55 protein-coding genes (2 of these 55 running past the window's edge) are annotated in these 55938 nt (G+C 69.9%); 27 read left to right on the forward strand and 28 right to left on the reverse strand.

Annotated features, from left to right (window positions below; all coding sequences use genetic code 11):
• Positions 1–406, reverse strand: partial view of a serine hydrolase domain-containing protein gene (locus ACFWIW_RS07320; RefSeq protein WP_378367617.1) — the start only. Its footprint begins 731 nt before the window's first position; only the first 406 of its 1137 coding nucleotides appear in the window; it begins with the start codon at positions 404–406; its stop codon lies off the left edge, out of view.
• A gap of 211 nt (positions 407–617) precedes the next feature.
• Between ACFWIW_RS07320 and ACFWIW_RS07325 the strand changes: the two genes are divergently transcribed.
• Positions 618–1112: a hypothetical protein gene (locus ACFWIW_RS07325; RefSeq protein WP_378367618.1), complete on the forward strand. Its 495-nt coding sequence runs from the start codon at positions 618–620 to the stop codon at positions 1110–1112.
• Here ACFWIW_RS07325 and ACFWIW_RS07330 read toward each other — a convergent pair.
• The gene (locus ACFWIW_RS07330) at positions 1109–1459 is read right to left on the reverse strand and encodes a hypothetical protein (RefSeq protein ID WP_378367619.1); all 351 of its coding nucleotides are present in this window, start codon (positions 1457–1459) and stop codon (positions 1109–1111) included. The genes ACFWIW_RS07325 and ACFWIW_RS07330 overlap by 4 nt on opposite strands.
• A 70-nt stretch (positions 1460–1529) precedes the next feature.
• Between ACFWIW_RS07330 and ACFWIW_RS07335 the strand changes: the two genes are divergently transcribed.
• The 4 genes from ACFWIW_RS07335 (at position 1530) to ACFWIW_RS07350 (ending at position 3661) form a co-directional block, all read left to right on the forward strand.
• On the forward strand, positions 1530–1925 hold the full coding sequence (locus ACFWIW_RS07335) for a GntR family transcriptional regulator (RefSeq protein WP_378367620.1): 396 nt from the start codon (positions 1530–1532) through the stop codon (positions 1923–1925).
• Positions 1880–2938 carry a DUF1648 domain-containing protein gene (locus ACFWIW_RS07340; RefSeq protein WP_378367621.1) on the forward strand — a complete coding sequence of 353 codons (1059 nt, stop codon included), beginning with the start codon at positions 1880–1882 and terminating at the stop codon, positions 2936–2938. The genes ACFWIW_RS07335 and ACFWIW_RS07340 overlap by 46 nt, the downstream gene beginning before the upstream one ends.
• A gap of 36 nt (positions 2939–2974) precedes the next feature.
• Positions 2975–3235: a PASTA domain-containing protein gene (locus tag ACFWIW_RS07345; RefSeq protein ID WP_378367622.1), complete on the forward strand. Its 261-nt coding sequence runs from the start codon at positions 2975–2977 to the stop codon at positions 3233–3235.
• A gap of 75 nt (positions 3236–3310) precedes the next feature.
• Positions 3311–3661 (forward strand): DUF5997 family protein, encoded by a 351-nt coding sequence (locus ACFWIW_RS07350; RefSeq protein WP_378367785.1) that lies wholly within the window; start codon positions 3311–3313, stop codon positions 3659–3661.
• Positions 3662–3769: 108 nt separating this feature from the next.
• On the opposite strand, the gene ACFWIW_RS07355 is transcribed toward ACFWIW_RS07350, so the two are convergent.
• From ACFWIW_RS07355 to ACFWIW_RS07380, 6 genes are all read right to left on the reverse strand, one after another.
• On the reverse strand, positions 3770–4522 hold the full coding sequence (locus tag ACFWIW_RS07355; RefSeq protein ID WP_378367623.1) for a LysR family substrate-binding domain-containing protein: 753 nt from the start codon (positions 4520–4522) through the stop codon (positions 3770–3772).
• A gap of 82 nt (positions 4523–4604) precedes the next feature.
• Positions 4605–7328, reverse strand: coding sequence for an AbfB domain-containing protein (locus ACFWIW_RS07360; protein WP_378367624.1), 2724 nt, complete (start codon positions 7326–7328; stop codon positions 4605–4607).
• A gap of 9 nt (positions 7329–7337) precedes the next feature.
• Positions 7338–8330: an ABC transporter permease gene (locus ACFWIW_RS07365; protein WP_038513096.1), complete on the reverse strand. Its 993-nt coding sequence runs from the start codon at positions 8328–8330 to the stop codon at positions 7338–7340.
• Positions 8327–9283 (reverse strand): ABC transporter permease, encoded by a 957-nt coding sequence (locus ACFWIW_RS07370; protein ID WP_037338443.1) that lies wholly within the window; start codon positions 9281–9283, stop codon positions 8327–8329. The genes ACFWIW_RS07365 and ACFWIW_RS07370 overlap by 4 nt, the downstream gene beginning before the upstream one ends.
• Positions 9284–9321: 38 nt before the next feature.
• The gene (locus ACFWIW_RS07375) at positions 9322–10794 is read right to left on the reverse strand and encodes a sugar ABC transporter ATP-binding protein (protein WP_378367625.1); all 1473 of its coding nucleotides are present in this window, start codon (positions 10792–10794) and stop codon (positions 9322–9324) included.
• A 2-nt stretch (positions 10795–10796) separates the two neighbouring features.
• Positions 10797–11864, reverse strand: a complete 1068-nt coding sequence (locus ACFWIW_RS07380; protein ID WP_378367626.1) for an ABC transporter substrate-binding protein — start codon at positions 11862–11864, stop codon at positions 10797–10799.
• A 161-nt stretch (positions 11865–12025) separates the two neighbouring features.
• Here ACFWIW_RS07380 and ACFWIW_RS07385 point away from each other — a divergent pair, with 161 nt between their 5' ends.
• From ACFWIW_RS07385 to ACFWIW_RS07405, 5 genes are all read left to right on the forward strand, one after another.
• Complete coding sequence (locus ACFWIW_RS07385; RefSeq protein ID WP_378367627.1) at positions 12026–13024, forward strand: LacI family DNA-binding transcriptional regulator; 999 nt, start codon at positions 12026–12028, stop codon at positions 13022–13024.
• Between the two features lie 90 nt (positions 13025–13114).
• On the forward strand, positions 13115–14218 hold the full coding sequence (locus tag ACFWIW_RS07390) for a sensor histidine kinase (RefSeq protein ID WP_378367628.1): 1104 nt from the start codon (positions 13115–13117) through the stop codon (positions 14216–14218).
• Positions 14215–14856, forward strand: a complete 642-nt coding sequence (locus tag ACFWIW_RS07395) for a response regulator (RefSeq protein ID WP_378367629.1) — start codon at positions 14215–14217, stop codon at positions 14854–14856. Before ACFWIW_RS07390 ends, ACFWIW_RS07395 begins: the two co-directional genes overlap by 4 nt.
• A gap of 353 nt (positions 14857–15209) precedes the next feature.
• The gene (locus ACFWIW_RS07400) at positions 15210–15608 is read left to right on the forward strand and encodes a hypothetical protein (protein WP_378367630.1); all 399 of its coding nucleotides are present in this window, start codon (positions 15210–15212) and stop codon (positions 15606–15608) included.
• Between the two features lie 2 nt (positions 15609–15610).
• Entirely contained in the window at positions 15611–16978 is a 1368-nt protein-coding gene (locus ACFWIW_RS07405; RefSeq protein ID WP_378367631.1) for a DJ-1/PfpI family protein, read from the forward strand.
• Here the strand turns inward: ACFWIW_RS07405 and ACFWIW_RS07410 are convergent.
• The 3 genes from ACFWIW_RS07410 to ACFWIW_RS07420 are packed head-to-tail and all read right to left on the reverse strand — an operon-like array spanning position 16914 to position 19229.
• Positions 16914–17273 carry an antibiotic biosynthesis monooxygenase family protein gene (locus ACFWIW_RS07410; RefSeq protein WP_378367632.1) on the reverse strand — a complete coding sequence of 120 codons (360 nt, stop codon included), beginning with the start codon at positions 17271–17273 and terminating at the stop codon, positions 16914–16916. The two genes, ACFWIW_RS07405 and ACFWIW_RS07410, sit on opposite strands and share 65 nt — an antisense overlap.
• Positions 17274–17331: 58 nt before the next feature.
• Positions 17332–17982 (reverse strand): response regulator, encoded by a 651-nt coding sequence (locus ACFWIW_RS07415; protein WP_378367633.1) that lies wholly within the window; start codon positions 17980–17982, stop codon positions 17332–17334.
• Positions 17979–19229, reverse strand: a complete 1251-nt coding sequence (locus ACFWIW_RS07420) for a sensor histidine kinase (RefSeq protein WP_378367634.1) — start codon at positions 19227–19229, stop codon at positions 17979–17981. The genes ACFWIW_RS07415 and ACFWIW_RS07420 overlap by 4 nt, the downstream gene beginning before the upstream one ends.
• Positions 19230–19349: 120 nt before the next feature.
• Between ACFWIW_RS07420 and ACFWIW_RS07425 the strand changes: the two genes are divergently transcribed.
• Genes ACFWIW_RS07425 through ACFWIW_RS07440 form a run of 4 tightly spaced genes read left to right on the forward strand, consistent with a single transcriptional unit; the run spans position 19350 to position 23273 of the window.
• Complete coding sequence (locus ACFWIW_RS07425; RefSeq protein WP_378367635.1) at positions 19350–20123, forward strand: ABC transporter ATP-binding protein; 774 nt, start codon at positions 19350–19352, stop codon at positions 20121–20123.
• Complete coding sequence (locus tag ACFWIW_RS07430; protein WP_378367636.1) at positions 20108–21679, forward strand: hypothetical protein; 1572 nt, start codon at positions 20108–20110, stop codon at positions 21677–21679. Before ACFWIW_RS07425 ends, ACFWIW_RS07430 begins: the two co-directional genes overlap by 16 nt.
• A gap of 47 nt (positions 21680–21726) precedes the next feature.
• Positions 21727–21924, forward strand: a complete 198-nt coding sequence (locus tag ACFWIW_RS07435; protein ID WP_378367637.1) for a hypothetical protein — start codon at positions 21727–21729, stop codon at positions 21922–21924.
• Entirely contained in the window at positions 21924–23273 is a 1350-nt protein-coding gene (locus ACFWIW_RS07440; RefSeq protein ID WP_378367638.1) for a DUF2252 domain-containing protein, read from the forward strand. Before ACFWIW_RS07435 ends, ACFWIW_RS07440 begins: the two co-directional genes overlap by 1 nt.
• Before the next feature lie 18 nt (positions 23274–23291).
• Here the strand turns inward: ACFWIW_RS07440 and ACFWIW_RS07445 are convergent, their stop codons facing one another.
• From ACFWIW_RS07445 to ACFWIW_RS07455, 3 genes are all read right to left on the reverse strand, one after another.
• Complete coding sequence (locus tag ACFWIW_RS07445) at positions 23292–25859, reverse strand: FtsX-like permease family protein (RefSeq protein ID WP_378367639.1); 2568 nt, start codon at positions 25857–25859, stop codon at positions 23292–23294.
• A gap of 4 nt (positions 25860–25863) precedes the next feature.
• Entirely contained in the window at positions 25864–26604 is a 741-nt protein-coding gene (locus ACFWIW_RS07450; RefSeq protein WP_378367786.1) for an ABC transporter ATP-binding protein, read from the reverse strand.
• 111 nt (positions 26605–26715) lie between these two features.
• Complete coding sequence (locus tag ACFWIW_RS07455; protein WP_378367640.1) at positions 26716–28134, reverse strand: amidase; 1419 nt, start codon at positions 28132–28134, stop codon at positions 26716–26718.
• Between the two features lie 160 nt (positions 28135–28294).
• Here ACFWIW_RS07455 and ACFWIW_RS07460 point away from each other — a divergent pair, with 160 nt between their 5' ends.
• Together ACFWIW_RS07460 and ACFWIW_RS07465 are read left to right on the forward strand one after the other, a co-directional pair.
• Entirely contained in the window at positions 28295–29614 is a 1320-nt protein-coding gene (locus tag ACFWIW_RS07460) for an MFS transporter (RefSeq protein ID WP_378367641.1), read from the forward strand.
• Positions 29611–30162, forward strand: coding sequence for a nuclear transport factor 2 family protein (locus tag ACFWIW_RS07465; protein ID WP_378367642.1), 552 nt, complete (start codon positions 29611–29613; stop codon positions 30160–30162). The genes ACFWIW_RS07460 and ACFWIW_RS07465 overlap by 4 nt, the downstream gene beginning before the upstream one ends.
• Before the next feature lie 60 nt (positions 30163–30222).
• Here ACFWIW_RS07465 and ACFWIW_RS07470 read toward each other — a convergent pair whose 3' ends face one another.
• From ACFWIW_RS07470 to ACFWIW_RS07490, 5 genes are all read right to left on the reverse strand, one after another.
• The gene (locus tag ACFWIW_RS07470) at positions 30223–30864 is read right to left on the reverse strand and encodes a response regulator transcription factor (protein ID WP_240598318.1); all 642 of its coding nucleotides are present in this window, start codon (positions 30862–30864) and stop codon (positions 30223–30225) included.
• 10 nt (positions 30865–30874) lie between these two features.
• On the reverse strand, positions 30875–32107 hold the full coding sequence (locus ACFWIW_RS07475) for an amidase (RefSeq protein WP_378367643.1): 1233 nt from the start codon (positions 32105–32107) through the stop codon (positions 30875–30877).
• Positions 32104–32364, reverse strand: a complete 261-nt coding sequence (locus ACFWIW_RS07480; RefSeq protein ID WP_378367644.1) for a hypothetical protein — start codon at positions 32362–32364, stop codon at positions 32104–32106. Before ACFWIW_RS07480 ends, ACFWIW_RS07475 begins: the two co-directional genes overlap by 4 nt.
• The gene (locus tag ACFWIW_RS07485; protein WP_378367645.1) at positions 32361–32861 is read right to left on the reverse strand and encodes a flavin reductase; all 501 of its coding nucleotides are present in this window, start codon (positions 32859–32861) and stop codon (positions 32361–32363) included. The genes ACFWIW_RS07480 and ACFWIW_RS07485 overlap by 4 nt, the downstream gene beginning before the upstream one ends.
• A 70-nt stretch (positions 32862–32931) precedes the next feature.
• On the reverse strand, positions 32932–34419 hold the full coding sequence (locus tag ACFWIW_RS07490) for an ATP-binding protein (RefSeq protein WP_378367646.1): 1488 nt from the start codon (positions 34417–34419) through the stop codon (positions 32932–32934).
• A gap of 159 nt (positions 34420–34578) precedes the next feature.
• Between ACFWIW_RS07490 and ACFWIW_RS07495 the strand changes: the two genes are divergently transcribed.
• The 7 genes from ACFWIW_RS07495 (at position 34579) to ACFWIW_RS07525 (ending at position 40938) form a co-directional block, all read left to right on the forward strand.
• On the forward strand, positions 34579–35718 hold the full coding sequence (locus ACFWIW_RS07495) for an acyl-CoA dehydrogenase family protein (protein WP_378367647.1): 1140 nt from the start codon (positions 34579–34581) through the stop codon (positions 35716–35718).
• A 35-nt stretch (positions 35719–35753) separates the two neighbouring features.
• A complete protein-coding gene (locus tag ACFWIW_RS07500) occupies positions 35754–36125 on the forward strand; it encodes a hypothetical protein (RefSeq protein WP_378367648.1) in 372 nt (123 codons plus the stop codon).
• A gap of 5 nt (positions 36126–36130) precedes the next feature.
• Positions 36131–37426 (forward strand): Rieske 2Fe-2S domain-containing protein, encoded by a 1296-nt coding sequence (locus ACFWIW_RS07505; protein WP_378367649.1) that lies wholly within the window; start codon positions 36131–36133, stop codon positions 37424–37426.
• The gene (locus ACFWIW_RS07510; protein WP_378367650.1) at positions 37419–37913 is read left to right on the forward strand and encodes an aromatic-ring-hydroxylating dioxygenase subunit beta; all 495 of its coding nucleotides are present in this window, start codon (positions 37419–37421) and stop codon (positions 37911–37913) included. The genes ACFWIW_RS07505 and ACFWIW_RS07510 overlap by 8 nt, the downstream gene beginning before the upstream one ends.
• The gene (locus ACFWIW_RS07515; protein WP_378367651.1) at positions 37910–38659 is read left to right on the forward strand and encodes an SDR family NAD(P)-dependent oxidoreductase; all 750 of its coding nucleotides are present in this window, start codon (positions 37910–37912) and stop codon (positions 38657–38659) included. Before ACFWIW_RS07510 ends, ACFWIW_RS07515 begins: the two co-directional genes overlap by 4 nt.
• A 15-nt stretch (positions 38660–38674) precedes the next feature.
• The gene (locus ACFWIW_RS07520; RefSeq protein ID WP_378367652.1) at positions 38675–39628 is read left to right on the forward strand and encodes a PDR/VanB family oxidoreductase; all 954 of its coding nucleotides are present in this window, start codon (positions 38675–38677) and stop codon (positions 39626–39628) included.
• Between the two features lie 86 nt (positions 39629–39714).
• Positions 39715–40938, forward strand: coding sequence for a cytochrome P450 (locus ACFWIW_RS07525; RefSeq protein ID WP_378367653.1), 1224 nt, complete (start codon positions 39715–39717; stop codon positions 40936–40938).
• 85 nt (positions 40939–41023) lie between these two features.
• On the opposite strand, the gene ACFWIW_RS07530 is transcribed toward ACFWIW_RS07525, so the two are convergent.
• On the reverse strand, positions 41024–42529 hold the full coding sequence (locus ACFWIW_RS07530) for an FAD-dependent oxidoreductase (protein ID WP_378367654.1): 1506 nt from the start codon (positions 42527–42529) through the stop codon (positions 41024–41026).
• 1 nt (position 42530) lies between these two features.
• Entirely contained in the window at positions 42531–43439 is a 909-nt protein-coding gene (locus tag ACFWIW_RS07535) for a diiron oxygenase (RefSeq protein ID WP_378367655.1), read from the reverse strand.
• 111 nt (positions 43440–43550) lie between these two features.
• Between ACFWIW_RS07535 and ACFWIW_RS07540 the strand changes: the two genes are divergently transcribed.
• Complete coding sequence (locus tag ACFWIW_RS07540) at positions 43551–44414, forward strand: alpha/beta fold hydrolase (protein ID WP_378367656.1); 864 nt, start codon at positions 43551–43553, stop codon at positions 44412–44414.
• Here the strand turns inward: ACFWIW_RS07540 and ACFWIW_RS07545 are convergent.
• Positions 44398–44724, reverse strand: a complete 327-nt coding sequence (locus ACFWIW_RS07545; RefSeq protein ID WP_378367657.1) for a putative quinol monooxygenase — start codon at positions 44722–44724, stop codon at positions 44398–44400. The two genes, ACFWIW_RS07540 and ACFWIW_RS07545, sit on opposite strands and share 17 nt — an antisense overlap.
• A gap of 75 nt (positions 44725–44799) precedes the next feature.
• Here ACFWIW_RS07545 and ACFWIW_RS07550 point away from each other — a divergent pair, with 75 nt between their 5' ends.
• Positions 44800–45999 (forward strand): sensor histidine kinase, encoded by a 1200-nt coding sequence (locus tag ACFWIW_RS07550; protein ID WP_378367658.1) that lies wholly within the window; start codon positions 44800–44802, stop codon positions 45997–45999.
• Positions 45987–46634 (forward strand): response regulator transcription factor, encoded by a 648-nt coding sequence (locus tag ACFWIW_RS07555; protein ID WP_038512999.1) that lies wholly within the window; start codon positions 45987–45989, stop codon positions 46632–46634. The genes ACFWIW_RS07550 and ACFWIW_RS07555 overlap by 13 nt, the downstream gene beginning before the upstream one ends.
• A 43-nt stretch (positions 46635–46677) precedes the next feature.
• Here the strand turns inward: ACFWIW_RS07555 and ACFWIW_RS07560 are convergent, their stop codons facing one another.
• A complete protein-coding gene (locus ACFWIW_RS07560; RefSeq protein WP_378367659.1) occupies positions 46678–47124 on the reverse strand; it encodes a VOC family protein in 447 nt (148 codons plus the stop codon).
• A 104-nt stretch (positions 47125–47228) separates the two neighbouring features.
• On the opposite strand from ACFWIW_RS07560, the gene ACFWIW_RS07565 reads away from it, so the two are divergent.
• On the forward strand, positions 47229–47423 hold the full coding sequence (locus ACFWIW_RS07565) for a hypothetical protein (RefSeq protein ID WP_378367660.1): 195 nt from the start codon (positions 47229–47231) through the stop codon (positions 47421–47423).
• 41 nt (positions 47424–47464) lie between these two features.
• Here the strand turns inward: ACFWIW_RS07565 and ACFWIW_RS07570 are convergent, their stop codons facing one another.
• The 5 genes in view from ACFWIW_RS07570 to ACFWIW_RS07590 are tightly spaced (at most 1 nt apart) and all read right to left on the reverse strand, a layout consistent with a single transcriptional unit that may run on beyond the window.
• On the reverse strand, positions 47465–50776 hold the full coding sequence (locus ACFWIW_RS07570) for a serine hydrolase (RefSeq protein ID WP_378367661.1): 3312 nt from the start codon (positions 50774–50776) through the stop codon (positions 47465–47467).
• Positions 50773–51765, reverse strand: coding sequence for an ABC transporter ATP-binding protein (locus ACFWIW_RS07575; protein WP_378367662.1), 993 nt, complete (start codon positions 51763–51765; stop codon positions 50773–50775). Before ACFWIW_RS07575 ends, ACFWIW_RS07570 begins: the two co-directional genes overlap by 4 nt.
• Positions 51762–53648, reverse strand: coding sequence for a dipeptide/oligopeptide/nickel ABC transporter permease/ATP-binding protein (locus ACFWIW_RS07580; RefSeq protein WP_378367663.1), 1887 nt, complete (start codon positions 53646–53648; stop codon positions 51762–51764). Before ACFWIW_RS07580 ends, ACFWIW_RS07575 begins: the two co-directional genes overlap by 4 nt.
• A gap of 1 nt (position 53649) precedes the next feature.
• Positions 53650–54630, reverse strand: a complete 981-nt coding sequence (locus tag ACFWIW_RS07585) for an ABC transporter permease (protein WP_378367664.1) — start codon at positions 54628–54630, stop codon at positions 53650–53652.
• Positions 54630–55938: the 3' portion of an ABC transporter substrate-binding protein gene (locus ACFWIW_RS07590; protein WP_378367665.1), read on the reverse strand. Its footprint extends 290 nt past the window's final position; only the last 1309 of its 1599 coding nucleotides appear in the window; its start codon lies beyond the right edge, outside the window — the gene reads right to left on this strand; it ends in the stop codon at positions 54630–54632. The genes ACFWIW_RS07585 and ACFWIW_RS07590 overlap by 1 nt, the downstream gene beginning before the upstream one ends.

Here is a 55938-nt window from a genome sequence, read left to right on the forward strand (position 1 = left end):
GCAGGAGGTGCCGGATGGTGATCTTGGTGGCGTCGATGCCCTCTCCGCGCACGATGCCGGGCAGGTACTTCTCGATCGGCGCGTCCAGTTCCACCTTGCCTTCGGCCACCAGTTGCAGGACCACGACCGCCGTGAAGGTCTTGGTGTTGCTGCCCGCCCGCACCCTGCCGTCACGCGGGACCGGGACCTGGCGGTCGATCCGCGACGAGCCCGCGACCAGCGACGTCGTCCGCCTGCCGTCGGACACCGAAGCCAGCGCGGCGGGGAATTTCTCCTGGCGCACCAGCGAGTCGAGACTCTTCCGGAGCTCCGCTCCCTTGGCCGGGGCCGCGTCCGCCGCCGTCGTCCACGCGGCGCCCATCAGGCCCGCCACCGTCAGGACCACCACACCCTTGCGTACCGTCATTCGCACTCCTTCTCCGACGAGATCGACACCGGCAACACTGGCCGAACCGGGCGCGAAGATCAGGAGTGCAGGCTCCCGAATCCCGGGTGGTGCTGGCGCTACCCCACGAAAATTTTCGACCGGAATTCGTCCCACCATTGTCCGGGCGGGACGCGGCTGGCTAAGGTCAGTCCGGTAAGTGGACTAGACCACCCGAGGCCGGGAGGCGACGATGCCCCTCGACGAACAGCAGACCTGGGCGATGCTGCGAGAGCTGGACGAACCCGGCCACTGGGAGGTGCCGCACGACTTCGACGGCCCGGCCGCGCGGGCGCGATTCGAGCGGCTCGCCGAACGGCTGGAGCACCGGTTCGGCTGCTCCTGCGAGGTCGACCGCGACGTCCAGGACGCCAGCCACCTCGGCAGGATCGTGATCCCGGCCGGCGCGACCGCCGCACTGGACCAGGTGACCGTGACGGTCAGCAATTTCGGCGGTCTCGTCGCGGTGACACTGGGGAACCCGGGCAGCTACGACGAAGACGAGGAACGCGAGTTCTTCCCGGCGCCGGTGCGAAGACAGGTCGAAGACGAACTGGAAGCGCTCGGCTACCTGCCCGTCTCCGAACACCCGCTGTGGACCAAGTACACCGGGATCAGCGGATTCGACGCGCTGTATCCGCCGGACAGGCCACCTTCCTGGTGGGACCGGTTCTTCGACTACCTCTAGACGAGCACGCCGACGAGATCCGCCGCGTTCGGCACGCTGACGAGCACCTCGTCGAAGGGGAGCCCGGCGATCCCGCGATCGACCTCGATCCGCAGCCCCGGCACACCCCTGCGGACCGACACCAGCTGACGCATTCCCGTCCCCAGCCCCCAGTAGCCCACCTTCAGCACTCCGCTGATCAGCATCCCGGCCCGTCCCCCGCGTGTCCGTCGCAGGGGCGCTTCGACGAGCTCGACGGCTCTGATCGCCGACGGCGGCACGACCACTTCGTCACGCCACACGGCCAGCCGCTCCCAGGCCGAAAACCTCACCCGCACCCCGCCATCGGCGATGTCGATCGTCGCCATCATGACCACCTTCCCACTTAGCCATCTGATGTAGTTGTTATAGCAAGTGTATAGCAGATATCCTTGACCGGTGTTGCTGACTCTCGACCTCGACAGCGAGGTGCCGATCTACCAGCAGATCCGCGACCGGATCGTCGAAGCCGTCGCCGACGGCGTGCTCGCGGAGGGCGACCCCCTGCCCTCCACCCGGCAGCTCGGCGCCGATCTGGCGATCAATTTCCACACCGTGAACAAGGCCTACGATCTGCTGCGGACGCAGGGGGTCATCCGCATCAACCGCAAGACCGGCGCGGTCGTCCGGCGGGACGCCACCTCCGGTCCGGCCGAGGCCGGTTACGCGGACGAGTGGCAAGAGCGCCTGCGCACGCTGCTCGCCGAGGCCGTCGCTCTCGGCGTGGGCCCGCGCGAGGTGACGAGCCGATGCGAAGCGGTGTTGGACTCCTTCGCGGTGAGCGCGCGGCGATGATCTGGCTGCACCTGGCCCTGATCGCGTTCACCGCGGCCGCCTTCGGCTCCGCGCCCGCGCTCGCCCGGCCGACACTCCCCTTCGGCGTCCGGATCCCGGCCCGGCGTTCCGGCGAGGCCGTCATCCTCCTCGCTTGCCGCCGCTACAACCGGGGTATCGGCGCAGGCGCGATCGCCGCCTGCGTCGTGGTTGTCTCCGGATGGCTCGCACCCGAAGTCGTCCTGCTCGCCCTCACCGCCGCCTACTCACTGCTCGGCGTTCTGGCCCACCGCTCGATCGCCGCCGCGAAACGCGACGAAGACTGGTATTCCGGCACGCGGCAGGCGGTCACCGCCGACACCTCGCTGCGCTCGGATCCCGTCCGTCCACAGTGGATACTTCTGACGCCCGCCGCGGTGCTCGCGCTCGCCACAGCGGCCACCGGGTGGTTCACGGGTGCGGCGGGCTTCTCGACGGTACTCGCCCAGGTCCTGGTCAGCGTGCTGGTCTCGCTCATGGCCGTCGCGATCTCACGGGCAAGGCCGGAGGTCGACGCCGCACGACCGTCGACGTCGGCTTCGCGTTATCGCGAGTACTTGCACGGCGTGCTCGCTCTGCTGCTGATCTCCGCGGGCTGTGTCAACGCGACACTGCTCGTCGTCTCGCTTCAGCTGTGGGGTGTCGCCGAGACGACGATGCCGGTGACGATCGTGGCGTACCTTCCCCTCGCCGCCGCGTTCATCGCGTGGCTCGGTTTCACCGTCCGGACGGGCGACGCCGGGCACCGGTTGCCGCGCGCCGTCGACGAACCGGAGACCAGCTACGAACAACGTGACGACGACCGCCACTGGTACGCCGCCGGGATGGTCTACCTGAACCGGAACGATCCGGCGTTGCTGGTGCACCGGCGGGTCGGGACCTACTGGACGCTCAACCTCGGGCATCCGATCGCCTGGGTCGTCGTCGCCGCGGTCGCGGTGGCCGGGGTGCTCACCGGGCTCGGCATCGTGACCCTCCCGGCGAAGGGCGGCTGACGGTACCCTGGCCGTGGGTGAGGAACCGTGGCCGTGGTGCCGGACTTCGTGGGAAAGCAGGCGCTCGACGCCTGGTTGTCCGGGTACGACGCGGGGCTGTCACTGCAGGGCCCCGATCCGGACAGCCCGCAGCCGCTCCTGAACGGCCTCGTCGTCGCGCAAATACCCGCCGCCGGAACACGGCTGCCGCGGTGGAGCGTGGTGACCGTCTGGATCACGGGCGGCGGAGACCCCTCCGGTGTCCGGGAGCCGCGGCGTCCGCTGCCGAACCTCCTCGAAGACCAGGCCGAGGGTTGATCACCGGGTGTGATCGGCGGTGCCGGGGCCGCTCGTTACCCTGGACCGATGACGTCGCAGAAAACCCCTCAAACGATGAAGCCCGCGACAGCGGCCAAGAAGCTGGGTGTGTACCTGGAGGCGACCCCGGCGGAGTTCCAGGAGGGTGTCGTCTCCCGCGACGAACTGAACGCGCTGCAGGCCGAGCCGCCGGAGTGGCTGCGAGAACTGCGCCGTAACGGGCCGCATCCGCGTCCGGTCATCGCGGCGAAGCTCGGCGTCTCCATCAGCGGGCTGGCGCGTGGCGGCATCACCGGCGCCCTCACCACCGAGGAGATCGACGCGGTCAAGTCCGAAAACCCCGACTGGCTGCAGCGGGAACGCGAGACGCAGGCCGAGGTGCGCAAGGAAGAGGCCCGGCTCAAGGCCGCGCGCAGCGAGAGCTGACCGCGACCACGGTATTACCCCCCCGCGGCTGTTCAAACACCCATTTTCTATTGTTTATGGTTTGCGAAAGTGGCTTTCGCAACCTCCGGCCCGATCAGGTTCGCGATGCTAGCCGCGACGACGGGGTTTGCCGCGTTTCCCGCCTTGGGGAGCGCGGCGATTCCCGGACTGTGGCTTCCGGCCACCGGTCTGAGGACGGTTGCCCTTCGCCGGCGCCTTCTTCACCGGCGCCTGCTTTTCCTGGGCCTGCTGCCGCCCGCGGGTGCTGTTGACCGTCCGGCCGCGGACGATCCCGATGAACTGCTCCATCAGGTCGGTGGTCTCGTCGTCCGGCCAGGACAGCGCGACCCCGGACTCGGGAGTGCCGGAGATCGGACGGTAGGTCAGGTCACGCCGGTGGTGCAGCCGCGCGAGCGACTGCGGGACGATCAGGACCCCGACCCCGGCGGCGACCAGCTCGATGGCGTCCGCGGTGGTGGCGGGCCGCTCCAGCGCGGGCTTACCCGGCGGCGCTTCCCAGTCCAGCGTGTCGTCGAGCGGGTGCAGCACGACCTCGTCGGCGATGTCGTCGACGGAGACCTCGTCCGCGGCGGCGACCAGATGGTCCTTCGGGACGACCACGACCGTCGTCTCGGTGTAGAGCGGGATCGCGTGCAGGCCCTCACGGTCGATCGGGAGCCGCAGCAGGACGGCGTCCACCGCACGCTCCCGGACCAGCCCGACCGCCTCGGCCGCCGTCGTCTGGACGAGTTCGAGCGGGACGTCGGGCGACCGCTCGTCCCAGATCCGGACCCACTTCGAGGGCGTCACGCCGGGGACGTACGCGAGCTTGAAGGAGGCGGGGGTATCCGGGCCGGTCATGGGGGCAAGGTTACCGGGAGTGGTCATCGCCCTCGTGAGTGGCAAGGACGGTTAGAACCGTCCTTGCCACTCACGAGACCCACTACGGAGCCCAGGCCGCCGAGACCGCCCACGTGACGTCCTGGTCGTACGAGACCGGGTTGTCGAACGGGTGGCCACCGCCGCTGGTGGCGACGTAGACCTCCTCGGCGTAGTGCCGCATGTTCGTGCCCAGTTCGTTCACCGACGCCAGCCGGACGCCGCCGGCTCCGGGCTGGGCGCAGAACGTCGCGTCCTTACGGAACAGGTCGGTGTTGTCGTTCCCGCCCAGCCGCACCCGGAAGTCCGCGTGCCGCAGGAACTGGCCCGGATAGTTGCGCGCCTCCAGCGAGTAGCACGACGGATCCGCGAGCCCGCGCCGCACGACGAACGTCGCGTCCGCTTTCAGCAGCGCCGCGCTCCCCGCGTTCACGACATCCGTCCGCGCGAGGCCGTCACGATGCCGCAGGAAGCGGTCCGTGTAGCCGGGCGTGGTCACCTTGAACGAACGCGCCTGGTCCAGCGGCAGATCGGCGCCACTGCGCCAGAGCGGGATCGACGCCGCCCACGTCGTGTCCGCCGCGAAACTCGACGGCGTGTCCCACGGGTTCGGCCCGCCGCTGCGGGCGAGGTAGACGGTCGCGGCGTAGTGACGGAGGTAGGCGCCACGCTGGTTGAACGATTCCAGCGCCGTTCCTCCGGCGCCTTCCCGCGCGCAGAAGGTCGCGTCCCCGGCGAACGACGCCGAACCGTCGTTCGCGTCCTTGCGGATCCGCGAAGACGCGTGCCGCAGGAAGTGTCCGGGGTAGTTCCGCGACTCGAACGACAGGCACGACGCGTCGGCCAGTCCTGGCCGGGCCCAGAACGTCGCGTCCTTCTTGCCGAGATCCGCGCTGCCTTCGCCGAGGACGTCGGTGCGGACGAAATCGTCCTGATGCCTCAAGTAGCGATCCGTGTACCCGGCCGTCGTGACCCGGAGCGACACGAGTTCGCCTCGGCCGACCTCGGTGCCCTTCGCGATGGCGAGCACCTTCTGGTTGATCTCGCGCACGCGTGCTTCGGTCATCTTCAGCACGCGGCGGTCGTAGGTGTAGAAGCCGTTGACCTCGTTCTCGACGTCGTACGGCTCGGTGTAGACCGACGCGGACAGCCCTCGGCCGTGCACGAACCGCCCGACCTGCTTGGTGATCTCGACGTACCGGTTCGTCAGCGACGTCTCGTCCGGGTACAGCGCGCCGTACGCGAAGCCCTTGCCCGGTTCCCATTCGTGCCCGGTGACGCGTCTCCCGAGGCCGCCGTACTCCCCCAGCACCGCGATCCTTCGCGCGTCGGGTTGCCTGGTGCCGGTGGAGACCTGGTACGCGTGGTCGTCGATCACGTCACCGTTGCCCGGATCCGGATCGGACACGCAGCAGTTCGACCCCGAGTTGTGGTTGATCAGCCGGGTGTCGTCGATCGAGCGGACCAGATCCACGATACGGCCGGCGTCGTACTCGCCCCAGCCTTCGTTGAACGGCACCCATTGCACGATCGAGGTGATGCCCTTGTGCTGCTCGATCATCCGCCGCAGTTCGGCTTCGTAGTTCGCGTGCCCGTTCGGGACCTCGTCGATCGAGTCGAGCGACGGCATGTCCTGCCAGACCATCAGCCCCAGTTTGTCGGCGTGATAGAACCACCGCGCCGGTTCGACCTTGATGTGCTTGCGGACCATGTTGAAGCCCAGCGCCTTCTGGCGTTCGAGGTCGAACCGCAGTGCCTCGTCGGTCGGCGCGGTGTAGATGCCGTCCGGCCAGTAGCCCTGGTCCAGCGTGCCCAGCTGGAAGACGAACTTGCCGTTGAGCAGCGGCCGCATCACGCCGCCGACCATCGCCTTGCCCAGCGAACGCATCCCGAAGTACCCGGTGACGACGTCGCCTCCCGGCAGCCGCACGCGCAGGTCGTAGAGGAACGGGTCGTCGGGCGACCACAGGCGCGCGTTCGGCACCGGGACCCGCAGATGCGACCCGACCGCGCCGGTGGCGGTGCCGACCACCTGGCCGCCCGAAAGCACTTCGGCGGTCGCTTGCTGCCCTGGCGTGCCTTGGACGACGAGGTCGAGCGCGCCGCCGGGGACGTCGGGCGTGGTGTCGAGCCGCGTGATGTGCTCGGCCCGGACCGGTTCCAGCCAGACGGTCTGCCAGATCCCCGACGCCGCCGTGTAGAAGATGCCGCTGGGTGACTTGCGCTGCTTCCCCACCGGATACCGGCTGCCGTCGACCGGCGACGCGACGCCGACGACGATCTCGTTCTCCCCCGCCTTCAACGCCGGCGTGATGTCGAACGAGAACGCGTCGAAACCACCGGTGTGGCTTCCGATCGACGTCCCGTTGACCCAGACCTTGGTCTCCCAGGTGACGGCGCCGAAGTTGAGCTTCACCCGCCGACCGTCCCAAGTGGACGGAACAGTGAACGTCCGGCGGTAGAACATGTTGTCCTCATGCCGTTCGATCCCCGAAAGCATCGACTCGATCGGGTAGGGCACGAGTACGTTTTCGCTCAACGGCCTGCCGATCGGCGGCGAATTCAGGTTCGGCGCGCCGGTGAACCCCCAGGTTCCGTTGAGGTTGAGCCATTCCGAACGCACCAGCTGCGGGCGCGGGTACTCGGGCAGCGCGTTCGACGGTGAGACCTGGTCCGTCCACGGGGTCGGAAGCGGCACGGGAGCGGCTTGGGCGATGGGAACGAGCGTCGTCGCGCCGGCCAGCAGACCGGCCACGACGCTCAGGACGCGCGCGGTTCTTCGGTGCATGCGATCTCCCTATCTCCGGGCGGTCGTGCGGGCCAGCGACCGCTGCAGCACAACGACCACCAGCAGGAACGCACCGCTGACCACCGATTGGTAGTTGCTGTCGAGAGTTCCTATCTGGTTGATGACGTTCTGGATGACCGTTCGGATGCCCACGCCGATGACAGTTCCGAGAATCGTGCCCATCCCGCCGGTCAGCAGGGTGCCGCCGATGACGACGACGGAGATCGCGTCCAGTTCGAGGCCGACCCCGATCACCGTGACCCCGGATTGCAGGTAGGCCGCGGTGAGCGCGCCCGCGAGCCCGGAAAGCACACCGCTCATCACGTAGACGGTGACCTTCGTGCGCGCCACCGGGAGGCCCATCAGCTTCGCGGACTGCTCCGAGCCGCCGGTCGCGAACACCGCTTGCCCGAACCGCGTCCGCCGCAGCAGGAGCCCGCCGATCAGGCACAGCGCCGCCGCGATGAACACCGGATAGCCGAACCCGAACAGCGTGCCGCGCCCGAGTTCGACGAACGCCTCGCCCTCCGGGATCTTGTACGTCGTCGCGCCCTCGGTGGTGATCGCGAGCAGCAGCCCGCGGGCGAACAGCAGCGACGCCAGTGTGACGATGAACGGCGCCATCCCCGTCTTCGCGACCAAAAGCCCGTTGATCAGGCCGATCAGCCCGCACACCGCCAGTGGCAACAGCAGCGCGACGAGGAAACCCCATTGCGATCCGTAGGCGGCGAGGACCCCGCCGAGCGCGTAGACGGAGCCGACCGACAGGTCGATCCCGCCGGTGATGATCACGAACGTCATCCCGAGCGCGATGATCGCGAGGAACGAGCTCTGCAACGCGATGTCGCGCAGGTTGTCCAGGCTGCCGAAACGCGGGAACAGCAGCCACGCGACGGCGACCATGAGCACCAGCGCGATCGCCGCGCCCTGTTTCTGCAGGACCCCGGTCATGAGCTCGCGCCGGGTGGAGTCCTGGGCGGCCATCGTGGGCGCCGCGGTCATCGGCTGCTCCGTTCCCGTGCGACGTACACCGCGCCGACGATGATCGCGGCCTGGATCATCTGCGCGGTCGAATCCGGCAGGTTGTGCTTGATGAGCGTGGCGCGGACGAGCTGCATGAGCAGGACACCCATCACCGTGCCGAGGATGCGGACCCGGCCACCGGTCAGCGGGGTGCCGCCGACCACGACCGCGGTGATCGCGGACAGTTCCATCAGCAATCCGGCGTCCGCGGGGTCGCCGGCGCCGAGCCTGGCGGTGGAGAGCACCCCGGCCAGTGCCGCGAGCAGACCGCAGATGGCGTAGACGCCGATGAGCACACGGTTGACCGGCAGCCCGGCGAGCACGCTGGCCCGGCGGTTGCCGCCGATCGCGACCAGCCGCCTGCCGAACGCCGTCTTCCCGACCAGCGCCGCCACCAGCACGGCCAGTACGGCCGCGATGAGCACGCTCACCGGGATCCCGAGCACCTCGCCGTTGCCGAGCGCGAGGAAATCCGGATCGTGCAACTGGATCAGCTGACCGTCGGCGAGGACGAGCGCGAGCCCGCGCCCGCCGACGAGCAAGGCGAGTGTCGCCACGATCGGCTGGATCCCGACTTTGGCGACGAGGACCCCGTTCAGCGTCCCCGCGGCCAGCCCCGCCGCGAGGGCGACAGCCACCGCCGGCAGGGTCCCGGCGCCGAGGTACAGCGGGACGAGCGCGGCGGAGAGGGCCATCACCGCGCCCACCGACAGGTCGACGCCTTCGGTGCCGATCACCAGCGCCATCCCGAGCGCGACCACCAGTACCGGCGCGGCCTGGATGAGCTGGGTGCGGAAGTTGCCGACGGTCAGGAAGTTCGCCGTGAACGCGATGTTGAACAGCACGAGCGCGACGACGGCGACGTACACGCCGTACTCCTGCAGCCATCGCGCCACCCGGGTCCGGTCCACCGTTTTCGCCGTATCCGTCATGGTGGGCCCCGGTTCCTCCGTTCTGCGCTGGGTGCTGGTCATTCCGCGCCACCCGAAGCGATCGCGGCCAGCACGTGGTCCTGGGTCAGCCGCTCCCCCGCGAGTTCCCCCACCACCGCGCCGTCCTTGAGCACGATCAGCCGGTCGGCTCCGTCGAGGAGTTCCTCCATCTCCGACGAGATCAGCAGGACGGCCAGCCCTTCTTTCGCGAGTTCGTCGATGAGCGCCTGCACCTCCGCCTTCGCGCCGACGTCGATACCGCGGGTCGGCTCGTCGAGCAGCAGTACTTTCGGCTCGGTGCAGAGCCAGCGGGCCAGCAGCACCTTCTGCTGGTTGCCGCCGGAGAGTTCGGCGACCTTCTGGTCCGGGCTCGACACCTTGATCCGCAGGCGTTTCACGAACGTGTCGACGATCCTGTCCTGGCGGGCCCGGCTGACCAGGCCGAAACGGGACAGCTTCGGCAACGCGGCGAGCACGATGTTCTCCCGCACGGACAGATGCGGGATGATGCCCTCGGTCTTGCGGTCCTCGGCGAGCATGCTGACGCCCGCGCGCATCGCGGCCGCCACATTCCCTTGGGGGACTTGCTTTCCGCCGACGAGCACCGTGCCACCCGACAGCGGCAGGTCGCCGACGATCGCCCGCGCGGTCTCCGTGCGGCCGGAGCCGAGCAGCCCCGCGAGGCCGACGATCTCGCCGGGTTTGATCTCCACCGAGACGCCGCCCAGCCGGTTGCCGCTGGTGAGCTTTTCCGCGCGCAGGACCGGTTCCCGGCCGGCCTCGTGGTCGCCCTCGAAGGCCGTCGCGCCGTGCGAACGGATGTCGCCGACACTGCGGCCCAGCATCATCGACACCAGTTCCAGCCGCGGCAGGTCGGCGAGCGGTCCGGTGTGGACCCGCTTGCCGTCCCGCAGCACCGTGACCCGCTCGCAGATCCGGTACAGCTCGTCCATGCGGTGGCTGACGTACACGATCGCGATCCCGCGTTCGTGCAGCCTGCCGATGACCTCGAACAACGTCTCGACCTCGCGCGGCTCCAACGAGGACGTCGGCTCGTCCATGATCACGACGTCGGCGTCGACCGATACCGCGCGAGCGAGCGCGACCATCTGCTGCGCGCCGACGCTGAGTGTCCCGAGTGGACGGCGGACGTCGGTGTCGATGCCGTAGTCCTTCAGCAGGGCCGCCGCGTCGGAGTTCATCCGCGCCCAGTCGACCAGCCCGAACCGCTTCCTCGGCTCGCGGCCGAGGTACACGTTGCTCGCCACGCTCATCAGCGGGATGAGGTTGACCTCCTGGTAAATCGTGGAGATCGCGCCCCGCGCGTGGATCGTGCCGGAATCCGGCTTGTGCACGCCGGTGAGCACCTTGATCAGCGTCGACTTGCCGGCGCCGTTCTCGCCCACCAGCGCGTGCACCTCGCCCGGCCGCAGCGCGAACGACACGTCGTCGAGCGCGCGCACCCCGGCGAACGTCTTCGTCACGCCTTCGACCTCGAGAACCGGTTCCATCGTCAGTACGCGTTCCCGAGCTTCTGCGCCGCGTTCGCCGAGTCGTACTGGTCGTCGGAGATCACCACGGTCGGCGGGATCTCCTTGCCGGCGGCGAAGTCCTGCAGCGTCGAGAAGGCGAGCGGGCCGAAGCGCGGGTTGGACTCGATCACCGCGTTGTAGCTGCCGTCGGCGATGAGCTGCACGGCGTTGCGGGTGCCGTCGATCGAGACGATCTTGACGTCCTTGCCCGGCGTCTTGCCCGCTGCCTTCAGCGCGGTGACCGCGCCGATGCCCATCTCGTCGTTCTCGGCGTAGACGGCGGTGATCTCGGGGTTGCTCTGGATGAGCTGTTCCATGACCGCCTGGCCCTTGGACCGGTCGAACTCGCCGGTCTGCTCGGCGACGATCTGGATACCCGTGGTCGCGGCGATCTCGTCCTTGAAACCCTTGGTGCGATCGGTGGTCACGTTGTTGCCGGACGCGCCGAGCAGGATCGCGACCTTGCCGGTGCCGCCGGTGGCCTTCACCATCTCCTGCGCCGCGCGCTTGCCCTGCTCGACGAAGTTCGAGCCGATGAAGGTCAGGTAGTCCGTGCACGGCTGCGAGGTCACCTTGCGGTCGATGGTGATGACCGGGACCTTCTTGGCCTTCGCCGCGTCGAGCGCGGGCTGGAGGCCGTCGGAGTTCAGCGGGGCCACGATGAGCAGCTGCGCACCCCGGTCCAGCAGCGACTTGATGTCGCTGACCTGCTTGTTGAGATCGCTCTGCGCGTTGGTGACGAGGAGCTTGTCGTCCGGGACACCGAGTTTCTTGGCTTCGTCCTTGATGGACTGTGTCTCGGCGATCCGGAACGGGTTCGCCTCCTTTTCCGACTGAGAGAAGCCGATGACCGCGTTCTTCACGTCCACCTGCGGGTAGCCGGTCTTCTCGCGGGCGCAGCCCGGCCCCGCGGCCTGGTTCGGCGCCGCCGAAGCGGCGGGACCGGCCCCCGACGGGGCGGATTGCTGGGTCTCGCGGCTGGTGCAGGCCGTCAGCGCGAGCGCGAGGCCGGTCACCAGGAGCAGGGTGCGGCGGATGGGCAGGGACATCGATCGCTCCTCGGGGAAGTCGAGCACACGGGTCTGCGGTGACCCATGTCACTCATAGGGACGATGCCAGATTTACATCGTTGGTACAACGTTGTAAATCCGCCGTTCGCGCGGCTAGGCTGTGCCGGATCTGTACCGGAGCACTGCGGAGGGGAGCGAGGGTGGCCACGCTCAAGGACGTCGCCAAGCTTGCGGGCGTCTCGGTCAAGACCGTGTCGAACGTGGTCAACGGCTACGACTTCGTCAAGCCGGAGAACCGCAAACGTGTCGAGAAGGCGCTCGCCTCGACCGGATACCGGCCCAATCTCGGCGCCCGCAACCTCCGCCGCGGGCGCACCGGGTTCCTCGGGCTGATGCTGCCCGAACTGAGCATCCCGTACTTCGGCGAGCTGGCGGGACTGGTGCTGCAGGCGGCGCAGGAACACGAGTGGAACGTCCTCATCGAACAGACCCTCGGCACCAGGGAGCGGGAGCGCAACGCCCTCTCCGCGCTGGGCCCGCATCTGATCGACGGCGCGATCATCAGCCCGGAAGCGTTGCACACCAACGACTTCGAGGACCTCGCGCCGGGTGTCCCACTGGTGATGCTCGGCGAGCACGTCGTCGACGTTCCGATAGACCACGTCGGCATCGACAACGTCCAGGCCGCCCGGATCGCGGTGCGGCACCTGATCTCGCTCGGCCGCCGCCGGATCGCCGCGATCGGTGCGCATCCGCAGCGGCACACCGCCGCGCAGCGACTGGAGGGCTACCACTCCGCGCTCGAAGAGGCGGGGCTCGCGCCCGTCCCGGAACTGGTCCTGCCCGCCCTGCGCTACCACCGCGCCAACGGCGCCGAAGCGATGGCGCAGCTCCTCGCGCTGCCGGATCCACCCGACGCGGTCTTCTGTTTCAACGACCTTCTCGCCATCGGCGCCCTTCGCGCCGCGGCCGAACGCGGCGTCCAGGTGCCGTCGGACATGGCGATCGTCGGTTTCGACAACAACGAGGAGAGCGCGTACAGCCTGCCTTCGCTGACGACGATCGCGCCGGACAAGGCGGCGATCGCGCGGGCCGCGGTCGATCTGCTGCGGCGGCGTATCGCCGGCGGGAGCGACCTCGAACCGGAAGACGTCCAGACGCCGTTCTCGCTGGAGATCCGGAACAGCACCATCGCCTGACACCCGCATTTCGTCCTCTGAATGCGGTAGTTGCGCGTGCAAGGACCGCATTCAGAGGACGAAATGCGGGAGTCGTGGCATTGTGTGTCCGTGAATCGGGCTCTGGCGGTGCTGACCCTCGTCGCGTACGTGACGTTGCCGCTCGGCTCGGCCAAGTACGAGACGCTCGTGCTGCCGACGCTCCTCGCCGGGCTGGTCTACGCGGCGATCGCGATCGCGGGCTTTCCGTGGGTGCAGAAGCACGGGCGCGCGTGGGCGATCGCGTACGTCTGCGTTCAGTTACCGCTCGGCTTCACCCTGTTCTCGCTTTCGGGCGCCGCCGTCGGAGCCGTCCTGCTTCTCGTGGTCCTCGTCTGCCACACCGTGTTGCTGCTGCCGCTGCCGGTGGCGTTCGGGGTCGCGGTGGTGATCCCGCTCATCCACTTGCCGATGGCACCGTTGGACGGGCTCCGCGAGGGACTCGGGACGCTGGCGGTCATGGTCTTCGCCGCCGTGGTGACCGAATTGGTCGTCCGGGAGAAGCGGGCGCGTGAGGAGCTGGCCGAGGCCCACGAACGTCTTCGCGACCACGCCGCCCAGGCCGAGCAACTCGCCACGATCCAGGAGCGCAACAGGCTCGCGCGCGACATCCACGACGGGCTCGGCCACCACCTCACGGTCGTCCAGATGATGTTGCAGGCCGCCCGCGCGGTGATCGGCACCGGCGACGCCGAGCGGGCCGACGGGATGCTCGCCAAGGCACAGGACCAGTCGCGCGAGGCGCTGGCGGAGGTCCGCCGGTCGGTGTCGGCGTTGCGGGAACCGCGCTCCGAGCCGCTCACGGACGCGTTGCGGACGCTGGCGGACGAAGCTTCCGCGGCGGGCGTGCCGACCGCGTTCGAGGTCAAGGGCGCCGCACGGGACACGCGCGCCGAGGTGGAGGAGTCGCTGTTCCGGGCGGCCCAGGAGGGATTGACCAACGTGCGCAAGCACGCGCGGGCCAAGGCCGCGACCGTGGTGCTCGACTACGCCGTCGCCGATCGGGTACGCCTCGAAGTCCGCGACGACGGTCTCGGGATCGCCGCGGATTCCCCGCCGGACAAGGGTTTCGGCCTCATCGGGCTCCGCGAACGGATCGCCGGGCTCGGCGGCCGGGTCTCGGTCGACTCCGCCGAGGGGCAGGGCTTGACGCTCACCGTGGAGGTGCCGGGATGACCGTCCGCGTGCTGATCGTCGACGACCAGGCGCTGTTCCGCGAAGCGCTGGCGACCCTGCTGGAAGTCCAGCCGGAGATCGACGTCGTCGGTGAGGCGGCGAACGGCGAGGAGGCCGTGCGGCTCTGCGCCGAACTCCGCCCCGACGTCGCGCTGATGGATCTGCGGATGCCGGTACTGGACGGGATCGCCGCCACCGCGAGGCTTCGCGCCGAGCAGCCCGGCGTGCGGGTCCTGGCGCTGACGACGTTCGACGACGACGAAGACGTGTTCGCCGCGTTGCGCGCGGGCGCCGTCGGCTATCTGCTCAAGGACGTCTCGTCGACGCGGCTGGTCGAAGCGCTGGTGGCGGCCGAACGGGGCGAATCGGTGCTGCAGCCTTCCGTCGCGGCGAAACTCGTCGCGAGAGTGGCCCGGCTGCCCGCCGAGACGCCCCAGCCGTTGGTGACACCGCTTTCGGAACGGGAACTGGAGGTCGTCCGGCTCCTGGCGGACGGCCGCAGCAACCGCGAGATCGCCAAGACGCTGTTCCTCGCCGAGGGCACGGTGAAGAACCTCGTGACGAGTGTGCTGTCCAAGCTCCAGGTGCGGGACCGTACCCAGGCCGCCCTGCGCGCGAAGGAACTCGGCCTGTTCTGAGCGCGGGTCGTGAGTGAAAAAGAGGGTTAGAACGACCATTACCACTCACGACTCCCGCCCCAAGCGCCCAACCGGACACGCTGAAGGGGCCTAGCGTCCTCTACGGACGATCGTCATCGGCTTGTGCCACGGAGTCCTGTCTGTGCGACAGGGCTCGCTCGCGCCACGACATGTTTGCGACCGTTTCGCGTGACTGAATGGACGACACGCGTGATCGGACGGACGACACGCGTGATTGGCCGGACGACGCCCGCATACCGGTCACATGACCTCGCACATGACTTCCGGCACCTGCCCTCGTGCCCCGCCGCGGCCGAACATTGCTCCCGTCGCATCGACCGAGGGAGCCGGAAGTGAACCACACGACAGAACAGAAGACCCGCAAGCAGGCCGCCCTGCACTTCACCCGCCACGCCGTGGAGATGCTCATCTCGATGGTGGTCGGCATGGTCGTCCTGGAACCGGTCTGGTCGTTCCTGTGGCCGGGCCTCGCCGGGAACGTGACCGCGAACGCGCTGGTGATGGCGACGAACATGTCGCTCGGCATGGCGCTGTGGATGCGGATCCGGCGCCATGGCTGGGCTTCGATCGCCGAGATGTCGGCCGCGATGTACGTGCCCTATCTGCTGTTCCTGCCGTTCTTCTGGACCGGCCTGATCTCGGGATCGGCCTTGATGACGGCCGGGCACGTGCTGATGGTGCCCGCGATGCTCGCCGCCATGTTCCGCCGCCGCGCCGAGTACGGAGCCTGACCATGCGATCCTTCGTCCGGGTCACGCTGACCGTGCTGGCGTTCACCGTCGCCGCGCTGGCCCTGCCGGTCACACTCGGCGCGGTGACGCTCAGCGCCAGTTTCGAAGACCGCTACGCACAGAGAACCGACGGGGCCGCGGCGCGCCCCGCCCACCGGCCGCACGATCCCGCGAAACCCACCGCGGTGGTCGTCGTCGGGAACGAGGGCGCCGTCGTCTCCGACGCGCTCGCACCGTACGAGGTCCTGTCGGCGTCCGGCGCGTTCAACGTCTACACCGTCGCGCCGCGGGCCCGGCCGGTCACCTTGACCGGCGGGCTCGATCTGATCCCGGACCTGGATTTCGCCGATCTCGACAGGCTGCTCCCGTCCGCCGCGCCGGACGTCGTGGTGGTCCCCGCGTTGCCGGATCTCGGCGAGCCGACCACGCGGCCGGTGACCGAGTGGCTGAAGCGCCAGTCTTCGCGGGGCTCGCTGCTCATGAGCGTCTGCAACGGGTCTGGCGTGCTCGCGACGGCCGGGCTCCTCGACGGGCGGAAGGCCACCGCGCACTGGATCCGCATCGGCGGCTTCGACGACGAATTCCCCGCCGTGGACTGGATTCGCGGCACGCGCTACGTCGACGACGGGAACATCGTGACCACGGCCGGGATCCTCTCCGGGATCGACGGGGCGCTCCGTCTCACCGAGCGCTTCGCGGGCACCGAGGCCGCGCGGAAGGCGGCCGAAGCCGTCGGCTGGACCCACTACTCCCCCGGCTCCAGCCCGCCGATGGAGCAGAACGGCTTCGAAGCGGCGGACACCGTCGTCGGGTTCAACACCGCCTTCCGGTGGGACAAGCCGAGGCTGGAAGTCCTGCTGACGGGCGGCATCCGGGAACTGGAACTGGCCGCGGTGTTCGACACCTACGGCCAGTCCCTCGCGGTCGAAACGCGGGCGGTCGGTCTCGACGGCACGCCGATCCGGTCCCGGCACGGCCTGACCTTCGCGCCGCGCGGCATCCCGGCCGCCGACCTCGACCGGCTGATCGTGCCCGGCACCGACGCGGCCGCGAGCCGCGCCGCCGAGCGCTACTCCGCGCTCTCGCCGGTGTACCTGCACGCCGAACCGGGGTTCCCGTTCGACGCCGTCCTCGAAGACCTGGCCCGCACGACGGACGCCGCGACCACGCGATGGACGACGAGGACGTTGGAGTACCGGCCCGCCCACCTCTCGCTCGACGGCGAAGCGTGGCCGTGGACGGTCACGCTCCGGCCGTTCGGGCTGGCCGTCCTCGGCCTGCTCGCGGCCTTCGGGATCCGCGCCGTCAGCCGGCGATTCGCGGGCCGGGGCCCGTTTCCCGCACGACGCGGTAGCGGGGATTCGCACTGACCAGTGACTCGGCCTTGCCGGGCAGCCCGTCGAGTGCCGCTTGGATGGCCGCGAGCCGCCCCGCGGTATCGGAGACCTCTTCGAAATGCCGGTAGTCCGCTTCACTCGCCCAGCTGACGACGTTGACGACCCTCGTCCCGTCCACACTCGCGTGGAAGCGGGCCGAGACGTAGCCGGGGTAGAACCGGACCCAGCGGTCCTGGATCTCCGCGAAGGCATCCACCAAAGCCGCCTGGGTCTCCGGTCCGTCGACCGCGTACTCGATGATCGAGTAGAAACCCTTGTCCTCGCCCATGTTCACTCCTTCAAGCACTTAGGTGAACACCAGGCTTCACCCTCCACCCAACTGGAGATCAAGGGCGGCCCGCCTCGTGCGCGACGATCGCGAGCTGGATCCGGTTGGTCAGATCGAGCCGGGTCAGCGCGCTGGAAACGGTCGCCTTGATGCTCGACCGGGAAAGATGCAGCCGTTCGGCGATCTCCGCGTTGCTCAGTCCCTCCGCGACGGCGTGCGCGACCTCACGTTCCCGCTCGGTCAGCAGGTCCATCCGGTTCCTCGCGGTTCCGCGATCCGGGCCCCGCCGCGCCGCCATCGCGATCACGGTCCGGGTCACCTCCGGCGACAGCACCGGTTCCCCGGCCGCCGCGCGCCGGACCGCCTCCACGATCTGCTCCGGCGGAGTGTGCTTCAACAGGAACCCCGCCGCGCCCGCGCGTAAGGCGGCGAGCACGGTCTCGTCGGCGTCGAAGGTCGTCAGGATGACAACGGCGGGGGCGTGCTCGCCCGTTCGCCCGGCGAGCGCGGCGGTGGCGGCGATCCCGTCGAGTACCGGCATCCGGACGTCCATCAGCACGACGTCCGGCCGCAGCCGGGTCACGGCGCCGGCGACGTCGGCACCGTCGGCCGCCTCACCGACGACCTCGACGTCGACCGCCCCACCCAGCATGAGCCCGAGTCCGCCGCGGACGAGGGGATCGTCGTCGACCACCAGAACCTTGATCACGACGCACACGGTATCCGGGCCCGGACGCGGAACTTCCCGTCACTGATCTCCCTGCTCAGTTCCCCGCCGTGCAGCGCGATCCGCTCGGCGAGCCCGATCAGTCCCGCGCCCGCGCCGGGGATCTCGCTCGTGGTGACGCCGATCGGCGCGGCGTTGGCCACCTGCACCAGCACCTCCCCCGTCGCCGACCCGCTCACCAGCACGTCGACGGCCGCGCCGGGAGCGTGTTTCCGGGCGTTCGTCAGTCCTTCTTGGACGATGCGGTAGATCGTGCGCTGCACCTGCGGTCGCAACTCCCCGAGCCCTTCGGCGAAATCGGCCCGCACCTGCTGTCCGCTGAGGCGGGCCTCGTCGACCAGTGCGGGCAGCCGCGCGACGGTGGGCTGCGGTGCCTCGCGGCCGTCCTCGCCGTCGGGTGGCTGACGCAGCAGGTCGAGCACCTCGCGCAGTTCGTCCAGCGCCTGATTGGCGTTGGACCGCACCACCGCCACGACGTCGCGGACCTCGGCCGCCGTAGGCTCCGGCGCGGCACCGCGTTCCGCCTGCGCCGTGCGGTACTCCAGCGCCCCGGCGTGCACCGCGAGCAGCGAGATCCGGTGCGCGAGGACGTCGTGCATCTCGCGCGCGATCCGCTGGCGTTCGGCCAGGCGGCTCTCCTCCAGTTCACGGCCGTGTGCCCGCCGCTCGGCGTCGGCACGCATCCGCAACGCCAGCACGACCTGACGGCGGGCGCGCACGCCGATCCCGGCCGTCACCACGAGCGCGGCCCCGAGCACCAGGCTGATCAGCCAGGGCAGGGGTTGTGTGGCCGCGCCGGGGAAGTACGCGTGGATGTACGGGACGCTGATCAGCACCGCCACCGACGTGATCGGCACCGCCGCCTTCCAGCCCCGGTGCAGGGCGAGGGAGAACAGCAGCAGGATCATCGCCGCCGCCGCGGTGTTCGCGAGCGCCCCGGCCGTCGCGGCCAGGACACCGCCCGTCACCGGGAACCGCCGTCGCCACCAGAGCGCCAGGCAGACCATCCCGCCGAGGACCGGGTCGGCCACCTGTGCCCAGCGCGGCAGCCCGAGCACGTCGGGAAGGACGAAATACCTGAACTCGAGAAACCAGACGAGGGCCGCGACCGCGAACATCGTCACGTCCACCGCCCAGTCGCGCGGGGTGCGCGCCCTCGACCATTCCCCCGGCTCGTCGGCACGGGCGAGCTCACCGGGCAGCATCCAGCGGTCCACCGTCACGGCCATCCTCGCAGTGTAGATACCGACAGACCGGACAAGTGGCCACGATCTTCCTGGTCACCCGGCCATCGAGTCGGTCCTGCCGTCCGAAGCGGCGCGCGTACCGCCGCGGTCATGGTGGAGCCCATGCTGAGCGAACCGGCGCCCGCGCTGCGACTCGACGGGCTGACCAAGGTGTTTTCCGGGAAGACCGCCGCCGACCACGTGGGGCTCACAGTGCCGCCCGGGTCGCTGACCGGGCTGGTCGGCCCGAACGGCGCGGGCAAGACCACCTCGCTGGCGATGGCCGTCGGGCTGCTGCGCCCCGATTCGGGGAACGCGCTGGTCCACGGGGTCGACGTCTGGGCGGAACCGGCGAGGGCCAAGACCATGCTCGGTGTCCTGCCCGACGGTCTCGCCCTGCCCGAACGCCTGACCGGCGCCGAGCTGCTGACCTACTGGGGACTGCTCCGGGGCATGGACGCCGCCGTCGTCCGGTCGCGGGCGGCCGAACTGCTGCGGATCCTCGAACTCGAAGAGGCCGAGGATCGCGGGGTGCTCGTCATCGAGTACTCGACCGGGATGCGGAAGAAGATCGGGCTGGCGACGGCACTGCTGCACGCGCCGAGGGTGCTCGTACTCGACGAACCGTTCGAGGCCGTCGACCCGGTTTCGGCGCGGGTGCTGCGGGCGATGCTGCTGCGGTTCGTCGCGGCAGGCGGCTCGATCGTCCTCTCGTCGCATGTGATGTCGCTGGTCGAGGACCTGTGCGATCGGGTGGCGATCATCGCGGACGGGAGGGTCGTGGCGAGCGGCACGCTGGCCGAGGTCCGAGGGGAATCGACGCTGGAAGACGTGTTCGTGCGGCTCGTCGGCGAGCGCTCGGTCGGCGAGGAGGACCTGCTGTGGTTGGCGACCTGATCCGGCTGAAACTCGCGATCCAGCGGCATACGCTCAGCTGGAAACGAGTGCTCGGCCTGTTCGCCGGGGTGCTGGCGGCCGCGGCGACCTGGGCGGCCGTGTTCCTCGCGGAACCGGCCTCCCGCCCCGACGTGCTGCTGCTCGTCCTGGCCTGCTGGACGGCGGGCTGGCTGGTCGGCCCCGTCCTCACCTCCGGCGCCGCGATGCTGCGCCCGGAGTACTTCACCCTGCTGCCGCTCGCGCGACGCGGGCTCGGCGCCGGACTGCTGGCGTCCGCGTTCGCCGGAGTCGGCGGTGCGGTGACCGCGATCGCGGCACTGGCGCTGATCCCGTACGCCGTCGTCACGGCGACCGGCGGGACCGCGATCGCCTCGGTCGCCGTGGCCCTCGTGGGCGCGGTGCTCCTGGTCGTGTTCGTGGTGGCGCTCTCCCGGACCGTCTACGCGTTGCTGGGCGCCGCGATGCGCACCCACCTCGGCGTGGAGCTCGCCGCGGTCCAGTACGGCCTGCTGCTGTCGTCGATGACGGCGGGCTGGGCCGTGGTGCGGCCGGTGCTGGACTCGATCCCGGTGTTCCTGCGCGACGGTTTCGGCACCGTCCCGGCCCGTGCGGCGCTGGAGTGGACGCCGTTCGGGCTTCCGCTGCGCGCCGTCGGCGAGATGGCGGCGGGACGGCCCTTGCCCGCGCTGGGCTCGCTCGCGCTGCTCGCCGGTGCGGCGGCGGCCGTGACGACGGCCGCGATCGCGTTGCTGACCCCGCATCTCGGCGCCCGCACCGCACGACGTCGTCGCCGTCCGCTCGGCAGCCGCGCCCGGATGCTCCCCGCGAACCCGCTCGGCGCCGTCGTCGGCAAGGAACTCCGTACCTGGTGGCGGGATCCGTGGCGGAGCCTGGAGGTCCGCTCGGCCATCTGGTTCGGGGTGTTCATCGCGATCTACGGCGCGATCGCCGGGGTACCCGAGCTCGCCGGGCTCGCCGGTGCCGCCGTCGCGCTCACGGTGGCGCTCAGCGGCGCGAACCTCTACGGCCAGGACGGGACCGCGCTTTGGCAGCTCGTGGTGGCCGAGAGCCCGGCGACGGTGCGTGCCGACGTCCGCGGACGGCAGATCGGCATCACCGTCCTCTTCGGACTGCCCGCCCTCGTCTTGTCCGCGGCGATGATGGCCGTGACGGGGATCTTCACCTACGCCGTGCCGATCCTCGCGGTGCTGATCGCGCTGCTCGGGGTCGGCTGCGGTACCGCCGTGGTGATGTCGGTGCTCGGTGCGACACCCGGCGTCGACCCGCATCGCCGCGTCAACGCCACGGACGCCGGCGAGAACACAGCCGGGATCTTCGCGGCGTTCCAGATCCAGCTGTGGGCGACCGCTCCGACGTCCGGGATGGCCGCGATGCTGACCTTCGCGGGTGATTCGCCACCGGACTGGTTCGGAGCGGCGACGCTCGCGGTGGCACTGGTCAACGCCGTCGCGGGAGCCTGGCTCGGGGGCGCCATCGCGACCCGGAGGCTGGCGACGCGGCTGCCCGAGACCTTCGCGAAACTCCGGCGGACCTGACCGATCGGGCGCAGTGCACCCACCGGCCCCGGTGAACGGGCGCTCCGATGCTCCTCACGCTCGCGGCGGGGATCGCCGTGTTCGGCGCCTTCGCGCCGCTGGACGCTCGTTTCCGCAAGATCTGCTCTGCCCGCCTGGTGGCCCGCGCGTCGCGAAAGTGGCTTTCGCGACGCGCCACGACCGTGGCACCGGATGTCGGTGAAGGACCGACCTGTGGCACCGTGAGCGACGTCTGGAGGTCGTGATGACAGGTGTGGTCGGGTTGATCCGCGAGCGAGGCGAAGACGAGCGTCAGGCGCGGATCGTCGAGGTACTGGTGGACGCCTTCGAAGACCTCATGCGCGCGGACGCCGACGCGTTCCGCCGCAAGTTCCGCAAGATGGCCGCCGCCCCGTTCGCCTTCTACCGGGGCTCGGCGTGCCTGTTCTACGCGGACATGGCGCACGAGGACGACCCCTGGGCGAACGCCGAGACCGGCCGGGTGTGGATCCAGGGCGATCTGCACGCCGAGAACTTCGGCAGCTACATGGATTCGTCGGGGACGCTGGTGTTCGACGTCAACGACTTCGACGAGGCCTACCTCGGCTGCTTCACCTGGGACCTCAAACGGCTGGCCGCCAGTGTCGCGCTGCTGGCATGGAGCAAGGCGATCTCCGACGACGACATCGAGACGCTGATCGGCACCTATCTGCGCGCCTACGTCAAACAGGTCCGCGAGTACGCCGAGCGCCCCGGCGACGAACTCGTCCGGCTCCAGCTGGACAGCACCGAGGGCGTCCTGCACAACGTGCTGCTCAGGGCCCGGCTCAAGACCCGGATCGACCTGCTGGACGAGCTGACCACCGTGGAGGATTACGACCGCAGGTTCCGGCACGGGCCGGGTGTCCGCGTCCTCGACCAGGCCGAACACGAGGTCGCGACCAGGGCCTTCGAGTCCTATTTGGACACCATCCCGGAGAACAAACGGTTCGGCAGTATCACCTACCGGGTCAAGGACATCGTCGGCCGGACCGGATTCGGCATCGGCTCCGCCGGGCTGCCCGCGTACAACATCCTCGTCGAAGGCCGGACCCAGGCACTCGAGAACGACGTCGTCCTCTCGATGAAACAAGGGAACGTCGCGGCGCCGAGCCGGATCGTGTCCGAAGAGCGCATCCGCGGCTACTTCACCAACGAGGGCCACCGCACCGCCGTCTCCCAGCGCGCGTTGCAGGCGCACGCGGACCCCTGGCTCGGGTACACGGAGATCGACGGGACCGGGTTCGTCGTCTCGGAGTTGTCGCCCTACGTGGACGACCTCGACTGGTCGGAGCTGACCGAACCGTCGGAGATGGGACCGGTCCTCGATTATCTCGGCCGCGCCACGGCGAAGATGCATTGTGTGTCCGATTCGGACTCCGAACAGACGCTGGTCGACTTCCAGAGCGAAGAGGCCATCGCCGGGGTCATCGGCGACCGGGAGGACGAGTTCGTCCGCACGCTGACCGAGTTCGGGATGGCCTACGCCGAGCAGTCGCGGGACGACCACCGGCTGTTCGTGGACGCCTTCCGCGGCGGGAAGATCCCCGCCGTCCGGCCTGCCGCCGAGGGCTGACCGGACGACGGGAACGCGCTACTCGCGGAGACCGATGGCCTCGATCGGCTTCGACCGCAGCGCCACGCGGGTGGCGAGCCCCAGCGAGACCAGCCCGAGCAGGATCGCCCCGGCGATGACGCCGCCGAAGACGGTGACCGTGCCCGACGGCAGCGGTGTCCCGCGCAGACCGAGGTTCAGCAGTATCAAGGGGATCCCCGCCACCACCGTGCCCAGCAGCGCCGCGACCCCGACCGTCGCCAGTGCTTCGAAGCGCATCATCCGCACCACCTGGCGTTTCGTGGTGCCGATCAGGCGGAGCAACGCGAACTCGCGCGAGCGCTGCGCCGTGCTCATCACCAGCGTGTTCGCCACCGAGATCACGACGTAGCCGAGGATCACCCCGACCGCGACCAGGTTCACGTAGAACTGGGCGTCCTGCTGCCCGTTCGCGGGCGCGGCCACCGCCGATCCCGGCGTCACGGCCAGACCCGGATAGCGGACCGCGAGCTCGTTCAGCGCGGCGGTCACGACGGCGGAATCCGCGTCGGGCTGCTGCCGCACCAGCACCGCATCGTCCAGCCGGTCCCCGGTGTGCGCCCTCGCGAGATCGGCGGGCAGCACGTAGCGGCCGAAAGCCTGGTCACGGGTGTAGGTGGCGACCAGCCGCAGCTTCGCCGGAGCGCCGTCACCGAAGAAGAACTCGACGTCGTCGCCGATCTTCTTCTCGTACCAGTCGGCTTCCGATTCGCTCATCGCCACGGTGTTCCCGGTCAGATCGGTGATCTTGCCCGACACGACACCCAGGTCGACGTTCCCGCGGATCTGCGCGCCGTCCAGTCCCTGCGCCGCGTACCGCTCGACGCGCAGCTTGTCCTGCTCCTGCACCGTGTTCAGCACCTCGGTGCGCACGACCGGGGTCGCGGCGGCGACACCGGGGACCCGCCGTGCCGCCCCGGCGACCTCCGGGGACAACCCGCCGGTGCCACTGGCGAGCACGTAGTCCGCCGTGGTCGACTCGACGGTCTCCTCCTGGCGCGCGGCGGCCGCCGAGGTCTGGCTGTAGAACATCGTGAGCGCGAACGAGACCGCCAGCATCACCGGCGTCACCGCGGCCGCCAGCCGTCGCGAGTTGGCCTGGCTGTTCGCGGCGGCCAGGTAGCCGCTGATCCGCGAAATCCGGTTCAGCACCGGGGCGATCAGGCTCGTCATGAGGGCGACCACCTTCGGGCCGAGCACGCCGAGCCCGATCACGATCATGAGCGACGCACCGCCCGAAGCCGCCAGCCCCGCCTCACCGCGCACGAAGATCGGGACCATCGACCCGCCGAGACCGGCCACCACCAGCGCGCAGCCGATGGCGACCCGCACCCGGCCGAGTTCGCGCCGCTCCACGGCGGCCTCGCCGAGTGCCTCCACCGGGCGGATCGACGACGGACGCCGCGAAGCCGACCAGGCGGCCAACCGCGCCGTGCCCAGCCCCAGTGCCAGCGCGGCGACGAGCGGGATCGGGCTGATCGCCAGTTCGAAGTCCGGCGGGATCACCCCGATGGCACCGAAGGCGTTCCTCAGGCCGAAGCCCACCGCCACCCCGAGGCCGCTGCCCAGTACCCCGGCGACCACCGCGACGATCATCGTCTCGGCGCCGATGAGCTTGCGGATCTGCTGCGGTGTCGCCGCGATCGCCCGCAGCAGGGCGAACTCCCGGCGGCGCTGGTTGATGACGAGGGCCAGGGTGCTGGCCACGACGAACACCGCGATGAGGAGCGCGAAGCCGCCGAACGAACCCGCGAGCGCCATCAGGAGCATCCGGGTCTGACTGACGTCGAGGAACTCGACCGTGCTGCGCTCGACCCCGGTCGCCACCGTCACCTCGTCGCCGACCGCGGCGCCGATCTTCTCGGCGAGATCGCCCGGCGTGACACCCGGCTCCGCCAGCACGCCGATCGCGTGTGCCTGTCCGGGGGTCCCGGCGAGTTCGACCGCCTTCTCCTGGGAGAAGAACAGCGCGGACTGCCGCGAGAGGCCGTCGCCCGTCTTCGGGGCGGCGATCCCGGAGACCCGGAACTCGACCGGTGCCGAGCGGACGGCGATCTTCACCCGCTGCCCGACCGAGACACCGCTCCGTGACGCCAGATCCGCGTCGAGGACCACCTCGTCGGCACCGGCGGGCGCGCTGCCGTCACGCAGCGAGAACGGCGCCAGCACGGCGGCGTCCCAGTTGTGCCCGAGTGACTGGCCGCCTTCCGGACCGGTCAGTGGCCGTCCGTCGGCGGTCACGACGGTGGCCGGGAAGCTCTGCTCCGCCACCACGCCACGGACCCCGGGCACCGCGGTGATCGCGCCGGTGAGCGTCACCGGCACCGACGCCTGCTCGGCGACCTGCTGACTGTCGAGCGCGCCGGTCCCGGGCGGATCGACCGTCTGCCCGCCGCCGACGACGACCGCCGCGCCGGCGTACCGCTGGGTGGGGACACCGGCGCGCAGACCGGATTCCATCAGGATGCCGCAACCGGCGACCAGCGCCGTCCCGCACAGGATCGCGACGAACGCGCCGACGAAACCGCTCAGGCGGGTCTTCGTCGTCTGCCAGGCCAAATCCCACATGACGTCACCACTCCCCGAGGTGGGTCATGCGCTCGGCGACCCGTTCCGGCGTCGGCGCCGGGAGGTGACCGGCCAGCTTGCCGTCGGCGAGGAACAGCACGCTGTGCGCGGCCGACGCCGCGACCGGGTCGTGGGTGACCATCAGCACGGTCTGCCCCATACCGTCCACAATGGAGCGAAGGAGATCGAGGACCTGTTTCGCGGTACGGGTGTCCAGTGCCCCGGTCGGCTCGTCGGCGAGGACGACCTCCGGCCGGGTGACCAGCGCGCGGGCGATCGCGACCCGCTGCTGCTGGCCACCGGACAGTTCCGACGGGCGGTGTTCGAGCCGCTTCGCGATCCCGACACCCTCGACGATCTCGCGCAGCCATTGCGGGTCCGGCTTCTTCCCGGCCAGCCGCATCGGCAGCGTGATGTTCTGCAGCACGTTCAGCGACGGCAGCAGGTTGTAGGCCTGGAAGACGAATCCGATGCGCGTCCTCCGCAGCTCGGTGAGCGCTTTCTCCCGCAGCCTGCTCAGTTCCGTGTCCCCCAGCAACACCCGGCCCGAGCTCGGTTTGTCCAGCCCGGCCGCGCAGTGCAGGAAGGTGCTCTTGCCCGAGCCCGACGGTCCCATCACCGCGGTGAAGGTGCCTCTGCGCACTTCGACGGTCACCCCGTTCAACGCCGTGACCGCGCCGTCGCCGGATCCGTAGACCTTGCTCACGGATTCCAGCGTCAAGGCGCACGTGCCCCCTGAATTCATCATTTCCCCTTAGCGATGGTGATCTCTTTCGCCAACCTACGGTCGGCGAGGGCCCGGATCGATCCCGCGTGAGGGAAGACTCGTGGTAGCGCTGGCACCACCACGAGCCGGTCAAGTCAGGGAAATCGGCGGCCGCCGAGCGGTGTGGCCGGTCGCCTTCTCCAACGCGTGCGCGATCCCGAGCGCGCGAAGGTCGGCGCGATGCGGCGTGACCACCTGGACCCCGACCGGCAGTCCCTCGCCGGTGAAACCCGCGGGGACGGCCGTGGCCGGGCATTCCGTGGCCGAGATCAGATAGGCCGCCCGCATCCAGTGCAGGTAGTCCTCCACTTCGGTACCGCCGACGGTCTTCGGGTACTCGAGTTCCGCGTCGAAGGGAAGCGCCTGGCTGGCGGGGAGGACGACGGCGTCCACTTCGGCGAAGAAGGCGCGGACGCGGTGGAAGAGTTCGGTGCGCAGCCGAGTGGCGTCGGCCACATCCGCTCCGGTGAGCGTGCGTCCTTTCGCGACGTTCCAGTGGATGGTCTGCTTGACCTTGTCCGGTTCACCGTCGACGAGATCACCGACGGACTGCGCGTAGTACAGGGCACGGAAGGTCCGGAAGACCTCCTCGGCCCCGGTCAGATCCGGGCAGCCCGAGACGACCTCCGCGCCGAGGCCGCGCAGCACGTCCACCTGGTCTTCCACGATCGCCGCGACCTCTGCGTCGACGGGCACCCGGCCGCCGAGATCGGCCGAGACCGCGATGCGCAGTCCGTCCAATCGGGTCGGCAATCCGGCCGTGAACACGCTGCCGGGTTCGGCCAGCGACAGCGGAGCGCGATCGTCCGGGCCCGCTTGGACGGACAACAACAGGGCCGTGTCGGCGACCGTGCGTCCCATCGGGCCTTGCACCCCAAGGGTGAACCAGGCGTCCTTCGCCGGCCAGGCCGGGACTCGGCCCGGGCTCGGACGGTGGCCGACGACGTTGCAGAACGAGGCGGGATTCCGCAGCGACCCGCCCATGTCGCTGCCGTCGGCCAGCGACGTCATCCCGGCCGCGAGCGCGGCGGCCGCTCCCCCGCTGGAACCACCGGCAGAGCGGTCCGGCGCGTAGGGATTGCGGGTCAGGCCGAACACCGGGTTGAAGGTGTGCGAACCCGCGCCGAACTCGGGAACGTTCGTCTTGCCGAAGACGATCGCTCCCGCGGCGCGCATCCGGGCGACGATCAGTTCGTCGGCGTCGGGCACGTTGTCCTCGAACGCGGGCGAGCCGAAGGTGGTGCGCATCCCGGCGGTCGCGTGGAGATCCTTCACGGCGAGCGGAAGCCCGTGCAGGGGTCCCAGCGACCGCCCCGCCGCCCGCGCTTCGTCGGCCGCCGCGGCGGCGGCCCGCGCGCCCTCCTCGTCGATGCTGACGACGGCGTTCAGCGCCGGGTTCAGCTTCGCCACGCGGTCGAGAGTGGCGTCGAGCAGCTCACGCGCCGACAACTCGCCGGAAGCCAGCAGCTCGGCCTGGGTGGTGGCGGACAGATCGTTGATCGCGCTCACGCGCGGACCTCCTCGACATCGGGGACAGGGTAGGGAAAACCTTCAGGCGGACAGCGGGTTCCTCCACTAGGCGCGGTACCTCGACCTTCCTACCTTGGGACGAACGTTGCCGGGAGGGGTGCAACGTCGACCGCCCGTCACCGTTCAAGGAAGAGCGCGCATGACAGCATCCACCGCTCCAGCCAAGACCACTTCGGCCCAGACCCGCAGGCTCGCGATCGGCGCGGGCGCCGGGACGTCGCTGGAGTTCTTCGACTTCTCCATCTACACGGTCGCCTCCGCACTGGTCTTCCCGAAGGTGTTCTTCTCCGGCGACACCGATCCCTGGTTCGCCTCGTTCATGAGCCTGGCGACCTACACGATCGGCTACGTCGTCGCACCGCTCGGTGCGATCGTGATGGGCTGGGTCGGCGACCGTTACGGCCGCCGCCGCGCCATGCTCATCACCTTCTACCTCATGGGCGCGGCCACCGTCCTGATGGGACTCTTGCCGGGTTACGCCACCATCGGGGTGGCGGCGCCGTTCCTGCTCGTCCTGCTGCGCCTGGTGCACGGCTTCTCCCGTGGCGGCGAGCTGGGCGGGGCGTCGGTGCTCGCCGTCGAGCATGCTCCACCGTCACGACGGGCGGCGTTCGGGGCTTTCGTCGCCTTGGGCTCACCGCTCGGCGCGCTGCTGGCGAACCTCGCCTTCGTGCTGATCTTCTACTTGCCGCAAGGGGTCGTCACCAGCTTGGGCTGGCGGATCCCGTTCATCGCGGGCGCGGTCGTCCTCGCCATCGGTGTCTGGGCGCGGCGGGCGCTCGAGGAATCACCCGTGTTCCACGAGCTCGCGGCCAGCAAACTGGACGAGAAGATCGTCAAACTGCCGATCTGGAACGTCATCCGCGACAACTGGGGCAGGCTGCTGCTCGCGGCGGGCGCGAACACCGGGCTCAACGGGGTCATGTTCGTCCTGGCCGGGTTCATGCTCTCCTACGCCGGCGGCCCCGCGCCGAAGGGCCTCGGCCTGGACATCCAGGACGTGCTGTGGTGCACGTTGCCCGGCCTCGCGCTGCACGCGGTGACGGTGGTGCTCGGTGCCCGGCTTTCGGACCGGCTCGGCCGCAAACCCGTGATGCTCGCGGCCTCCGTCGCGGTCCTGGCGTACATGTTCGTGCTGTTCCCGATCGCCGGTGTCGGCACGCTGACCGCCTGGGCGCTCGCCATCGCCGGTGGTTTCGCCCTCACCGGATTCCTGTTCGGCCCGCTGATCACCTACCTGACGGAGCTGTTCACCCCCGAGCAACGGCAGTCCGGCGCCGGGCTGGCGTACCAGATCGGCGCGGTACTCGGCGGTGGCCTCGCGCCGTCGATGGCGAACCGGCTCATCGAGTGGACCGGTACCTCGATGTCGGTCGGCTACTACCTCGCGGGCGGGATGGCCCTGACCGTCGTCTGCCTGCTGGCCCTTCCCGAAACCGCCCCTGTGAGGACCCGATGAACGACGAACTCACCGAGCTCCGGCGCCGCGTCGAGGTGCTGGAGGCCGAGGCCGAGATCCGCCGCGTCCAGGCCCGGTACATGTTCCTCTGCGACACGCCGTGCCCGGAGTACGGCGTCACCGACGACGACCGGCGCATCGATCTGATCCTGGAGCTGTACGCCGAGGACGCCGTCTGGGAAGGCGTCGGCGAGCACTACGACGGACAGTTCGGCCGTGCGGTGGGCAAGGACCGGATCCGGGCGCATTTCGCCAGGTTCTGGGGTGAGAAACGGGACCCGGCACTGGTCCTCAACGCGCACTACCTGACCTCGGAGCAGATCCACGTCGACGGCGACCGGGCCGACGGGCAGTGGATCCACGTCCAGCCGTGGCTGTACGCCGACGGGACGGGGCTGCTGCGATCGAGCAGGCTCAACAACGCGTTCCGGTGTCAGGACGGCCGTTGGCTCATCACCCGCACGCGGACCGAGAACGTCTTCATCGCTCCGCTGCCCGCGGGTTTCGCTTCGGACTTCCCGGCGACTTCGGTGCTGATGGCGCGCTGAGCCCTCGTGAGTGGTAAGGACGGTTCTAACCGTCCTTACCACTCACGAGGCCGGCGGGACCTAAACGGTGACTTGGTGCTGAAGGACATCGCGCACCAGCGTGCCGAGGCTGTCCGACTCGGTCTTGGCCTTGATCCGGGCCCGGTGCACGTCGACGGTCTTCACGCTCGTGCCGAGCCGTCGCGCGATCAGCTGGCTGGGCAGACCGTCGATCACCAGCCGGAGCACCTCCCGCTCGCGCGGGGTCAGCGTCGCGATCCGCTCGGTGACGGCTTTGCGGCAGGCGGCCTCGGCGAACCGTTCCGCCGCGACCACCAGCTGCGCCTGGACGACCTCCAGCATCCGCTGCGGCTCGTATGGCTTCTCGAGGAAGTCCACGGCGCCCAGCCGGAGCGCCCGCACCGACATCGGGATGTCGCCGTGTGCGGAACAGAAGATCACCGGCGCCGGGAATTCGCGGGCGACCAGCTTCTCCTGCAGTTGCAAGCCGCTGAGCCCCGGCATCCGGACGTCGATGATCAGCACGCTCGGCTCGTCGGGGTCGAACTCCTCCAGGAACGTCGGCCCGTCCGGGTAGACGAGCGCCTGGATGCCGACACTCTCCAGCAGGAACACCAGGGATTGGCGGATGGCCTCGTCGTCGTCGACGATGTAGACCACCGGCGACGTCTCGCCGCCGGACGCGGAATCGGTGGTGACCATGGAGAGCTCCTTACCATGAATCCCCGGCGAGCACCCGCTCCGCCCAGCACGCGTGCCCGAGCAGTTCGTCCTCCCCGCCGTGACGGCCGACGAGTTGCAGACCCAATGGCAGGCCCGCCGCGTCGGTGAATCCGGGCAGGGCGACCACGGGCAGCCCGAGCGCCTGCCAGCCCCGGCTCAGCACCGGGTTCCCGGTCGCCTCCAGTCCGCGCGGCGCCGCGCCGGGCGCGGCCGGGCCGAGCACGACGTCGTAGGCGTCGAACACCTCGGCCACCCGGACGGAGCCGTCGGCGATGGTGGCGCGGGCGGTTTCGTACTTGTCGGCCGAGGTCGCGGCACCGGCCTGGAGCAGCTGCGCCAAGGGAGCGCTCAGTCGCTCGGCCACGGCGAGTTCGGCGGCCCTTTCCCGCGCCGCCTCGTAAGCCATCACGACGGGATGCGCGGCCGTGAGCCCGGCCATCAGCCGTTCGTCGCGGAACGGCTCGACGGTGGCCCCGGCTTCCTGCAGGCGCTTCGCCGCGTGCGTCAGCGCCTGCCGCATCGGTGCTTCGACGACGTCGAGCGCATCGGCGGACCACACCAGGATCCGCGGCGGACGCCGGTCCGGACCGGGATCGCCGGTCAGTGCCGACCACGCGATCGCGAGGTCGGCGACAGTGGCCGCGAAGACGCCGTGGCTGTCCAGGCTCGGGCTCAGCCCCGTCACACCGGTGACCGGATACCGGCCGTGGCTCATGACCAGCGACGCGACCCCGCAGTACGACGCCGGTCTCGTGACCGATCCGGCGGTCTGCGAGCCCAGCGCCAGCGGTACCTGCCCGGACGCGACAGCGGCGGCCGATCCGCTGGACGAGCCGCCCGGGGTATGACCGGGGGCCGCCGGATTCCGGGTCGGGCCGGGGGCGAAGAACGCGAACTCGGTGGTGACCGTCTTCCCGAGCGGGACGACGCCGGCCGCGCGCCACGCGGTCACGATCGCTGCGTCCGAGGCCGCCGGAGCGGCTTCCGCGCGCAGCGCCGAACCGCACCGGGTGGGCACACCCGCCAGATCGATGATGTCCTTGACCCCGAGAGGCACGCCCGCGCCCGGCGGGAAGCCCGTCCGGTCGACCCAGGCGCGCAGGTCCGCGTCCGTCTCGGCGATCCGGGCCAGTGCGCGCTTCCAAGCGGCCTCCGGAGTGGTCCGCCCCTGCCGCAGGTCCTGGACGAGTTCCCGCAGCGACCACGGGCGCGCGAGCTTCACTCGTCCTCCCAGGCGGCATCCGCTTCCCAATAGTCCACGCCGCCGGCGCTGACCGCGTGCCGCCATTCCGACGTACGCCGCAGCCGGGGCTCGACCCGTGCAGTCACCTCGTCGGCGGCGTCCGGACCGTCGGCCGGGGCCTGCCAGTGGACCCAGTTCAGCTCACGGCCCTCGGCGTCGTGCACGAACAGATCCACATGACGCCAGCCGTACCCGTGGTTGTCGTTGTAACACATCAACGTGGTGCGCTCGCTCATGGCGCGATCCGGTGGAACTCGCGCCGGAAGTAGGCGAGGCCCCCGGCGTCCTCGTCGACGAAGATGTCCTCGACCTCGACGAAGAGCACCGTGTGCGTGCCCTGCGTGAACTCCGCGCCGACTCCCCCGATGAGGACGGCGGCCGCGTCGCGCACCACCGGGATGCGGAACCGGTCGTGATCCCAGACGTCGAACCGGAACCGGTCGAGCATCGGCACGTCCGTCGCACCGGCGAACTGCAAGGCGAGGTCCTCGTGCTGGGAGGCGAGGACGTTGATGGCCATCCTGCCGTTGGTGCGGAAGATGTCGTGCGTGTAGCTCGACTGGTTGACGCAGACCAGCAGGGTCGGCGGTGAGTCGGTGACCGAGCAGACCGCGCTCACCGTGATGCCGGCGCGGCCGCTGACGCCGTCGGTGGTGACGATGTTGACAGCCGTCGAAAGGTTCGCCATCGCCGCGCGAAACCGTCGCTGGGTCGTGGTCAGCTCATCGGGCATACCTCGACGCTAGAGCCGGGGCCGAAACGGGCGATATCCCGAGTTCCACCGCGCCGCCTGAGGATTTCCCTTACGTGGCCAGCGGCAGCGCGAACCCGAACCGCGAGCCGCCACCGTCCCGCCGCTCGGCCCAGATGCTTCCGTGCTGCCGGGTGATGATGCGATGGCTCAGCGCCAGCCCGATCCCGCTGCCACCGGGTTTGCTGGTGAAAGACTCGGCGAACGGATCCCTGGCGACGCCGCGCCCGTGATCGTCGACGGTCAGGACGCCGACCCCTTCCTTGGCCCGGGTGCCCACGGTGATCCGCCGCCGCACCGGTTCGCATTCGGTGGTCTCGTCGATCGCGTTGAGGCACAGGTTCATCACCACCTGCCCGGTGAGGACCCGTTCGCACCGCACCAGCACCGGCGCCGGATCGAGCCGGACCTCGACGGCGACGGAGTTCGGCGCGGCGCTCAGCTCGATGAAGTACAGGCATTCCCGGACGATCTCGTTCAGGTCGACCACCTGCTCCACCTGTTCCAGATGCCCGACGAAGGAGCGCAGTGAGCCGACGATGTCCTTGGCCCGGTCGATCTGGCGGGCGACGCTGTCGAGGCCGTAACCCATCTGCTCACGGACGTCACCGCCGCCCGCGATCGTGGCGGCGCGCGCCCGGATGCCCGCGATGAAGTTCGCGGCGGCGGCCAGCGGCTGGCCGAGTTCGTGCGCGATCGCCATCGCCATGTCCCCCATGGCGTTGTAGCGCGCCAGATAGTTCTCGTGCCGCAGTTCCAGCTCTCGCCGCGCTTCGCCGCGGACGCGCTCGGACACGTCGTGCAGGATCATCAGATACGCGTCGACCTCGGACTCGGAAAGCCGTTCCAGGCTCCCTTCCAGCCACGTCGGGCTCTCCCCGGGCAGCTCCAGCTGCACCGGCCCGACCGGATCGGCGCCGGCGACCACCTCGGCCCAGCGCACCGGACGGCCGCCCAGGTACAGCCGCGCGTACGCGGTCAGCGGCTCGCCTGCCAGCCGATCGTCGTCGCCGGTCAGGCCGAGGAAGGCCAGCGCGCTGTCCGTGGCGAACCGCACCGCCCCGGCTGCGTCGAGCATGAACGCCACGGTCGCGGTGTGCCGCGCCAGCGCGTCGACGTACGACGTCGTCAGCTTCAGCTCGCGTTCGATCTCCTCCGCGCGCTGGATGTCGCGGAACTGGACCATCACCGCGGGCCCGCGTTCCAGCTCGACCCGGATGGCGACCGCGTCGGTGGGGATGACCCGGCCGGATTTGCTCCGGTAGTGCCACACGATCCGGCTCGAACCGTGTTCCACCGCCGCCTGGAGCCACGCCCGGCCGATCACCCGGTCGTACTGCTGGGCGGAGCTGCTCATGTGGTTGGCCTTGAGCGGGCGCAGCTCGGAAACGCTGAATTCGAGCATCTCGCACGCGGCGGGGTTGGCCCACAGGATGTTCTTGGTCGCCGCGTCGTGGACGAGCACGCAGACCTTCGAGGCGTTCATCATCGCCACGAAGTCGCCGGTGGCCAGCTCAGGCGCGATCGGGTCGACCTCCACGGCCTCAGCATAGGAGTTCGCCGCCGGGCCCTCCGGTAAGGATTTCCCCTACCCCTCTGCGTGGGAATCCCCGGCCGACGGCAGGCAATGACCAATGGCCACCCGCGGCGGTGATCCCTAGCGTCGGAGACATCTTCCCTACGACGCGAGGAGCGCCCGATGGCCCAGATCCAGGAGAGCCCGGCCGTGACACTCGACGATGTCCTGGCCGAACTCCTCGAACGCCGTCAGGAGTTCCGCGACCAGCGGTATGTCTCGCGCGACTTCGTCGGCAGGCTCAAGGCGGCGGGCGTCTACCGGTCCGCGACCCCCGAACGGTTCGGCGGCAGGCCACTGCCCCCGGCCGAATTCCTGCGGATGGTGGAGCGGATCTCCGTCGTCGACGGATCCACCGGGTGGGTCGCGAGTTTCGGCTCCGCACTGGTGTATCTCGCTGCGCTGCCCGTCGAGACGCAGGCCGAGCTCTACGCCGCCGGCCCGGACGTGTGCTTCGCCGGTGGTCTCTTCCCCGTGCAGCGGGCCGAGCCCACCGCGTCCGGTTTCCTGGTCGACGGGCGCTGGAAATTCGCGAGCGGGTGCATGGGCGCGGACGTCCTGGGCGTCGGCATCCCCGGCGACGACACGACCGCCGGCAAGCCTCGCACCGCGCTGCTGCGGCCCGAGCAGGTCGAGATCATCCAGGAGTGGGACGTCGTCGGGATGAAGGGCACCGGTTCCTTCGACCTGGTCGTCGACAAGGTCGAGGTGCCCCGCGAGTGGACGTTCATCCGCGGTGGTGAACCCACCATCGACGAGCCGTTGTACCGCTACCCCACCCTCGCTTACGCCTCCCAGGTGCTGGCGATCGTCGGCGCGGGGGTCGCCCGCGCGGCGCTCGACTTCGCGACCGAGGTCGGCAGCGGCCGCTCGGGGGTCACGGGCGCGCCGAAACTCGCCGACCGCGCCTACTACCGGACGGGTCTCGCCGAAGCCGAAGCGACGATGCGTTCGGCGCGGGCGTACTTCTACGAGGTCACCGACGAGGCGTGGCGGACCGTGCTGGACGGCGATCCAGTGGCGCCGCACCAGAACGCCCATCTCCGGCTGGCCTCGACCCATCTCGCGAAGACGGCCGCCGAGACCGTCAACCGGGTCATCGGCCTGTCCGGGACGGGCGCCATCGCCAACGACCATCCGCTGCAGTGGCTGCTCGGCGACGCCCTCGTCCCGCAGCAGCACGCGTTCCTGGGCCCGGCCATGTACGACGCCGCGGGTGCCGTGCTGATGGGCCATCCGCCCACCGTTCCCGGCTTCCAGTGACCCACCACCGACCGACGAGGAGTTGGACCACCACCATGAGCGACACCCCGCTGCGTGTGCTGTTCTGCATCGGTATCAACCAGAACTTCTTCGACCTGCCGGAAGGCGGCGTCGCCGCCGGCGACGTCTGGACCGCGTTCGTCGCGCTGATGGACGGCATCAAGGGCCTGCCCGGCGTGGATTTCATCGGCGACATCGACGACGACTCGCATATGGTCGGCCCGTCCGACGGGTGGCCGTGGACGTGTTACCTGCTCTGCGACGTCGACACGCAGGAAACCGTCAGGCAGGCGTGCGACTTCCTGCGCTCAACGCCGGTCGGTGACAGCCCGTGGAAGCTGTGGAAGTACGCCAAGATCGAAGCGCGTATCGGCCGCGCCCTCACTCCGCGCGAATACCGGGGCTGATCGCGATGACCGAATTCACCGCCGCCACCGTGCACGATCTGCCGCCCGCGGACCTCGTCTTGGGCGACCGGGTCGCCGGCCGGATGTACACCGACCCCGCGATCTTCGACCAGGAGATGACGAAGATCTTCGAGCGGTCCTGGATCTGGGTCGCCCACGAATCGGAACTGCCCAAGGCCGGCAGCTTCAAATCGACCCACGTCGGACGGCATCCGGTCATCGTCACCAAGGACCGCAAGGGCGAGATCCGCACGCTCGTGAACCGCTGCCGCCACCGGGGCGCGTCGCTCTGTGAGAAGAAGACCGGCCACGCCAACGGGTTCACCTGCCCGTACCACGCCTGGTCCTACGGGCTGGACGGCAAACTCCGCGGTATCCCGTACCCCGACGGGTACGAGGGTGTCATGGACAAGGCCGATCTCGGGCTGAAGACCCTGCGCACCGAGTCCTACGGCGGGATGATCTTCGCGACCCTGAACGCCGAGGCCGAGCCGCTGGCCGATTTCCTCGGCGACGTCAAACTGTGGATCGATCGCTTCATGGGGCAGGGTGGCGGCTACCCGGTGAAGGTGCTCGGCACCCATCGGTTCACTTACCGCGGCAACTGGAAGATCCAGCTGGAGAACACCACCGACGGGTACCACTTCCCCATCGTGCACCGCTCCTGGATGGCCTCGGTCGACGCCGAGACCGCCGAGATGATGTCGTTCATGACCGATCCGACGGCGGTCACGCACGATCTGGGGAACGGCCACTCGGTGATGCAGATGGTCCCCGAACATTCCGATCTGGCCGCGGACGACGGCAGCGAGCCCCTCCAGCCGCGGTTCGACGGACTGGTCGCCCAGCTGGAAGCCGCCGGAGCGGACGAAGCCGAGGTCCGGAGGCTCGTCCGTGCCGTGCACGGCACCGGGTTCAACCTCAACCTGTTCCCCAACGTGTCGATGTCGATCTCGTTCTTCCGGGTACTGCGGCCGATCAGTGTCGACGAGACCGTCATCGAGCACGTCGCCCTAGGCAGCGACGGCCCGGCCGAAATCGTCGGGCCGGTCAACCGGGAACGACTGCGCGCCCACGAGCATTTCCAGGGTCCGTTCGGTTTCGGCACGCCGGACGACTCCGAAGGCTGGGACCGGGTGCAGCGCGGTGCCCAGGGCGCACCCGAAATGCCGATCATGGTCAACCGCGGTCTTGGGCGCGAGAAGCCGTCCGCCGAGGGCTGGCCGACCAGCCATGTCACCGACGAGACCGGGATGCGGGCGGCGTACGCCCAATGGAAGCGGATGATGAGCGATGACTGAGACCCTCACCGATCCGCGCGTGGTCCGCGCGATCGAGCTGGCCTGGCGCGAGGCCGCGCTGCTGGACGCCAAGCACTACGAGGCCTGGCAAGGGCTTTACGCCGACGACGCGATGTACATCATCCCGATCGAACGCGACGCCGAAGACTTCGGCGACGTCCTCAACATGGTCCACGACGACGCCCGGATGCGCGCGCTGCGCGTGCGGCGGATGACCGAGGGCTACGCGATCGCCGCGGTGGACTCGGCGATCACCGTGCGGACCGTCTCGCGTTTCGTCCCCACCGACGTCGGCGACCGGTCGGTCACGCTCAAGGCCGCACAGATCATCGTGGCGTACAAACGCGGCCGTCACGACCTCTGGGCCGCGGACGTCGATTACGTCGTCCGCCTCGGCGCCAGTGGCGACGAAGACCGCTTCGCCCGCAAGGTCGTCCGGCTGGTCGACGCCGACGAAGCCGTTCCCGCCGCGGGATTCCTGCTGTGAGCGGCAACGCGCCGGTCGCCGTGGTCACCGGCGGGGCGACCGGGCTCGGCGAGCAGATCGCGCGGCGACTGCACGGCGGTGGCCACCGGGTGGCGATCGCCGACCTCGACGAGGCCGCCGCGAAACGGCTCGCGACCGAATTGGACCGGACCGGGGCGCACGCACAGAGCTACCGTGTCGACGTCGCGAGCCGTCCCGAGATCGATCAGTTGCTCGCGTCGGTGCTCGGCGATTTCGGCGGGGTCCAGGTGCTGGTCAACAACGCCGCCCGCACCCAGGCACGGCCGTTGCTGGAGATCACGCCGCAGGAGCTCGACGAGGTGATGGCGGTGAACTTCAACGGCACCTTCCACGCCTGTCAGCTGTTCGGCGCGCATATGGCCGAAGCCGGGTACGGCCGGATCGTCAACCTGGCGTCGCTGGCCGGGCAGAACGGCGGCACCTCGACCGGCGGGCATTACGCCTCCTCCAAGGGCGCGATCCTGACGGCGACCAAGGTGTTCGCCCGCGAGCTCGCCGCACGCGGGGTCACGGTGAACGCGGTCTCCCCCGGACCGCAGGACAGCCCCATGGTCCACCGGATCGTCGGTGAGGAGAACCTCGCGAAGCTGACGGCCGGTATCCCGGTCGGACGGCTGGGCAGCATGACGTTCATCGCCGAGATGGTGGCGCTGCTCGCCTCCCCCGAAGCCGCCTCCGTCACCGGCGCCTGCTGGGACGCGAACGGCGGCCTGTTCATGCGCTGACCTGGAGGCACCGAGATGACGAACGTCCTCTTCCGCGTCGTCGAAATCACCGAGGAGACACCGGAAATCCGTACCCTGCGGCTGGTGCGGCAGGACGACGAGCCGCTGCGCGTCCGTTACCGGGCGGGGGCGCACGTCGACGTGGTCGGCCCGACGGGGGTGCTGCGGCAGTATTCGCTCTGCGGCGCCCCCGACGATCCGCGGTCGATCCTGATCGCGGTCAAACGGGAGCCGGACTCGCGCGGTGGATCCGTGGCGATGCACCAGGTCTCGGTCGGCGATCACCTCAAGATCAGCGAGCCGCGCAATCTGCTCGCCGTCGCCGAAGACGCGGACCGGCACGTCCTCGTCGCCGGTGGCATCGGCATCACGCCGCTGCTCTCGATGGCCTACGAGCTCTACACCTGGGGCAGTGAATTCGAGCTGCACTACTTCGCCCGCTCGCGGGAAACCGCGGCGTTCGTGGAGCTTCTGGAAGAACGGGTCGAGTTCGCCGACCGCGTCCGGCCGCATTTCGGCGTCCCGCACGGCGAACATCCCGCCGTTCTGCGGACGATCGCCGAGGGCCTGACACCGTCGGCCCACGTCTACACCTGTGGCCCCGACGGTTTCATGCGGCAGGTCGGCGACGTGCTCGGCCGAGTCGTCGGCGCGGATCACGTGCATGTCGAGCATTTCGAAGCCGCCGAGGTGGACACGTCGGCCGACCGGCCGCTCACCGTCGAACTCGACACCGGCGAGGAATTCGAGGTGCCGGCCGGGAAATCGATCCTGGCGGTACTCGAAGCCAACGGCATCGAGGTGTTCAAGTCGTGCGAGGAAGGCATTTGCGGCTCGTGCGTGTCCGGCGTGCTCGAAGGCACGCCGGACCATCGGGACAACTGCCTGACCGCGGCCGACCGCGAAGGCCAAATGGCACTTTGCGTCTCACGCGCGCTCACCGACCGGCTCGTCATCGAGCTGTACTGAGCGACCACCGTTTGGCGAATAGCCGGACGGCGGGCGGCGCTGGCACGCTGGACCCGGTCCGCTCCGCCGAGAAAGGGTGATCCCCGGTGACGCGTCCCCTGGTTCTGGACCCGAACGGCCAAGACATCCACGCCGAGAACGAACGACTGCGCGAACATGGCCCGATCACCCAGGTCGAATTGCCGGGCGGTGTGGTGGCCTGGTCGGTGACGGGATACGAACTCCTGCGCGATCTGCTCAGCGACCCCCGTGTGTCCAAGGACGCCCGGCAGCACTGGCCTGCGCTGGCCGACGTCAGCGCGGACTGGCCGTTGCTGGTGTGGGTCTCCGTGCGGAACATGTTCACCGCTTACGGGGCCGACCACAAACGGCTCCGCTCGCTCGTCACGCAGGCCTTCACGGCACGCAGGATCGCCACGCTGGAGCCATGGATCACCCGGATCGTCACCGATCTGCTGGATGGGCTCGCCGCCCTGCCCGCGAACGAACCCATCGACCTGCGTGAGAACTTCGCCTATCCGGTACCCATCGAAGTGATCTGCCACCTGTTCGGCGTCCCGGACTCGGCCCGCGGCTGGCTTCGGCACTCGGTCGACGTCTTCTTCCGGACTTCGGCGAGCCAGGAGGCGATGCTGGCCGCCTACCAGGACATCCACTCGATCTTCACCGAACTCGTCGCCGCCAGACGGGAGAACCCCGGCGAGGATCTCACCACCGCGCTCATCGCCGCACAGGCCGACGGCGCCCGGCTCGACGAAACCGAACTGATCGACACCCTCATCCTGTTCATCTCCGCAGGCCATGAAACCACCGTGAATCTCCTCGACCAGGCCATCACCGCGCTGCTGACCCATCCCGATCAGCTCGCCCTGCTCCGCGCCGGACGGGTCTCCTGGGCCGACGCGATCGAGGAAACCTTGCGGTGGCAGGCACCCGTGGCGAACCTGCCGTTGCGCTACGCCGTCGAGGACATCGCCGTCGCCGGCGTGGTCATCCGGAAGGGCGACGCGATTCTGGCGGGCTACGCCGCCGCCGGACGAGACCCGGCAGTGCACGGGCACGACGCCGGCGCGTTCGACGTCACGCGCACGGACAAGGCACACATCGCTTTCGGGTTCGGAGCCCACTTCTGCATCGGCGCGCCGCTGGCCCGGCTCGAGGCGGCGATCGCCCTTCCGGCACTGTTCGAGCGCTTCCCGGACATGACCCTCGCGACCGCACCGGAGGCGCTGCGGCATCTCGACTCGTTCATCTCCAACGGACACCGCTCGCTGCCTGTGCTGCTGAAGGGGCCGGAGTCAGCCGGGTAGCACCTCCGGCGCCCGTGTCGCGAAAGCCACTTTCAGGACATCAGACGTCGCGAAAGTGGCTTTCGCGACACGACGGTCGCGGCGGTCAGCGGCCGCGGAACCGCGCCGCCAGCGCCGCGACCGGCGACCGCCTGCCCCGCACCGGAAGCGCGCCGGAAGTGATGTCCTCCAGCAGAGTCGCCACGGTCTCCCGCGCACAAGTGCGGTTCGCGCCGATCCCGCCCGAGGGACCGCGTTTGATCCAGCCGACCACGTAGGCGCCGCTGCGCCCGTCGACGCGACCGGCGGTGTTCGGGATCGTGCCGCGGTCGTCGTCGAACGGCAGCCCTGGCACCGGGACACCTCGATAGCCGACAGCGCGGACGACCTGACCGGCGGCGATTTCCACCGGCCCGTCCCCACCCGTGACGCGCAGACCGCGAACCTGCGTATCGCCGATGATCTCGGTGGGCGCGGAGTGGAAGCGCAGGACGATCCGGCGCGAGTCCCCGGCCGGAGGCGCGGTCCAATCGACCGTCTCACGGCCGAGTTCGCGCAGCAGCGCCGCTTTGCCGCCGCCCGCGTCGATCGCGGCCGTGGTGCGCGGGTCCGCCTCGTCGACGATCAGTGGCACGCCGTCGCGAGCGGCCAAGGCGAGCAGCTCCGGCGACGTGTACGCGGCGTCCTCCGGCCCGCGCCGGGCGAGCAGCACGACCTCCCGGATCTTGCTGGTACGCAAGCGTTCCAGCGCGTGCGGGGCGATCGTCGTCCCGGCGAGGTCGCCGGGGTCGGCGGTGAGGATCCGGGCCACGTCCAGCGCGACATTCCCGGTGCCGACCAGCACGACCCGTTCCGCGGACAGGTCGACCGCGTTCGCGGGCACGTCCGGATGCCCGTTGTACCAGGCGACGACGGTGGTCGCGGCGATACTGCCGGGCAGATCCTCGCCCTCCAGGCCGAGACGGCGCGCGGATGAGGCACCCACCGCATAGACGACGGCGTCGTGACGTTCGGCCAGCTCGTCCACCGACACGTCGCGGCCGATCTCGGTGCCCAGGCGCATCCGCAGCCGCGGATGCTCGTGAAGGCGCGAGAACGTCTCCCCGATCCGCTTCGTGGCGGGGTGGTCCGGGGCGACGCCGTAGCGGACGAGCCCGCCCGCGACCGGCAGCCGGTCGATCAGCGTGACCCGCGCGTTCGTGTGCAGGAGCAGGTCCTCCACCGCGTACATCCCGGCCGGGCCGGTACCGACGACGGCGATGTCCGGCGGCGCGAAATCGCTCGGGATGGCCCGGTCGAACGTCGGCGGGCCCCATCGGTGGAAGTTCGGCGCCGGATCCGCCGAGGCGACGGGCTCACGGCCGGCGTAGAAGGCCGCGTTGATTCCCGCGTAGACCTGCAGCGGCCCGGTCAGCAGATCCGCCGGGAAGATGGCGTCCACCGGGCAGGCGTCCGCGCAGGCCCCGCAGTCGATGCACGTGGCCGGATCGACGTAGAGCATCTCGGTGGTGCCGAAATCGGGCTCGTCCGGTGTCGGGTGGATGCAGTTGACCGGGCAGACCGACACGCAGGTGGCGTCGTTGCAGCAGGTCTGGGTGATCGCGAAGGCCATGTCAGATCAGGTTCGCCCGCTTGTAGAACACCAGCGCGGGGCGGGTGAGCAGACCGCACGAGCCGAGGAACTCCATCAGCCCGGCGCAGCTGGAGCGCATCATCGCCTTGTGGTGCTCGTTGGCCTTCGCCTCCCGCAAGGCGCGCTTGGTGTCGAGCCCCGCGTGCCGGTAGACGTCGCGGTTGATCATGCTGCTGACGATGAAGTACGACGCGATCGCGACGACCAGCGCGTTGATCCGGCGGCGCAGGAAGCCCGCGCCCTCCAGCTGCTCACGCGTCTCTTCACGGGCGAACTTCATGTGCCGGGATTCTTCGACCACGTGGATGTTGTTGATGGTGCGCACGAACGGGACCACGCGCTCGTCGCGCATCCAGTCGCGCTGCATGACGTCGAGGACCTCTTCGGCGACGAGGATGGCCGCGTACGCCGCTTCGCCACCGGCCGTCGCCTTGAAGATCCGGCCGAGTTCGACGGCGAGCTTGCGCGGGCGGTACGGGGGCGCGCCGAGCTTCGCCGCGCCGCGGGCGAACATGATCGAGTGACGGCATTCGTCGGCGATCTCGGTCAGCGCCCACTGGAACGCCGGATCGGTCGGGTCCTTGGCGTAGAAATCACGCAGCACCATCTGCTGCAGGATCATCTCGAACCAGATACCGGTGCTCGCCACCGAAGCGGCTTCCTGGCGGGTGAGCTCCTTCTGCTGCTCCGGGCTCATCTCGGCCCAGTAGCTCGTGCCGTAGAGGGTGCTCCACTCCGGGCTGGCGCCGTGGAAGTCCTTGTCCAGCGGCGTCTCCCAGTCCACCTCGGTGGCCGGGTCGTAGGACAGCATCGCGGACGAATCGAGGAGCCGCTGCGCGGTCTCGTGGCGGCCTGCCCCGGCCGTTCGTGGCACATCGGTGCTGGTCATACGGACCTCCCTGACGACGTCGACAGAGTGCGCGGCTACCTGTTACCGCGATTCACTGTTACTCAAGGTAACATATACGAGCAGTCCACGAAAGCAAGGGGAAATCCACCCATGACCACGCCCCGCCGCATCGCCACCTTCGACCACGACGGACTCATCTTCGACGTCCGGGACACCGGCCCGCTCGACGGCGCCGTCGCCGTCCTGCTGCACGGCTTCCCGCAGACCGGCGCTTCCTGGACCGACACCGCGGCCCGGCTCCACCAGCGGGGATACCGCACGATCGTGCCCGACCAGCGCGGCTATTCACCTCGCGCACGACCGCGAGGCCGCTTCGCCTACCGGTCCGGCCGTCTCGTGGCCGACACCGTCGCCCTCATCGAGACCCTCGGCTCCGGGCCGGTCCACCTCGTCGGACACGACTGGGGTGCCGTCGCCGCCTGGTCGACGGCGGCACGACGACCGGACCTGGTCAGGTCGCTGACCACCGTGTCGGTCCCGCATCCCGGGGCGTTCCTCCGCGCGATGCTCGGCAGCGACCAGCTCGTCCGGTCCTACTACATGTTCCTGTTCCAGCTCCCCTGGCTGCCGGAATTCGTCCTCCGGTGCCTGCCACGCGTACTGGACCGCACGCTGGCAGGCACCGGGATGACATCCGCCCAGATCGACCAGGTCCGCCAGGACATTTTCCACGGCGGAGCCCTCACCGGCGGGCTGAACTGGTACCGCGCGATGCTCTTCCAGCACCCGGCCGCCCTCCGCGCCCGGGTCACCGTGCCGACGACACACGTCTGGAGCGACGGCGACACCGCGCTGTCCCGGCGAAGCGCCGAACTCGCCGGCGAGTACGTCGACGCCGCCTACCGGCTCGAAATCCTGACCGGCGTCAGCCACTGGGTCCCCGAAGAAGCCGCGACGACGCTGGCCGGCATCATCGACCGCACCGCCGCGGACGCCGCTAGTCGACCGGCGTGACCTCGGCCATCTCCGACCACGCGTCGCCGTCGAGGTTCTGGTAGTTGATCCGGGGCTTCTCGGCGACGACGGTCGACATGAACGGGAAGAAGTCCTGGGCGTGCTGCGTGGCGACGTGCGCGTCGCCCGCCGCGCTGTCGGCGAAGACCTCGACCAGGACGAACTCGTTCTCGTCACCGGCGTTCTGGTAGTAGTCGAACGAGATGTTGCCGGGTTCGCTGCGCACCTGCTGCGTGTAGCGCTCGATACCCGCGAGCCATTCGGTGCGCTTGTCGGGGCGGATCTGTGCTTTGAGGACGATGAGGATCATGGTCCGAGTATCGCAAAGCGGGCCTTCACGCGCTCCGCTCCGAGGCCGCCGAAGGCCGGATGAAAGACTGTCCGGGTGATCACCCGGCTCCGGTCCTGTTGGTCCGCGGTCCGGTACCTCGCGGTCGGCGCGGCCTCCTCCATGCTCGCCTGGTTCGTCCTCGTCGGCATGCTGTTCGTGCTGCTGATGTGCCCGTTCGGCGTCGGGATCCCGGCGTTGCCCATCGCGCTCCAGCTGATCCGGCGTCCGGTCAACTTCGAACGACGGCGGGCAGCGCGGCTGCTGGACGAGCCGATCCCCGAGCCGTACCGGTCCGGGAACCCGGTGACCGACCCGGCCTCGCGGCGCGATCTGGGCTGGCTCGTCTTCCACGGCGCCACCGGTTTCGTCATCGGCATCTTCGCCATCGCCCTGCCGCTCGGCGGGCTCCGGCAGATCGTCACGGCGTTCATCTGGCCGGCGTTCCCCGGCGGGGTGGAAAGCTCCCTCGGCTTCATGGTCACGTCGTGGCCGCTGGCCGCGCTCAGCGCGATCACCGGCGCCGGCATGATCGCGCTGATCTTCCTGTACCCCCGCGTCGCCCGCTGGCAGGCCTCCATCGTGCGCAGGCTGCTCGCGCCGGCGCCAGGAGTGGTGCTGACCGACCGCGTCGTCGAACTCGCCGCGTCGCGTGCCGCCGCATTGGAGGCCCACGGCGCCGAACTCCGTCGCCTCGAACGCGACCTGCACGACGGGACCCAGGCGAGGATCGCCGCGGTGGTCCTGCAGCTGGGGATCGCCGACTCGCTCTTCGAGAAGGATCCGCAGCGGGCGCGGGAGCTGCTGGGCAAGGCGCAGGACACAGCGACCGGCGCGCTCGCCGAGCTTCGGACCGTCGTGCGCAGTATCCACCCGCCGCTGCTGACCGACCGCGGCCTCGACGGCGCCGTCACCGCCCTGGCCGACCGCTGCCCCGTTCCGTGCACTGTGGACGTTCGCAGCCGGAGTCGCCGTCCCGCCGCCGTCGAGGCGGCCGCGTACTTCGTCGTCGCCGAGATGCTGGCCAACATCACCAAACATTCCGGCGCCGAACACGCCTGGATCACCCTCGACGGCACCGCCGACACCCTGCTCATCGAAATCCGCGACGACGGCCACGGCGGCGCCGACGAATCCGGCGGCAGCGGTCTGTCCGGGATCCGCAAGCGGGCCGAGGCCTTCGACGGGACCTTGAAACTGTCGAGCCCCGCCGGTGGGCCGACCGTACTGAAAGTGGAGTTGCCATGCGGGTCGTGATCGTCGAGGACGACGCGCTGCTGCGCGAAGGCCTGGTGATGCTGCTGAACACCTCGGGCATCGACGTCGCCGCCGCGGTGGACGACGTGGACGAGTTCCTCGAACTGGTCACCAAGGACCGGCCCGACGCGGTGATCACCGACGTCCGGCTGCCGCCGACCCACACCGACGAAGGCCTCCGCGCCGCCGTCAAGGCGCGGAAGATGTACCCCGGGCTGCCCGTGCTCGTGCTGTCCGCCCACGTCGAGACCGGCTACGCGGCGGAACTCCTGGCCGACGGCAAAGGCGCCGTCGGGTATCTGCTCAAAGAGCGGGTCGGGAAGGTCGAGAAGTTCCTCGACGCGCTGGACCGGGTCGTCAAGGGCGGGACGGCGATGGACCCCGAGGTGATCACCCAGCTGATGGCGCACCGCCGCGCGACCGATCCGCTCGAAGGGCTGACCGCGCGGGAGCGCGAGGTGCTCGGGCTGATGGCGGAGGGCTACAACAACACGACCATCGCCGAACTGCTGGTGGTGAGCGACGGCGCGGTGCACAAGCACATCCGGAACATCTTCGCGAAGCTCGGGTTGCCGGAGGACAGCGGGCATCGTCGGGTCTTGGCGGTGCTGGCCTACCTGGGCGGAAAAGGCTGAAACCCTCGTGAGTGGTAAGGACGGTTAGAACCGTCCTTACCACTCACGAGGCCCCGAGTTCTTCCGCGAGCCCGACGACGATGCCTTCCGGACCCCGGACGTAGCAGAGCCGGTAGACGTTCTCGTACTCCTCCACCGCACCCACGAGTTCGGCGCCGTGAGCGCGCAGGCGGGCCACCACGTCGTCGATGTCGTCGACGGCGAACATGACGCGCCGGATGCCCAGCGTGTTCGCCGGAGGACGCGCGGGCTCGGGCACGATGGCCTTCGGCCGGTGGAACTTCGCCAGCTCGATCCGCCCCGGACCGCCCGGGATCCGCAGCATGGCGACGTCCTGGCTGACGTCTTCGAGCCCGATGACCCGTTCCGCGCCCGGCCAGTCGAGCGGCCCCTTGCCTTCCAGCTCCATCCCAAGTTCGACGAAGAACGCGATGACCGCGTCAAGGTCTTCGACGACGATGAGGACGTTGTCCATCCGATGGATCGCCACGCTGGAACTCCTTCGCTCGGTCCGGATGAGGTAGCGCTGGCACCACCTCACGACGGGGGTCACTCCCCTGGTCCCCCGATCCGCCGAACCCTAGCGTCTTTCCCATGAACGACACCAAAAACGCCGGCGGCACGATCGTCACCGCCGCTCTCTGGCTGGTCCTGCTCGTCAGCGCCGCCACCAATTCGATCGGCCAGTTCGCGGGACTGGACTGGACCTCCCGCATGGCCGCGGGCGCCGTCTCGGTCGTGTGCATCGTGCTTCTGATCGTCCGCTACATCGCACGGCGCAGGGCCTGAACGCCTCGGCCCGCCCGCAAGTCCGGGCGGGCCGAGTGCTTTCAGGACACCTTCGGCGTCGCGCGCACGCCATGGTGCATGTACGGCTCCCCTGTCGGCAGCGTGTAGAACGTGACCGGCATCCAGGTCTGCGCGCCCGGCTCACGGCAGACGTACAGCGAATCGGTCACCGGGACCAGGTCGAACTCCATCGTCTTCTCCGGCATCAGCTCCGCCAGTGGGCCCGTCGCGGTCTGCCGCAGCCGGAGTCCGTCCTTTTCGGACAGTACCTCCATCAGCACACCGGCCCGCTCGTAGACGCCGACGTGCCTCGAACCGTCGACGGTGACCGGCGGAGAGGGCGGCGTCAGCGGCCGCGGCATCGCCACATCCGCCAGTTCCGCGAAGATCTCCCGGTACAGCTCCTCGAACAGGTCGCGGGTGTTGCCGCCGTTGGTGAGCAGCGTGACGGCGAGCCCCTGGTCGGGCAGCAGCCGCAGGAACGCGGACTGCCCGATCGTGTTGCCGTCGTGGCCGATGACCCGCCGTCCGCTCCACTCGTCGCGGATCCAGCCGAGGCCCCACGAGTCGCCGAGGGAGTGCTTGTCGGGGAGGTCGGCGTGCTTCTCGGCCATCGCGGCGGCGGACGCCGTCGTCAGGATCCGCTCACCGGACGGGGTGAGCCCGCCGGTCAGATGCAACCGGGCGAAGCCGAGCACATCCTTGGTGGTGGCGGTGATCAGGCCCGCCGGCCCCATGTTCCGCGGCAGTCCCCAGACCGGGGCGGGCTTCGGCTCCTCGTCCGCGCCACCGACGTGCCCGACGGCGGCGCGGTGCAACAGTGCTTCCTCGGGCAGCGTCACGGTGTGGGTGAGACCGAGCGGGGCGAACAGCTTCTCCCGCATCGCGGCGTCCCAGGTCTGCCCGGTGAGCTTCTCGATCACCCGGCCCATCAGCACGAAACCCGAGTTGCAGTAGGAGAACGTCTCGCCGAGAGGATGGTTCTGCGCGGCCTGGTCGAGGATTTCGACATAGCGTTCGAGGCAGTCGTCGCCTCGGCCCGTGTCGGTGAAGACGTCCCCGTCGATCCCGCTGGTGTGCGTCAGCAGATGCCGCATGGTCACCTGCTTGGCGACGTCCGGATCGGCGAGCCGCAGTTCGGGGACGACGTCGGCGATCGGCGCGTCGAGATCGAGCAGGCCTTCGTCGACCAGCCGCATGACCACGGTCGCGGTCCACACCTTGGAGATCGAGCCGATCTGGAACACCGAATCTTCGGTGACCTCGACCCCCGTGTTCGTGTTCAGCACGCCGTAGGACGCGAGAACCTCGCTCTCGTCGCCCACCCGGGCGATTCCCAGCGCCGCGCCGGGAACACGGTGTTTGCGCGCCAGCTCGGCCAGCCTTCGCCGCCAGTGCGCCGCTTCGATCGGCACTCGCGACACCCCGTCCGCGGGTGCCGCGTACTGCTCGACCCATTCGAGGACGCGCCGGTTGAAGTCGACACGCTGCGAGGGCGGCCCGTCGAGGATGAACAGGTGCGAGGCGTCCGGGTACAGCACCAGCCGCGACGGGACACCTCGTGCGCGCAGGGCGCCGAACCACTGCTCGGCCTGCCCGACCGGGCACCGGTCGTCGTTCGCACCCTGGACGACGAGCGTCGGCGTCCGCACGTCGGCGACGCGGGCGAACGGCGAGAACCGCTCGTTCTCCTTGTCCCAAGCCGGACCGCCGAGCTCGCCGACGGCCAGGTAGTGCCCGGCGTCGGACGTGCCGCCCATACTGGTGAGGTCGCTGACCACACCGCCCGCGACAGCGGCGGCGAAGCGGTCGTCGCGGCTGGTCAGGTAGCAGGTCATGAACCCGCCGTAGCTGTACCCCGCCACGGCGAGCCGGTCCGCGTCGGCGATCCCTTCCGCGACCAGGGTGTCCAACGGTTCGAGGAAGTCGGCCGCGTCGGCGACGCCCCACGCGCCCACGGCACCGGTGTAGAAGTCCTCGCCGTAGCCGTCGCTGCCGCGCGGGTTGAGCAGCAGCACCGCCCAGCCTCGGGCGACGAGCTCCTGGTGATACAGGTGGATCGAGTCGGCCGCGCCGTTCCAGGCGTTGTGCGGACCGCCGTGGATGTCGAGCAGCAGGGGCGCCGGTCCGGATCGCGCCGGGTCCCGCAGGAGCCAGCCGTGGACGACGGTGCCGTCGCCGATGGCGAATTCCCGTTCCTCGTGGCGGAAGAGCTCGACGTCGGACTCGCCGTGCTTCGTCCGCACGTCGAGGGCACCGGTGGCCGGGTCGACGACGGTGACCTCGCCGAACGACGTGCCCGTGGCCAGCACGACCACGACCCGTCCCCCCGCGATGTCCATTCCGGACACGACGCGGTCCGCGCCCGCCAGCATCGCGCGCGGCTCTCCGCCCTCGGCGTCCACTTTGTACAGATGAGTGCAGCCGCGGTCGCGGACGCCGAACAGCACGGCTCCGTCCTCGGTCACCTGCGGCAGGGCTCCCGGATAGCCGGGGCCGCCGGACATCACGTTGCGGTCCAGCGCAGCGGTCAACTCGACCGGGTCCCCGCCGTCCAGCGGGATCCGCCACAACCCGAGATGCCCGACCTGGGTGTCGGCCCGGCCGACCACCAGCAGCGCGGTGCCGTCGGCGGTCCAGCCGACCGTGCCCGCCATGCCTTCGCCGGAGCCGATCAGCCGCGGCTCGGCGGTCTTGGTGGTCACGTCGAGCACGTAGGCACCGGACCGGAAGGTCAGATCCGCGTCGCCGTCCCGCCCGGCGGAGAACGCCAGCCTGGTGCCGTCGGGAGACCAGGCCGGTTCGCCGGCGTGCCAATCCCCGAAGGTGACCTGCCGGACTTCCCGAGTGGCGACGTCGAGGACGTGCAGATGTTTGCGGACGGTCTTGAGCAGCCCGGCGCCGTCGGCCTTGAAGTCCAGGCGGTCGGCCACCACGGGGGCGTTCGGCGCGAGTTCCCCGCCCGCCAGGTCGACCGCCGCCGAGAACGCGATCTTGCCGCCGTCCGGGCTCCAGACCGGGGCGCCCGCACCCAGCGGGAGTTCGGTGATCCGTTCGGCCTCCCCGCCCGACGACGGCAGGAACCACACCTGCGGCGGTCCGTCCTGCGCGCGGAGGAACGCGATCCGCGTACCGTCCGGCGCCCATTTCGGTGCCATGTCGGCCGTTCCGCGCGTCAGCTGCCGCGCTTCGCCGCCGGTCGCGCCGACCTCCCAGAGCGTGTACACGTTCCGGTCCTCGTCACGGTCGGCGGTGCGCAGGACGTAGACGATCCGGCCGCCGTCCGGGGAAAGCGAAGGCTGGCTGGGGACGGCGATGTCGTACAGGTCGTCGAGACCGAGACGTCGGGTCATGATGCGCTTGCTCCTCTGGAGATCGTGAGCTGGTGGCTCTCGTTTTCGCTGAAGTGGCAGGCCGCCGAATGACGTCGGTGTGCCGCGTCTTCGGAGGGATCCGCCTGGAGGCAGTGTTCGCGGCCGGTACGCACGAGCGGGCCGACCGGGCAGCGGGTGTGGTAGCGGCACCCGGCGGGTGGATGGTGCGGGTCGGCGGGTTCGACGTCGGCGGTCTCGCCCGCGTCACCGAGGTCGAGCAGTGAACCGGTCGCCGACGGCGCCGCGGCGAGCAGATCCCTGGTGTACGGATGCTGCGGGTCGCTGAGCACCTGTTCGGCCGGGCCGACCTCGACGATCCGGCCGAGGTACATCACGGCGACGATGTCGCTGAGGTAGCGGATCACCGCGAGGTTGTGCGAGATGAACAGCATCGACAGACCCAGCCGTCGTTGCACGGACCGGACGAGGTTGAGCACCGCGCCCTGCACCGAGACGTCGAGCGCCGAGGTGATCTCGTCCGCGATCAGCACGTCGGGCCGCCCGGCCAGCGCGCGGGCGAGCGCCACCCGCTGCCGCTGGCCGCCGGAAAGCTGCCCCGGGAGATGGCCCGCCCTGTCCGGGTCGAGATTGACCAGTTCCAGGAGCCGGGCGACCTCGTCCCGGCGCGCCGCGCGGCCGGGCAGGACGCCACGCGGGATCGCTTCGGTGATCGACTCCCCGATGCTCATCCGGGGGTCCAAAGAGGAATACGGATCCTGGAACACCATCTGCAAGGGCGGGCGGCGGGGCAGCTTGCGCACGTCCACGCCGCCCAGCAGGACCCGTCCGGCGCTGATCGGCGAAAGCCCGACGGCGGCACGGGCCAGCGTCGACTTCCCGGAGCCCGATTCGCCGACGAGCCCGACGACCTGTCCGGAAGGGACGGTCAGGCCGACCCGGTCGACCGCGGTGAGTCCGCGCCTGCCGCCGTACCGCACGCTCACCGCGTCGAAGACGAGATCGCTCACTCCGCACCTCCTGCGGTCACGGTTTCCTTGGCGGGGCGGGAAAGCGGCGCGGGGTACCAGCAGGCGACGCGGTGCCCGGCTTCCACGCGCTCCAGCACCGGGTCTTCGAGACGGCATCGGTCGGTCGCCGCCGGGCACCGGTCGGCGAAGGCGCAGCCGTCGGGCACGCGGTCCGGTTCCGGCGGGCGGCCGGGGATCACCGCGAGCGGAGCCTCACGATCGGTCTCGAGGTCGAGCGTCGCGGCCATCAGGGCGCGTGTGTAGGGATGCCGCGGGGTCGCGGCGGACGGCAGGTCCTCCACCACCCGGCCCGCGTACATGACCAGGATCCGTTCGCACGTCTGCGAAACGACCGCGATGTCGTGGCTGATCAGGATGATCGCCGTGTCCCGTTCGGCCCTGGTCCGCGCCAGCAGGCGCAGCAACTGCCGCTGCACGGTGACGTCGAGCGCGGTGGTCGGCTCGTCGGCGATGATGAGCTTCGGGTCGCCCATCAGGCCCATGCCGATCATCGCGCGCTGCCGCATCCCGCCGGAGAACTCGTGCGGATACTGCCGCGCACGGCGTTCGGCGGCGGGGATCCGCACCGCGCGCAACCGGTCCACGGCCCGCTCGAAGGCCTTGGCACGCGGAAGCCCCTGGTGCTGTTCGGCGACTTCGGCCAGTTGACGGCCGATCCGCCTGGTCGGGTTGAACGAGGTCATCGGATCCTGGAACACCATCGCCAGCGACGTGCCGAGCAAGGGGCGCAGCTCGCGTTCCGGCGTCGTCAGCACCGGTTTCCCGGCGAATTCGAGTTTGTCCGCGGTGACCACGGCCGGCGCTTCGACCAGCCGCGACACCGCCAGCCCGGTCAGGCTCTTCCCCGAGCCCGATTCGCCGACGACACCGATCGCCTCGCCCGCGCGGACGGTGAAGCTCACCCCGCGCACCGGAACCGTCCAGCCCGACGGGCGCGGGAACGCGACCTGGAGGTTCTCCACCACCAGCACCGCGTCGTCGCGGGTCTCGGCGGTGTCCTCCCTGGCGGGCGTGACCGGCCGCGGGGTGAGTTTGCGCAGCCCGGTGCGGACGCCGATCACCCCGGCGACGGTCTCGCCGACCAGGTTGAAGGCGAGCCCGGCCAGCACCACGGCCACCCCCGGCGCGAGCGCGGCCGCCGGGTTGACGTAGATCCCGTTGAGCCCTTCGCCGAGTAGCCGTCCCCAGTCGTAATCCGGTGCCTGCACACCGATGCCGAGGAACGACAGCCCGGAGAAGGCCAGCAGGCAGGCACCCGCGCCGATGGTCGCGTTCACCACCAAGGGTTCGCCGATGTTGGGGAGGATGTGCCGGATCAGCAACCGCGTCCGGCCGACGCCGGAGATCCGCGCGGCGGACACGAAGTCCTGCCCCGCCACGGAAGCCGACAGCGTCTGGGCGAGCCGTGCGAACGCCGGCGCCAGCGCGAAACCGACCGCGAACACCGCGCCGTGCGTTCCGACCCCGAAGATGACCGAGAAGAACAGCACCAGCAACAGGCCGGGGAACGCGACCGCGATGTTCACCGCGGAGGTGACCAGCCGCGCGGCGGGCCTCGGCAGCAGCGAGGGCAAGGTGCCGAGGACGAGCCCGGTCACCACCCCGATCACCGTCGCGAGCACGGCCAGCAGGACCGAAAGCCGGGTCGCGACCAGGACACGGAAGAGGATGTCGCGGCCGAGATCGTCGGTGCCGAGCCAATGCGCCGCCGACGGTCCCTGCGCGATGGCGTCCGTGTCGATCGCGAAAGCGTTGTCGTGCCACAGGATCGGAGCGAACACCGCGAGCGCGAGCACCAGCGCCAGCAGGGCCGCCGCGAACCCGCCCACCGGCGTGCGCAGGGCCGCGAACCATTTCGCCATCTCAGTTCTCCCGGATCGTCGAACGCGGATCGAGAACGGCCAGCAGCACGTCCACCGTCAGGTTCACCAGCAGCACCCCGATGCCGTAGACGAGCACGATCCCCTGCACCAGCGGATAGTCCTTCTGGAGAATCGACTGGGCGATGGTGGAACCGAGGCCCGGCCAGGCGAAGACGTTCTCCACGAGCACCGTCCCGGCGACCATCCCGGTCAGCATCAGCCCGCCCATGGTGAGCGTGGCGGTCAGCGCGTTCGGCAGGGCGTGCCGCAGGTAGACCAGCCGCGCGGGCAGCCGCTTCGCCCGCGCGGTGCGGATGAAGTCGTTGCCCAGCACGGAAAGCGTCTCCACCCGGACGATACGGGCGAGCACCGACGCCGGGCCGAGCGCCAACGCGATCACCGGGAGCACGAACGAGCTCGCGTCCGCGTTCCCCGCGACCGGGAACCAGCCCAGCTGGACCGAGAAGAACGCCACCAGCGCCACGGCGAGCAGGAACTCCGGGATGGCCGCGAGCAGCACGGTCGTCGAGGTGAACGCCAGCTCGCCGCCCCGCCGCCGTCCGCCGCGGGTCAGCACGGCGAACAGCAGGCCCAGCGGGATCGCGATCGCGATGACCACCGCGAAGGCGGGCAACGCCAGCTGAAGGGTGGCGGGCAGCCGGTCGCCGATCACCTCGGAGACCGGCTGCCCGCTTGTCATCGACGTCCCGAAGTCCCCGGTGACCAGTCCGCTGAGGTAGTGGACGTACTGCAGCCACAGCGGATCGTCGAGGCCGAGCGCCGCCCGGCGCGCGTTCACCAGCTCGACCGGCGCGGTCAGCCCGAGCGCCGCGCGGACCGGGTCGCCGGGGATCAGCTGGATCATCAGGAACGCCGTGGTGATCAAGACCCACAACGAGATCGCGAACCGGCCGAGGCGGCGCACGGCGAACGACAGCCACGGGCTGCCGCGCAACCCGGCCGGGGCGACCGCGACGGCCATCAGGCGTACATCCGGATCGACGACGGCTCGACCGAACCGAAGATGACCTTGAACCGCGCGTTGCTGCCGAAGGTCGGGATGACCGAGTTGACGTACGGCACGACGTCCAGCCGCTCGATGAGCGCCTGCTCCGCCGCGAGCCAGGTCGCGCAGCCAGAGTCACCGGACATCTGCGCCGCCCGCGCGGCCTGCGACGTGTACTTCTCGTTCTCGATATGCGCGAAGTTGGTGCCCGCCGGAGGCTTCGGCCCTGAAACGAACGGGCTGATCTGGCTCGGCAGCAGCAAGGTCACCGGCGCCAGCGAGATGTCCCACTCACCGGTGTTGAAGAGCACCTGGCTGGTCCCCGGGCTGTCCAGACCTTTGAGCGTCACGTCGGCGCCGACGGCCTTCCAGGACTGCTGCATCAGTTCGGCGGCGGGTGCCATCGTCGGGCCGAGTTGCGTGCCGTAGATCGCGGTCAACGCGAGCCGTTTGCCGTCCTTGACCCGCACCCCGTCCGCTCCCGGCTTCCAGCCGGCCGCGTCGAGGGTCGACTTCGCGGCGGCGACGTCGAACGCGGGCAGTTTGCCCGCCACCGCGTCTCCGGCGCACGCCTTCGGTTCGGTGGTGACCATTCCCTGGCTGGGCGCCCCGGAGCCGCTGGTGAGCACCTTGCCGATCTGGGCGAGGTCGAGCGCCTGCACCAGCCCGCGGCGCACGGCCTGATCGCCGCCGGCGCGTCCGGGTGCCTGGTTGAAGAACATCTCGCCCATCGGCACGACCTGCTCGCCGTGGAACAGTTTCTGGGCACGCAGGCGCTGCTGGTCCTGGCCGGTGATCCGGGCGCCGTTGAGCTCGCCGGACAGCAGCAGGTTCGCGGCGGTCGTCATGTTCTGGATGACCCGGAAGGTCACCTTCTCCGGCAGGCCGGGCTGTTCACGCTGCCAGTCCCCCGGGCCCCACGCGTAGTCCTTGCGCCGGGTGAGGGTGTAGTGGTCGTTCGGCACGATCTCGGTCATGGTGAACATGCCGGTGCCGTATTTGCCCTTGGCGAGCGCCTGCCGGTCGGTCACGCCCTTGCCGCAGACGATCGGCAGGCCGCCGACGTTGCGCAGCAGGAACGCGTCCGGCGCGCCGCTGGTGAGCGTGATCTTCCGCGTGGCGTCGTCGGCGGTCGCCTTGGTCCCCGGCGCGACGGTGAGCCCGGACATCGGCGACTTGTTGGCCGGATCGCCGACGAAGTCGATGTTCGCCGCCACGTCGCTCGCGGTCAGCGGGGTGCCGTCGTCACAGGTGATCCCGTTCCGCAGGGTGAAGGAGGCGGTG

This window comes from Amycolatopsis sp. NPDC058340 (genome assembly GCF_042723975.1).
GTDB lineage: Bacteria > Actinomycetota > Actinomycetes > Mycobacteriales > Pseudonocardiaceae > Amycolatopsis.

Bases quoted from the DNA above. Each gene is read 5' to 3' on its own strand.
- ACFWIW_RS07325 (WP_378367618.1), top strand. From the start codon at position 618: ATGCCCCTCGACGAACAGCAGACCTGGGCGATGCTGCGAGAGCTGGAC.
- ACFWIW_RS07435 (WP_378367637.1), top strand. From the start codon at position 21,727: ATGCTCCTCACGCTCGCGGCGGGGATCGCCGTGTTCGGCGCCTTCGCG.
- ACFWIW_RS07365 (WP_038513096.1), bottom strand. From the start codon at position 8,330: ATGACCGCGGCGCCCACGATGGCCGCCCAGGACTCCACCCGGCGCGAG.
- ACFWIW_RS07355 (WP_378367623.1), bottom strand. From the start codon at position 4,522: ATGACCGGCCCGGATACCCCCGCCTCCTTCAAGCTCGCGTACGTCCCC.
- ACFWIW_RS07445 (WP_378367639.1), bottom strand. From the start codon at position 25,859: ATGTGGGATTTGGCCTGGCAGACGACGAAGACCCGCCTGAGCGGTTTC.
- ACFWIW_RS07570 (WP_378367661.1), bottom strand. From the start codon at position 50,776: ATGACCCGACGTCTCGGTCTCGACGACCTGTACGACATCGCCGTCCCC.
- ACFWIW_RS07405 (WP_378367631.1), top strand. From the start codon at position 15,611: ATGCGATCCTTCGTCCGGGTCACGCTGACCGTGCTGGCGTTCACCGTC.
- ACFWIW_RS07460 (WP_378367641.1), top strand. From the start codon at position 28,295: ATGACAGCATCCACCGCTCCAGCCAAGACCACTTCGGCCCAGACCCGC.
- ACFWIW_RS07340 (WP_378367621.1), top strand. From the start codon at position 1,880: ATGCGAAGCGGTGTTGGACTCCTTCGCGGTGAGCGCGCGGCGATGATC.
- ACFWIW_RS07350 (WP_378367785.1), top strand. From the start codon at position 3,311: ATGAAGCCCGCGACAGCGGCCAAGAAGCTGGGTGTGTACCTGGAGGCG.
- ACFWIW_RS07470 (WP_240598318.1), bottom strand. From the start codon at position 30,864: ATGGTCACCACCGATTCCGCGTCCGGCGGCGAGACGTCGCCGGTGGTC.
- ACFWIW_RS07420 (WP_378367634.1), bottom strand. From the start codon at position 19,229: ATGGCCGTGACGGTGGACCGCTGGATGCTGCCCGGTGAGCTCGCCCGT.
- ACFWIW_RS07330 (WP_378367619.1), bottom strand. From the start codon at position 1,459: ATGGCGACGATCGACATCGCCGATGGCGGGGTGCGGGTGAGGTTTTCG.
- ACFWIW_RS07520 (WP_378367652.1), top strand. From the start codon at position 38,675: ATGACGAACGTCCTCTTCCGCGTCGTCGAAATCACCGAGGAGACACCG.
- ACFWIW_RS07425 (WP_378367635.1), top strand. From the start codon at position 19,350: ATGCTGAGCGAACCGGCGCCCGCGCTGCGACTCGACGGGCTGACCAAG.
- ACFWIW_RS07380 (WP_378367626.1), bottom strand. From the start codon at position 11,864: ATGTCCCTGCCCATCCGCCGCACCCTGCTCCTGGTGACCGGCCTCGCG.
- ACFWIW_RS07580 (WP_378367663.1), bottom strand. From the start codon at position 53,648: ATGGCGAAATGGTTCGCGGCCCTGCGCACGCCGGTGGGCGGGTTCGCG.
- ACFWIW_RS07495 (WP_378367647.1), top strand. From the start codon at position 34,579: ATGGCCCAGATCCAGGAGAGCCCGGCCGTGACACTCGACGATGTCCTG.
- ACFWIW_RS07500 (WP_378367648.1), top strand. From the start codon at position 35,754: ATGAGCGACACCCCGCTGCGTGTGCTGTTCTGCATCGGTATCAACCAG.
- ACFWIW_RS07585 (WP_378367664.1), bottom strand. From the start codon at position 54,630: ATGGCCGTCGCGGTCGCCCCGGCCGGGTTGCGCGGCAGCCCGTGGCTG.
- ACFWIW_RS07555 (WP_038512999.1), top strand. From the start codon at position 45,987: ATGCGGGTCGTGATCGTCGAGGACGACGCGCTGCTGCGCGAAGGCCTG.
- ACFWIW_RS07440 (WP_378367638.1), top strand. From the start codon at position 21,924: ATGACAGGTGTGGTCGGGTTGATCCGCGAGCGAGGCGAAGACGAGCGT.
- ACFWIW_RS07370 (WP_037338443.1), bottom strand. From the start codon at position 9,283: ATGACGGATACGGCGAAAACGGTGGACCGGACCCGGGTGGCGCGATGG.
- ACFWIW_RS07545 (WP_378367657.1), bottom strand. From the start codon at position 44,724: ATGATCCTCATCGTCCTCAAAGCACAGATCCGCCCCGACAAGCGCACC.
- ACFWIW_RS07450 (WP_378367786.1), bottom strand. From the start codon at position 26,604: ATGAATTCAGGGGGCACGTGCGCCTTGACGCTGGAATCCGTGAGCAAG.
- ACFWIW_RS07360 (WP_378367624.1), bottom strand. From the start codon at position 7,328: ATGCACCGAAGAACCGCGCGCGTCCTGAGCGTCGTGGCCGGTCTGCTG.
- ACFWIW_RS07510 (WP_378367650.1), top strand. From the start codon at position 37,419: ATGACTGAGACCCTCACCGATCCGCGCGTGGTCCGCGCGATCGAGCTG.
- ACFWIW_RS07375 (WP_378367625.1), bottom strand. From the start codon at position 10,794: ATGGAACCGGTTCTCGAGGTCGAAGGCGTGACGAAGACGTTCGCCGGG.
- ACFWIW_RS07395 (WP_378367629.1), top strand. From the start codon at position 14,215: ATGACCGTCCGCGTGCTGATCGTCGACGACCAGGCGCTGTTCCGCGAA.
- ACFWIW_RS07480 (WP_378367644.1), bottom strand. From the start codon at position 32,364: ATGAGCGAGCGCACCACGTTGATGTGTTACAACGACAACCACGGGTAC.
- ACFWIW_RS07485 (WP_378367645.1), bottom strand. From the start codon at position 32,861: ATGCCCGATGAGCTGACCACGACCCAGCGACGGTTTCGCGCGGCGATG.
- ACFWIW_RS07535 (WP_378367655.1), bottom strand. From the start codon at position 43,439: ATGACCAGCACCGATGTGCCACGAACGGCCGGGGCAGGCCGCCACGAG.
- ACFWIW_RS07530 (WP_378367654.1), bottom strand. From the start codon at position 42,529: ATGGCCTTCGCGATCACCCAGACCTGCTGCAACGACGCCACCTGCGTG.
- ACFWIW_RS07410 (WP_378367632.1), bottom strand. From the start codon at position 17,273: ATGGGCGAGGACAAGGGTTTCTACTCGATCATCGAGTACGCGGTCGAC.
- ACFWIW_RS07465 (WP_378367642.1), top strand. From the start codon at position 29,611: ATGAACGACGAACTCACCGAGCTCCGGCGCCGCGTCGAGGTGCTGGAG.
- ACFWIW_RS07565 (WP_378367660.1), top strand. From the start codon at position 47,229: ATGAACGACACCAAAAACGCCGGCGGCACGATCGTCACCGCCGCTCTC.
- ACFWIW_RS07540 (WP_378367656.1), top strand. From the start codon at position 43,551: ATGACCACGCCCCGCCGCATCGCCACCTTCGACCACGACGGACTCATC.
- ACFWIW_RS07505 (WP_378367649.1), top strand. From the start codon at position 36,131: ATGACCGAATTCACCGCCGCCACCGTGCACGATCTGCCGCCCGCGGAC.